Below are 56,548 nucleotides of genomic sequence, written 5' to 3'. Positions count from 1 at the left end.
CGTCGATGTCGGCGGCGCAGGAGAAGTGGTTGGCGCCTTCGGGGAAGCCGAGTTCCGCATCGACACCAGCCTGGGCGAAGCGCGGGCTGCCACGCAGCGCGCGGGCTTCACGGCTGACCTGTTCGTCCAGGGCGAGGGCGGCCGAACCGGCCACCGGCGGTGCCGGCACCAGGTCGAGGCTGGCCGGTACCGCGCTCTTGTCCAGATAGCCCACCGCCTTGGTGGTGATGTTGGCTTCGACGGCGGTCGGCTTGGCGGCGGTGGCGGCACAACCGGCCAGGGCCGCGATGACGGCAAGGCCGAGCAGCGGGCGGGCAGGGTGGGAAATCAGCGACATGGACAGGCTCCGGGAGAGAAAACAACGCGCCATGATCGCAGCCCGAATACGACACCGCAGTGGCCATCGGTCATATGGCCAGACCCGGCATGGTCATCGCAGCAGTATCAAAAGCGTCATCAAGTGACGTCAGTCTTCTGAATCCGGGCGCAGCGCACGGACTTTCACGCGGCTGCGCCGCGAGCATCGGCACAACGGCACGCACCAGGAGCCGTCCAGTTCCAGCCGGGTCGGGGGGATCCGCAGACAGAGGGAGAGAAGCGATGCGCAGCACCGCAACAGGAAGTACCGTCCTGGCCCTGCTCCTCGGGCTGGCAGCCGCCCCGGCGCAGGCCGCCGACGTGGTCGGCGTGGCCTTCGTGCATGGCACCGGCGCGCAGACCAACGCCACCCAGGACTACTGGCAGCCGGCGATCATCGACACCGTGCGCCAGGGCCTGCCGAACAGCAGCAACTATGTGGTCATCAACTGCGACTTCACCCAGTACATGTGGAAGCCGGAGGCCGCCGGCTGCCTGGCCAACCAGCTGACCCGCTTCATCGACAGCCGCGGCATCACCCAGCTGGTGGTGATCACCCATTCCAACGGCGGCAACGTGGTGCGCTGGATCCTGTCCAACCCGACCTACGACAGCCGCTACCCGAAGATCATCCGCACGGTGCGCAAGGTCACCGCGCTGGCGCCGTCCTCGGCCGGCACGCCGCTGGCCGATGCGGTGCTCAACGGCAACACCTTCGAAACCTCGCTGGGCTGGCTGCTGGGCTACAAGAACGACGCGGTGCGCCAGCAGCAGGTGGCGAGCATGGCCACCTACAACGCGCAGAACCTGTACGGCACCGCAGGCCGTCCCGCCCTGCCCAAGCCGTTCCGTGCGGTGGTCGGCAGCGACGTGGAATCGGCGGTGTGGGACAGCAACAGCTACTGCGGTGGCTACGCCGCCAATGTCGGCCTGGAGTTCACCCAGAACTGGCTGTCGTCCTGCTCCGATGGCTTCCTGGAGTGCAGCAGCCAGAAGGCCGCCGGCACCACCTGGTTCACCGACAAGGCGCGTACCCAGGGCGCCGAACCGCTCAGCCACAACCAGAGCCGCCGCGAGTGCTTCGGCCTCGGCACCCTGCTGCGCAACGACCTGACCCAGTGAGGGAGACGACCATGACGATTCAATCTACCCTGCTGGCCGGCGCCGTCCTGGCAGTGCTGTCCCTTTCCGCAGCGCAGGCCGCGCAGCCGCTGCAGGCCGCCCGTGCAGGCGACCAGGTGCCTGCCGCCCTGGTGGCCGCGCCGCTGCCCGCCGATGAAAGCGAACACGCGCCGCTGTCCTTTGCCTGGGCGCTGGACCCGGCACAACCGCTGCAGGCGGCCACGCCGTATGCCTCGGTCAGCCGCAGCTACTGGCAGCAGGTCGATGGCGCGCAGCTGCAACGTGGCGTCGATCTACCGCTGACGGCTGCCGATGCGGTGATCCAGCTGAGCCCGGCCGCAGGTGCCCGCGCGCTGCCGGCCAACACCCTGCAAGTGCGCGACCCGGCCGGCCGCAGCAGCGTGGCGCGCAGTGTCGACGCGCGCGCGCTGCAGCAGGCCGGCATGCCGGTGAGCGATGGCAGCAGCATGCTGCGCACCGGCGCGACCAGTGCGGCCGGTGCGTACACGCTGCAGAGCACGCAGGCACAGGGCCGCTACGTGGTGCAGGTGCTGGAGCCGAACAGCCCGCTGCGGCTGGAAGTGCAGGCCAACCAGGCGCAGGTGCTGGCCGGTGGCAACGTGCAGCTGCAGGCGCGCTTGCTGGAAGACGGTGCCACCACCGCGCAGATGGCCTCGCGTCGCGGCAGCCTGGGCGGTGAAGCCCTGCTGGTCGCACCGGATGGACGCAGCTGGCCGCAGCGGTTGCTGCGCACAACTGATGGCAGCCTGCGCGCGCAGGTGCGGATCCCGGCCGACGTCGGCACCGTGCAGGGGCTGTGGGAACTGCAGGTGTTCGCCCAGGCCGATGGCGTGCTGCGCGATGGCAAGGTGGCCTTCGCGGTGGCACGGCCGACCGCGCGCTTCAGCGGCCAAGCGGCACCGGATGCGGCCAACCGCCAGGTGGCGCTGCCGCTGCAGGTGGCTGCAGCGGGCCGCTACGAGGCGCGTGGCACGCTGTATGCCACTGCCCGCGATGGCCAGCTGAAGCCGGTTGCACAGGCGCACGCGGCGGCGTGGTTCGATGGCCCGGGCGCAGGCCAGCTGGTGCTGCCGTTCGGCCAGGCCGCGTTGCCGGCTGGTTTTGGTGCGCCGTACGAGCTGCGCGACCTGCAGCTGCAGGACCAGAGCCGGATGGCACCGATCGAGTCGCGCGCGCTGGCGTTGAAGTTCTGAGCAAGGGTGCAGCTGGCCGGGTTCCGGCCCGTTGCACCGTTTTCTGTAGAGCCGAGCCTATGCTCGGCTGCCGTTCCCCGCGTCCAGGAGCAGCCGAGCATAGGCTCGGCTCTACAGTGGCATGTCGATCATCCCGCGTACGCGGTCAGCCGGCCTTCCTGCTCGCAGACGGTGATCGCGCCGCCGAACACCGCCGACAGCGGTTCGTTGCGCAGCAGCTCGGCGCGGGTGCCATCGGCCAGCACACGGCCATCGCGCAGCAGCACCACCCGCTCGATCTCGGGAATGATCTCTTCGATGTGGTGGGTCACCAGCACCAGGGTGATGCCCTGCTGCGCCAGCACCCGCATGGTTGCCACCAGTTGTTCGCGAGCGACCAGGTCCAGCCCGGTGGACGGTTCGTCCAGCAGCAGTGCCTGTGGCCGATTGACCAGCGCGCGGGCGATCAGCACGCGGCGGGTCTCGCCGGCCGACAGCTCGGCGTAGGCACGTTCACGCAGGGACAGCGCGCCGGTCATCGCCAGTGTCTCGCCGACGCGTGCACGCATGTCGGCGGTCACCTCGCGGAAGGCGGGCACCACGTAGCTGGCAAAGAAGCCCGACAGCACGGCCTGCTCCACGGTCAGCCCCGGCATGTCGGCGAGGTTGCTGCTGAGGTCGCCGGTGACGATGCCCAGCTGCGAGCGCAGCCGGTCCACCTGCCAACGGTTCTGGCCCAGCACCTTCACTGCCACCGAGCCGTCGCCCTGCGCCAGCGGGTACAGCTCGCGGGTGATCAGTTTGATGAAGGTCGACTTGCCGCAGCCGTTGGGGCCGAGCAGGGCGGTGTGCTGGCCCTGTGCAATGCGCAGGCTGAGCCCGTGCAGCACCTTCACCTGGCCGCGCACCACGGTGGCGCGGTCCAGTTCGATCAACGGGGGCAGCTCCGCGATGGGCGGGGCCGCAGTCATGGTGCTGGCGCGTGGATCAAGGCTCGACAACTCAGGTCCCCAACTGTGAACGGTGCCACGGATGGCGATGCGAAGCACCGCCGCAGGGATGCAGTTTGCAACGCAAGCGCCCATGATGTCTGCCATCCCCGCGTCGATCCGGAGCGCTGCCATGCCTGATGCCCTGATGTCCCTGTTGACCGGTGGTGTGCTCGGCCTGGGCTGGTGGGCGATGTTGGCGGTGCTGCTGGTCTTCACCCAGATCACCATCTTCTCGGTGACCCTGTACCTGCATCGCAGCCAGGCCCATCGCGGGGTCGACTTCCACCCGGCGCTGGCCCATGTGTTCCGCTTCTGGCTGTGGCTGACCACCTCGATGATCACCCGCGAATGGGTGGCCATCCACCGCAAGCACCACGCCAAGGTGGAGACCGAGGACGACCCGCACAGCCCGGTCACCCGTGGCATCGGCAAGGTGTTCTGGCATGGCGTGGAGCTGTACCGCGAAGCGCGCGGCCAGCGCGCGGACATCGAGCAGTACGGGCGCGGCACCCCGGATGATGCGATCGAGCGCCGCCTGTATACCCCGCATGCCACGCTGGGGCCGGTGCTGTTGTTCGCGATCAATACCGTGTTGTTTGGCCTGCCCGGCGTGGCCCTGTGGGCGGTCCAGATGGCGTGGATCCCGTTCTGGGCCGCCGGTGTGGTCAATGGCCTGGGTCACTGGTGGGGCTACCGCAACTACGAGTCCGCCGATACCTCCACCAATCTCACGCCGTGGGGGTTCTGGATCGGTGGCGAGGAGCTGCACAACAATCACCATGCCTTCCCCAGCTCGGCGCGCTTCGCGATGCGGCGCTGGGAGTTCGACATCGGCTGGAGTGCGATCCGCCTGCTGGAGGCGTTGCGCCTGGCCAAGGTGCTGCGGGTGGCGCCGGCCATGGACGTGCGCCCGAATATCGCCGTACCCGATGCTGAAACCCTGAAGGCGCTGCTGTCGCACCGCTTCCAGGCGATGACCGACTACCAGCGCAACGTGTTCATGCCGGCCCTGCGCGAGGAAGCGGCACAGGCCGGGGCCAAGCTGCGCCGCCTGCTGCCGCGCCGGTTGCGCCGTGGCCTGGTCAATGATGGCCGCTGGTTGAAGCCGGACAGCCGCGCCCAGCTCAGCGAATGGGTGGCACAACGGCCGCGCATCCGCACCCTGGTCGAGTACCGGGGGCGCCTGGCCGCGCTGCTGGAAGCGCGCGGCCACGATGCGGCCGAGCGCCTGCATCAGCTGCAGGCCTGGTGCCGCGAGGCCGAGGAAAGCGGTATCGCGGCATTGCAGGCCTACGCCGCACGATTGAAAGGCTACAGCCTGGTGGGCGCGTGAGGGCAGGGTACGGACTACTGCTGGCGGCGCTGCTGCCGGGCGCGGTGCTGGCCCAGGTCACCGACACCGCCAGCTACCTGCAGCGGATGGACAGCGATGGCGACGGCAAGGTCAGCGAGGCCGAGTACGTGCAGTGGATGCTGTATGCCTTCGACCGCATGGACCGCAATGGTGATGGCGTGCTGAGCGCCGAGGAGCTGCCCGGCGGCAAGGGCAGGGCGATCAGCCGCGAGCAGCAGCGGCAGGTGATCGTGAAGCGCTTCCACACGCAGGATGCCAACGGTGATGGCGTCCTGGATGCCCGTGAACTGGCGGCGCCGCCACGCTGAGCGGGCGTAGAATCGGCTCATGCCTGAACTGCCCGAAGTAGAAACCACCCGCCGCGGCCTGGCGCCGCACCTGCAGGGTCGTCGCGTGCATGGCGTGATCCTGCGCCGGGCCGATCTGCGCTGGCCGATTCCGCCGGAAGTGGCCGAGCTGCTGCCGGGCCAGCGCATCGAGGAGATCCGTCGCCGCGCCAAGTACCTGCTGCTGGACACCGCCGTCGGCAGCGCGGTGCTGCACCTGGGCATGTCCGGCAGCCTGCGCGTGCTGCCTGGAGATACCCCGCTGCGCGCCCACGACCACGTCGACATCAGCCTGGACAACGGCCGCCTGCTGCGCTTCAACGACCCGCGCCGCTTCGGCAGCCTGCTCTGGCAGCCGGCCGGCGAAGTCCACCCGCTGCTGCAGGGGCTGGGCCCGGAACCGCTGGACGACGTGTTTGACGGCGACTACCTGTTCGCCCGCAGCCGGGGCCGCAGTGCGCCGGTGAAAACCTTCCTGATGGACCAGGCGGTGGTGGTGGGCGTGGGCAACATCTACGCCGCCGAAAGCCTGTTCAAGGCCGGCATCAGCCCGCTGCGCGAGGCCGGGAAGGTCTCGCGCGAGCGCTACCAGCGGCTGGCCGACGCGGTGAAGGAGATCCTCGGCTACGCCATCACCCGTGGTGGCACCACGCTGCGCGACTTCATCAGCCCGGATGGCGCGCCGGGCTACTTCGAGCAGGAGCTGCTGGTATACGGCCGCGATGGCCTGCCGTGCCCGAACTGTGGCCGCGCGCTGAAGCACGCCACCATCGGCCAGCGTGCCAGCGTCTGGTGCAGCCACTGCCAGCGCTGAGCCGGGCGGCCAGCGGCAGCTGAACGGGCAGGGGACGTCTCCGCTGCCCGTTAACGTTTGTCTGCCTATGATGGCCGACCTTCCCTCTGTGCCTGACGCGCCTGCATGCAACGACGCGACTTCATCCGCAATGCCTCCCTCGCCCTGGCTGCATTCGGCCTGCCGTCCCTGCCCGCGTGTGCGGCCAGCAGGAGCGGCCAGATGGGCCTGCGCCGCCTCGGCCAGCCGCAGCCGTTCGACTTCGCCACCCTGAAGGGCCAGGCGCGCGCGCTGGCACAGGCGCCCTACAAGAGCCACAAGCGGGTGCTGCCGGGCCGCCTGGAAGGCCTGGACTGGGACCAGTACCAGTCGATCGGTTACCGCCAGGACCATGCGCTGTGGGCCGACCAGCCGGGCAAGTTCCAGGCCAAGTTCTTCCATCTGGGCCTGTACTTCCACTCGCCGGTGCGCATGTTCGACGTGGTCGACGGCAAGGCGCAGGAGCTGGCCTATGACGGCGCGGCGTTCAACTACGGCAAGAGCGGGATCAAGGACGGCGAGCTGCCGGCCGATCTCGGCTTCGCCGGGTTCCGCCTGAACACCCGCAAGGACACCGACCGCGACTTCGCCGCCTTCCTCGGCGCCAGCTACTTCCGCGCGGTCGGCAAGGAAGGCCAGTACGGCCAGTCGGCGCGTGGCCTGGCGATCGACACCGGCATGGGCAAGCCGGAGGAATTCCCGGACTTCATCGCCTACTACCTGGAACAGCCGTCGGCCGATTCGGAAACGATCGTGGTCTACGGCCTGCTGGATTCGCCCAGCGTGGCCGGCGCCTATCGCTTCGCGATCACCAACGGCGACGTGCTGCTGATGGACATCGACAGTGCGCTGTACCCGCGCAAGGCGATCGAGCGGTTGGGCATCGCCCCGTGCACCAGCATGTACCAGGTGGGCGAGAACGACCGCCGCATGGCGTGGGACTGGCGCCCGGAGATCCACGACACCGACGGCCTGTCGCTGTGGACCGGTGCCGGCGAATGGATCTGGCGGCCGCTGCTGAACCCGCGCAACCTGCGCTTCAACATGTTCGTGGACCGCAACCCGCGCGGTTTCGGCCTGCTGCAGCGCGACCGCAACTTCGACCACTACCAGGACGACGGCGTGTTCTACGAGAAGCGCCCGTGCCTGTGGGTGGAGCCGAAGGGCGAGTGGGGCGAGGGTTCGGTGCAGCTGGTGGAGATTCCCACCGTGGACGAGACCTTCGACAACATCGTCGCCTTCTGGAACCCGAAGGAAAAACCGCAGCCGGGCCAGGAGCTGCTGGTCGGCTACCGCCTGTACTGGGGCGCCGAACCGCCGGCACGCCCGCCGTTGGCGCACTGCGTGGCCAGCCATACCGGCCTGGGCGGCGTGGTCGGCAAGAAGCGAGAGTACTTCAGCTGGCGCTTCGCGGTGGACTTCGAAGGGGGCGAGCTGGCCACGCTGATCGACAAGGCCGAGGTCGAGGCGGTGGTGGAAGCCAGCCGTGGCCGGGTCGAGATCGTGTCGGCGCGCCCGCTGCGCGAGATCAACGGCTACCGCGCGATGTTCGACCTGGTGCCGCCGGAAGGCAGCACCGAGCAGATCGACATCCGCCTGTTCCTGCGCAGTGGCGGCAAGACCCTCACCGAGACCTGGCTGTACCAGTACACCCCGCCGCCGGCGGGCGCGCCGGAGCGCACGCTGTACTGAATGGATGCGGCTCGGTGCCGGCCACACGCCGGCACCGTTGCTTCAAGGCTTGCTGTCGGTGGCGTGCGACTGGGTCGGCACACCCACTTCCACCGTGCCCCGGCGGATCTTCATCCAGGTTTCGTCCTGCCAGCGCTCGTACTGCTTCGGATCCCAGTACTTGGGGTCGTACAGACGGTCGGCCTTGATGGTGCGGGAGATTCCGCCGTCCATGTATACGATGTCGACGTTGTTGGACATCGAGCCGACGCGGCTGCCGGTCATCTCGCGGCGCCCCTTTCTGAGCACTTCGGCCATGCGTGGGCGCGCGACCTCGTCGCCATACTCGGCGCGCAGCGCGCTTGCCTGTGCACGCGCCGCATCATGCTGCTCCAGCGGCAGCGTGGCCCAGTACTCGTTGCGCAGCTCGACGAACAACGGATAGCCACGTTCGGCCGCCACCTCCATCCAGGCATAGGCCATGACCGGATTGCGCGGTTGCTCTACCCCGTACCAGTACATCTCGCCGAGGTAGCCTTGGGCAGGCTTGTCCGCGTACCGCGCGGCCAGCCGGAAATTGTCCATCGCGCCGTTGACATCGTTGCGACGCAGCGCGTTGACGCCCCATTGCCGGTACATCATGTCCGGGTGGCTGTCCATGAAACCGGCGCCGATCACCGCCGCATCGTCTTCACCGGACGGGCGTTCGGCCGCGATGACCAGCGGAGGCAGCAGGAGCAGCAGCGGCAGCAGCAGGAGGGCGGAACGCATGTCGGACTTCCAGTTCGGCAGCAGGAGTGCCGCAGCCTAGGCGCGACAGCGCTTGCTTGTAAACCGCTGGAGGTCATGGCGCACCGGCGCGCCTGCTACAACGGCAGCGGGGCCTGCGCCGGATCGATACGCCCTTCACCGCGGGTGATCTTCTTGAACTCGGCGCGGCTGACCGACACGTAGCGGTCGTTGCCGCCGATCTCCACCTGCGGGCCGTCCTGTACCGCGTGGCCATGCTCGTCCACGCGCACGGTCATCGTCGCCTTCTTGCCGCTGTGGCAGATGGTCTTGATCTCCTGCATCTCGTCGGCCCAGGCCAGCAGGTACTGGCTGCCTTCGAACAGCTCGCCGCGGAAGTCGGTGCGCAGGCCGTAGCACAGCACCGGAATGCGCAGCTGGTCGACCACCTCGCTGAGCTGCCAGACCTGGGCGCGGGTCAGGAACTGCGCCTCGTCCACCAGCACACAGCCCATCGGCCCGTTCGTCGCCAGGTCCTGCTCGACCCAGCGTTGCAGGTCGGTGTCACGATCGAAGGCCATGCCCTCGGCGCGCAGGCCGATCCGCGAGGCGACCACGCCGGCGCCGGCACGATCGTCCAGGCGCGGGGTCAGGATCGCCACCCGCATGCCGCGCTCGCGGTAGTTGTGAGCGCTCTGCAGCAGGGTGGTGGTCTTGCCGGCGTTCATCGCCGAATAGTAGAAGTAGAGCTTGGCCATCGACGGATTGTACGCCGCAGCTCCGCTCCGCCGAAGCCGTTCAGCAACCCCGCCGGCGGCCCGCTGTGGTCGTCACCCGGCCCCGCTACAATCCCCATCCCATGCACGGTCTCAATCCCCCCCAAGCCGCCGCCGTCCTGCACATCGAAGGTCCGTTGCTGGTGCTCGCCGGCGCGGGCAGCGGCAAGACGCGCGTGATCGTGGAAAAGATCGCCCACCTGATCGGCTGTGGCCGCTATCCGGCGCGCCGCATCGCAGCGATCACCTTCACCAACAAGTCGGCCAAGGAAATGCGCGAGCGTGTGGCCAAGCGCCTGCGCGAGCAGGATGCCGACGAGGTGACCATCTGCACCTTCCATGCGCTGGGCCTGAAGTTCCTGCAGATCGAACACGCCGCCGTGGGCCTGAAGCGTGGATTCTCGATCTTCGATGCCGACGATGCCGCTGCGCAGATCAAGGACCTGATGTATGGGGCCAAGCCCGACGACATCGAGGACATGAAGAACCTGGTGTCGCGCGCCAAGAACGCCGGCCTGTCGCCCGAACAGGCGATGGCCGCCGCGCGCAGCAACCGCGAGAAAGAAGCGGCCAGTGTCTACGAGCGTTACCAGCTGCGCCTGACGGCGTTCAACGCGGTCGACTTCGATGACCTGATCCGTTTGCCGGTGCAGATCCTGGAGGAAAATCCGGAGATCGCGCTGGCCTGGCGTGAGCGCATCGGCTACCTGCTGGTGGACGAATGCCAGGACACCAACGACGCGCAGTACCGCCTGCTCAAGCAGCTGGCCGGTGACAAGGGCAACTTCACCTGCGTGGGCGATGACGATCAGTCGATCTACGCCTGGCGTGGTGCCAACCCGGAAAACCTGCAGCAGATGGGGCGTGACTACCCCGCGCTGGAAATCATCAAGCTGGAGCAGAACTACCGCTGCTCCAACCGCGTGCTGCGCGCCGCCAACGCGCTGATCGCCAACAATCCGCATGAGCACCTGAAGAAGCTGTGGAGCGACCAGGCCGACGGCGAACGCATCCGCGTGTGGGAATGCCGCAACAGCGAACACGAAGCGGAAAAGGTCGCCGCCGAAATCGCCTTCGTGGCGCAGTCGCGCAACGTGCCGTGGAGTGATTTCTGCATCCTGTTCCGTGGCAACTTCCAGTCGCGCCCGCTGGAAAAGGCGATGCAGCTGCTGCGCATTCCCTACCACCTGACCGGCGGCACCATGTTCCTGGAACGCCAGGAAGTGAAGGACACGCTGGCCTGGCTGCGCCTGCTGGTGAACCCGGACGACGACACCGCGTTCATGCGGGCGGTGCAGTCGCCCAAGCGCGATGTGGGTGCCGGTACGCTGGCCAGGCTGGCCGAGCTGGCGCAGGAAAAGGACATGCCGATGGCGCATGTGGCCGAGACCATCGGCGCCCTGCAGCAGTTGCCGCCGCGCGCGGCCAACAGCCTGGCGCGCTTCACCGACATCCTGCGCGACCTGCGGGCGCAGATGCGCCAGGTGACGTCCGGCGACATGATCCGCAAGGTGGCCAAGGAATCGGGGTTGCTGAGCGAGCTGCGCCAGCAGGCCAAGGAAGAGGCCAGCTACCAGCGCCGGGCGAACAACATCGAGGAACTGGCGCAGTGGTTCGAGGGCGGCCCGCGCGGTGCCACCGCCGCCGACCTGGCCGGCCAGCTGGCGCTGCTGTCGCGCAGCGACAAGGACGAGGGCGGCAACCAGGTACGCATGATGACCCTGCATGCGTCCAAGGGCCTGGAATTCCCCTATGTCTTCATCGTCGGCTGCGAGGACGGCGTGCTGCCGCACCAGGTCAGCCTGGACGAGGGCAACCTGCAGGAAGAACGTCGCCTGCTGTACGTGGGCATCACCCGCGCCAAGATCCAGCTGTGGATGAGCTACAGCAAGCTGACGCGCAAGTTCGGCGAGCATGTGCGGCTGAAGCCGAGCCGGTTCTTCGAGGAGATTCCGGCCGAGGAAATCCAGCGCGACGGTGCCGATCCGGTGGCCGATGCAGCGCGGAAGAAGGAGCGCGCGACGGCGGGGTTGGCCGCGATCGAGGCGCTGTTCGATTGAGGATCGAAAAGCTACTAAAGTGGTATTCCAATCCGTCCGATTGACGCTTCTGGCCTTGAGCCTGCATCGGGTTAAGGCCTAGTGTGAGCGCACCCGAAGTGCGCGCCGTGTCCTTCATCGTGTCCAACGACATCCCTGCTGTTCTCACTCATACCTTCCTCGGGCTGGGCCTGGTTCTGCTTGTTTCAGCGCTTCTGGCCTACGTTGGTGCCAGGCGCTTCCTCGATGGGGCGGTCATTGCCGATGGCAGGATCACCCATGTGGGTGCCATCCGTGTTGATCGCCGTGGTTCGCGCACTTCAGTGGTGAAGTTCGTGTACTCGGTGGACTTCACTACCAGCAGCGGGCAAGTGATGCGGTTCATCGCAGGTCGTACCCGCCATCGTGCCTACATGACGGGCGATCATGTAGATGTGCTGTACCTGCCGGACCGCCCGGACAAGGCCCTGGTGCGTTCGCTCTCATCACCCTGGGGCCTGAGCGTCATACTGGGATTGAACAGCGGCCCATTCCTGCTGGCGGCGGGACTTCTGCGCCTGCCGCAGGCGGCGAGGGCATGGCGGCGCAGGCAGCTCCTTCGCCACGGGACACGGGTGCAAGCCAAGGTCCGGGCGATCAAGCGCGATCGCGGAGTATTTTCGGGGGGAAGGCATCCGTTCGTCATCGTCTGCGCCTGGCGCGATCCTGAAACCACTCGATGGCATGTCTTCCACAGTGCGTATCTCTGGGCCGATCCCCGTGCACAGGTGAGTGGGCGTGAACTGGATGTCCATGTCATGCCGGGCAATCCGCGCTACTACCATGTCGATATCTCCTTCATTCGATCAACGCCAGCACCTGCACGCTGATCGATCAACCCGACCAGCACCATGCCCACCCTCCTCAGATGTTTTTTGCTGTTTTTCTTTGCCGTGGGCCTGCTGATCCTTCTGGCCGCCGCCTGGCTGTTCGTGGACGTCCAGCGTTTCGCGAGCAAGGCCGTTTCCGTAACCGGAACGGTGGTGGCCGTCCAGGCAGAGGATGCCCGGTCGGAAATGGAGGGGATGCCCGCACGTGACATCACCCTGCATCGCCCGGTGGTGAGGTTCCAGACCGCACAGGGGCAGATGATTCAGTTCACCGCGTCCTTTGCTACCGGGGCACCACTGTACGTGGTCGGCGAACAGGTACAGGTGCTATATCCCGGCGGCATGCCTTCCAAGGCTCGTATCCAGCACCCGGGATTGCGCTGGGGCGCACCGCTGCTGTTGGCGCTGATGGGCATGGGGTTCTGCCTGATCGCCGCATGCGTCCATCGCCTGTGCGTGCGCTACTGGCCGATCCTGTTCGGCCAGCGTGACGGGGCATGTGGCTAGGCTGGGCATCGTAGTGGCCCACTTGGCCTGAGCGTGCTGCACGGCGGGCGCTGGCGTTGCAAAATCGAGGTATTCCTTCCGGAGCCCACCCATGCATCCCATCGAAAGCGAACGCCTGCGGCTGCGCCGCCTGGAACCAGACCGGGATGCTGCGCCGATGCTGGCATTGCTCAATGATCCAGGCTTCGTGCGTTTCATCGGTGACCGCAACGTGCGCGACGAAGAACAGGCACGCGAGTACATCGCGCTGCGCGTGCTGCACAGCTATGCCTTGAACGGGTTCGGCATGTACGCCATCGAGCGGCTGTCCGATGGCGCCTGGCTGGGCAATGCCGGCCTGGTGCGGCGTGATGGCCTGCCGGGACCGGACATCGGCTATGCGGTGCTGTCGGAATTCGCGGGGCAGGGCTATGCCGGTGAGGCGGCACGCGCGGTGTTCGCGCATGCGCGTGGAGCGCTGGGCCTGCACGATCTGTATGGCATCACCGATCTGGACAACGTGGTGTCCGGGAAGATCCTGCAGGCCCTGGGTATGCAGACGCGCGGGGTGATCCAGTTGCCGGGCGTGGACAGCCCGAGCCGGTTGTATGCAACGCCCGGTGCGGCGCAGGTCTGACCCTTGATGTTGGTAGGTGCCGACCGCTGGCCGGCACAGTAGCGGCTGATGGTAGGTGCCGACCGTTGGTCGGCACTATTCAGATGCAGTGCCGACCAACGGTCGGCACCCACCCCCTCAACCGCGCAGTTCGGCCAACTGTGCCTGCAGTTCGGCCACCGCCGCTTCCAGCTGGGCCACGCGCTCGGCCAGGCCCGGGTCGGCCGCATCGCTGCTGCCACCGCCGCTGCTGGCGTACTTCGCCGCCAGCGCCGCGCCGTCCACTTCGCCGCACAGCAGGTGCATGTAGCGGTCTTCGCGCTGGCCGCTGGCGCGCGGCAGCACCACCAGCAGCGCGCGCTGCTGCAGGCGATCGATGGCGTGGCGGGCCTCGTCTGTGTCGGCGAAGCGGTGCAGGCGTTCGCTGCGCGTGACCAGCTCGCCCAGGGTCTGCGGCCCACGCAGCAGCAGCAGCGCGAGCAGCACGGTCTGCTGCCGGGTCAGGTCCAGCGCGGCCTGCAGGCGGTGCTCGTAGCGGTCCGCGCGCGAGGAGAAGTGCTGGCGGGCCAGGCCCAGCGCCTCCAGCTGGCGCAGCGCATGTTGCACGCTGCCGGCATCGACGTTCATCACCGGCTCGCGGGCGGTCTTCTGGTTGGCGGCCGATTGGGCGGCATTGACGGTCAGCGGATAGGTGTCCGGGGTGGTCGCCTCCTTCTCCACCAGGCAGCCCAGCAGGCGGGCCTGCACGGCGTCGAGCAGGGGGACGTCGGGGGTCTGGGTGGAATCGGTCATGGCGGCCTCCGGAAGGGCAACGGGTCAACCGCCAAGCATAGCCGTCCCGGGACCGCCTTTGCCGGTAAAATGCGCCGGTATATCTGATTGCCGGTGAATCCATGCGTCGTCCCGTTTCCCTGTCCCTGACCCTGCTCGCCACTGCGGCGCTGGGCCTGTCCGCCTGCAAGCGCGTGGATGCGCCTGCCGCTGAAGCCGCTGCGCCGGAGGCCCCGGCCGCCGCTGCCAAGGCCGACGGCGCGCTCGATCCCACTGCCAATGACAACCTCAATGCAGTGCTGTGGATGCAGCGCGCGCAGGAGTACAAGGCGATCACCGAGCAGACCTACCGTGCCGCCGCCGACCACCTGGACGCCGCGCTGAAGGAAGCCCACTGGGATGCGCTGGTGCCGGAAGAACGCGGCAACGAGGCCAAGGGCCTGAAGCCGGCCGTGGTGCTGGACGTGGACGAGACCGTGCTGGACAACTCGCCCTACCAGGCGCGCCTGGTGCGCGACGGCAAGGAATACGATGAGTTGAGCTGGGACCAGTGGGTGGCCGAAAAGAAGGCCAAGGCCATCCCGGGCGTGGTCGATTTCGCCAAGGCCGCCAACGCCAAGGGCGTGACCCTGCTGTACATCTCCAACCGCGCCGTGCACCTGAAGGACGCGACCCTGGCCAACCTGCGCGAGCAGGGCCTGCCGGTGGCCGACGACAGCGTGTTCCTGGGCCTGGGCACCGTGGTCGAAGGCTGCGAGCAGGCCGGCAGCGAGAAGAACTGCCGCCGCCGCCTGGCCGGGCAGAAGTACCGCGTGCTGATGCAGTTCGGCGACCAGCTGGGCGATTTCGTCGAAGTGACCGCCAACACCAACGACGGCCGTGACGCGCTGCTGCAGCAGTACCACGACTGGTTCGGCGAGCGCTGGTGGATGCTGCCGAACCCGACCTACGGCGGCTTCGAGCCGGCGCAGTTCAACAACGACTACAGCCAGTCGCGCCAGGCCCGCCACGACGCCAAGCGCGCAGCCCTGGACTACGCACCATGAGCCGCGCGCCGCTGCCGCTGCGCGACGACGAGCGCCTGATCTTCGCGCTGGACGTGCCTGACCGCGTGCAGGCGCTTGAGTGGGTCGACCGCCTCGGCGACAGCGTGGCGTTCTACAAGATCGGCATGGAACTGCTCGCCTCCGGCGAGTACTTCCAGGTGCTGGACGAGCTGGCCCGCCGCGACAAGCGCGTGTTCGTCGACCTGAAGTTCTTCGACATCCCCGCCACCGCCGCGGCGGTGATCAAGCGCCTTTCGCAGTGGCCGGTCAGCTACGCCACCATCCATGGCTGGCACCCGGCCATGATGGAGGCCTGCGCGGCCGCCAACAGCGGCGACATGCGTCTGCTGGCAGTGACCGTGCTGACCTCGATGGGCCGCCCGGACCTGGCGCAGATGGGCATCGACCGTGAGCCGGTGGACGTGGTGGTCGAGCGCGCGCTGGCCGCGCAGGCGGCCGGCATCGATGGCGTGATCGCCTCGGGCCAGGAAGCCGGCCCGATCCGTGCCGCTACCGGCGCCGGGTTCTCGATCGTCTGCCCGGGCATCCGCCCCGGTGGCCCGGTCGGCGATGACCAGAAGCGTACCGTTGGCGTGGCCCAGGCCTTTGCCGATGGCGCCGATGCCATCGTGGTCGGTCGCCCGATCCGCCTGGCCGCCGATCCGCAGGCTGCGGCCCGGGCCATCCAGCAGGAAATCACCTCGGCGCTGGCTGCGCGCTGAGATTCCGCTGCCAAGGCTGCAGGCCCGAACGCCATCCCGACCCGCGCGGGATGGCGTTTTTGCATCCGTCCACCAGCGGTTGTGCCCGAATCGCCGCAAAACCTGCCGTAGATTTCATGGCCTCCATGCCAAGCATCAGGTTGATCAATAAAATCAATAATTTATGCATAACTACGTGAAGTGTTGCCTTAACTTGAGCGGCAGCGTAGGATCGCCGCCATCCGGTCCTCGGACCGGACATGTGCCACAACACTGTCCACCGGCCCCGCGCCGGCTTGAAGAGCCTGTGATCCCCGTGATCCCGGCTCTTTTTTTATTCTGATCAGTGACTTGCACAGGCAACAGCGGAAACCGTGACGTCCCGGCTTGCCGCTGTCACGTCGCAGGCCGCAAGATGCGGACCGGTCCGGGGAGTCCGAGTGCATGAGCGTGGCAGTGCGAGGAAGGTCTGCGCGTGGATGGGGGCTGGCAGCCATGCTGCTGCTGGCGGTGGCCGCGTGTCGTGAATCGGCCAACGATCCGGCCAGGCCGGCGGCCGAACCGGTTGCGGCGGTGCAGGCGATGGCCCTGCGCCTGGCCGAAGACGATCTGGTCGGCTATGCAAAGCTGTCGGTACCGCCGAGCCAGTACCAGCGCCTGCAGCAGGCTTGGGCCGAGGGCCGCAGCCAGTGGCCGCTGACCGAGCTGCCGCTGGGTGACCAGCTGCTGCCGATGCTGGCCGCGCTGCGCGCGCCCAATGCCAGCGCCGAACTGCAACGCAGCTTCGACCGCCAGCTGGCAGGCCAGGCCGGCGCCGTGCGCCAGGCCGCGCAGTCGATGGGCAACTTCGGTGTGCAGTACCTGCGCCATCAGAAGGGCTACACACCAGGCCAGCAGGCGCATTACATCGCCCTCGTCGAAACCCTCGCCAGCTGGGCGCAGGGGGCACCGATCAGTGACCGCGCCCGCGCGCGCAGCACCATCGCCGCGCTGGTCGGCGCAGCCAGCAAGGTCGGCTTCGAGGATGAGGCCGGCATGCAGGCCGCGGGCATGGAAGGCAGCCTGCAGCAGCTCGCGCCGTTCATCCACACCCTCAAGGCGGTGCTGGGCAGCTACGGGCTGGGCGTGGACGATGCGCTGCGCAGCGTGCGCGGTGAGCTGCTCTCGGTGGAGGGTGACAATGCGCTGGTACGCCTGCACTACGACCTGGCTGGCCGCGAAATGACCCTGCAGCTGCCGCTGAGCCGTCGCGAGGGCCACTGGTACCTGACCCGCACCCTGGCCGACACCGACGCGTTGCTGCGCAAGGCCGATGCGGCCCACGCTGCGGCGGCCCCCGCCCCGGTTGAAGCCCTCGCCGAGGGTGGGGAAGCGGCAACGCCGCCGCCTAAGCCATAATGGCGCCGATGTCGAAACAGAACCCGCTGCCGTTCCCCGGCGAAGAATCCCAGTCGACGCCCGCCGATACGGTGCCGGCGTCCCCCTCGACCGGTACCGGCCCGAACCCGGTACCGCCGCCCGCGCATGCGCGTCCGGCCGGCCGCCGCCCGCTGTGGGCGCGCCTGCTGGGCCGCCTGGTCGAGCCGTGGCTGTCGCTGAAGATCGAACCGGAAGACCCGGGCCAGTACAACGATGGCCGCCCGGTCATGTATGTGCTGGAAGACTACGGCCTGTCCAACGCGCTGATCCTGGACAAGGCCTGCCGCCAGGCTGGGCTGCCGTCGCCGCTGGTGCCGCTGGCCGGTGATCCGACCGGCCGCAAGCGCGCCTACCTGGCGCTGTCGCGGCGCAGCTCCAGCAACTCGCTGATCCCCGAGCAGCGTGGCGCCAAGACCCATTCCGATTCGCTGGCCAAGGTGCTGCAGGCCCATCGCGTGCGCGACGACCTGGACGTGCATCTGGTGCCGGTGTCGATCTTCGTCGGCCGCGCGCCGGACAAGCAGAGCGGCTGGTTCGCGGTGCTGTTCTCGGAAAACTGGGCGCTGGTGGGCCGCTTCCGCCGCCTGCTGGCGGTGCTGCTCAACGGCCGCAGTACCATCGTCCGCTTCGCCCCGCCGATCTCGCTGCGCAGCACCGTGGACGAAGGCCTGGAGCCGGAGCGCACGGTACGCAAGCTGCAGCGCGTGCTGCGTACGCACTTCCGCCGCATCCGTGAATCGGTGATCGGCCCTGACCTGTCGACCCGGCGCCTGCTGGTGGACCAGGTGCTGGCCGCCGAACCGGTGCGCGAAGCGATCGCCGCGCAGGCCAAGCGCGACAACTCGAAGCCGGCCGACGCCTGGAAGAAGGCGCATGCCTACGCCTGGGAAATCGCCGCGGACTACTCCAGCCCGGTGGTGCGCTCGGCCAGCTTCATGCTCAGCCACGTGTGGAACCGCATCTATGCGGGCGTGCTGGTGCACCACCTGGACAAGTTCAAGGCCGCCGCGCCGGGCCACGAAGTGGTCTACGTGCCCAGCCACCGCAGCCACATGGACTACCTGCTGCTGTCCTACCTGCTGTACGACCGTGGCATCGTGCCGCCGCACATCGTGGCCGGCATCAACCTGAACCTGCCGGTGGTCGGCACCCTGCTGCGCAAGGGCGGTGCGTTCTTCATCCGCCGCTCGATCCGCGGCAACGCGCTGTACTCGGCCGTGCTCAGTGAGTACGTCGCGCAGCTGGTGGCCGGCGGCTACTCGCTGGAGTACTTCGTCGAAGGCGGCCGCTCGCGTACCGGCCGCCTGCTGCAGCCCAAGGGCGGCATGATCTCGATGACGCTGCGTGCGTTCCTGCGCCAGCCGCGCAAGCCGGTGCTGTTCCAGCCCATCTACATCGGCTACGAGAAGCTGATGGAGGGCGGCAGCTACCTGGACGAACTGTCCGGCCGGCCGAAGGAGAAGGAATCGATCTGGTCGCTGCTGTGGGGCATCCCCAAGGTGCTCAAGCAGAACTACGGCCAGGTGGTGGTGAACTTCGGCGAGCCGATCGCGCTGAACGACGTGCTGGCCGAGAAGGCCCCGGAGTGGAAGGGCGAGGCGGTGTCCGAGGACGAGAAGCCGGCGTGGCTGTCGACCACGGTGGATACGCTGGCCGAACGCATCCAGGTGCGCATCAACGGCGCCGCCGACGTAAACCCGATCAACCTGCTGGCGCTGGCCCTGCTGTCCACGCCGAAGCACGCGATGGGCGAGGCCGACCTGATCGCGCAGATCGAGCTGTGCAAGACGCTGCTGGTCGAGATGCCGTATTCGGACCGGGTGACGGTGACCCCGCATTCGCCGGAGCGGATCATCGCCCATGCCGAGGAAATCAACGTCCTCACCCGCGTCAAGCACCCCCTGGGCGATGTGCTCAGCGTCAGCGGCGATACCGCGGTGCTGCTGAGCTACTTCCGCAACAACGTGCTGCACCTGTTCACCGCCTCGTCGTGGGTGGCCTGCTGCTTCCAGAACAACCGCCGCATGAGCCGCACCGGCCTGGTCCAGCTGGGCCGCACGGTGTACCCGTTCCTGCAGGCCGAGCTGTTCCTGCCGTGGAGCGAGGACGAGTTCGCCCAGCGCATCGACCAGACCATCGACGTGTTCGTGCGCGAGGGCCTGCTGCAGAACGTCAACGATGACGATGGCGGCATCCTGGCGCGCAACACCGGGCAGACCGACGAGGTGTTCCGCCTGCGTGCGATTGGCCATTCACTGCAGCAGGCATTCGAGCGCTACTACATCGCCATTTCGGTGCTGGTGAAGAACGGCCCGGGCGTGCTGGGTGCGGCCGAGCTGGAAAGCCTGTGCCAGCAGGCGGCGCAGCGTCTGAGCCTGCTCTATGCACCGGCCGCGCCGGAGTTCTTCGACCGCACCCTGTTCCGTGGCTTCATCCAGAAGCTGCGCGAGCTGCGCCTGGTGTGGCCGGACGAGAACAGCAAGCTGCTGTTCGACGAGCGCCTGGATGCCTGGGCCAAGGACGCCAAGTTCATCCTTGGCCGCGAGCTGCGCCACACCATCGAACGGGTCAGCCCGGAAGCGGCACGCCCGGACGAGCCGGCGCCGCAGGATTGAAGGTAGCGCCGGGCATGGCCATGCCCGGCGAACGGCATGCCAACCAAGGTTGGCATCTACCAGGGGCGAAGCAGTTGATCCACGCCATGCGTGGATGGGCCACCGCTCAGGCCGGTTCGTCGGGAATCTGCAGGCTTTCCAGCCTGGCGATGCAGTCCTTCAACTGCAGCTTGCGCCGCTTCAGGCGCTTGGCTTCCAGTTCGTCCTCGCCATTGGCGGCCATGCGGGTGATCTGTTCATCCAGCAGGCGGTGCTCGGCGCGCAGGGCGGCGAGGTGCTCGACGATCTCGGCGGGGCTGTAAGTGTCCACAGCCTCCGAGCATACACAGCGATGATGACTGCCGGGAGAGGGGAATCCCGACCCCCGGCCGTGGCCGCTCCGAGCCGTTAGAATGGAACCCATGAGTGCCGTGATTTCCCTTCCCGATCCCCTGCCGCGTTCCCAGCCGCGCGCCGCCCGCGATCCGCGCGTGGCCGAGCGCGAGCAGCACAAGCTGGCCAAGCGCCTGCGCCGCCAGGTCGGTGAGGCGATTGCCGACTTCGGCATGATCGAGGCCGGCGACAAGGTCATGGTCTGCCTGTCCGGCGGCAAGGACAGCTACACCCTGCTGGATGTGCTGCTGCAGCTGCAGAAGAAGGCGCCGGTGCCGTTCGAGCTGGTGGCGGTGAACCTGGACCAGAAGCAGCCGGACTTCCCCGAGCACGTGCTGCCGGAGTACCTGGCAGGGCTGGGCGTGCCGTACCACATCATCGAACAGGACACCTATTCGGTGGTCAGCCGGGTCATTCCGGAAGGCAAGACGATGTGCTCGCTGTGCTCGCGGCTGCGTCGTGGTGCGCTGTACAACTACGCCGAAAGCCATGGCTTCACCAAGATCGCGCTGGGCCACCACCGCGACGACATGGTGGCCACGTTCTTCATGAACCTGTTCCACCACGCCAAGCTGTCGGGCATGCCGCCGAAGCTGCGCAGCGACGACGGCAAGCATGTGGTGATCCGGCCGCTGGCCTACGTGCGCGAGAGTGACATCGTCGAGTACGCGCAGGCGCGCCAGTTCCCGATCATTCCCTGCAACCTGTGTGGCAGCCAGGAGAACCTGCAGCGCCGCCAGGTCGGCCTGATGCTGAAGCAGTGGGAGAAGGACCACCCGGGCCGCATCGAGCAGATCGCGCGCGCCATGAGTGAAGTCCGGCCCTCGCAGCTGGCTGACACCACCCTGTTCGATTTCATGGCGCTGGGCCGTCGCGACGACGCGCCGCTGCCCGACGCCCACGCCTGGCTGGCCGGTTCGCCGGCCGATGCCGACGCAGATCCCGAGACGCCCGCCGTTTAAGGTCGGTCGCCCTTCCTCTTTGCCATCCGGAATTCCATGTTCTTTCGCAACCTGACGTTCTTCCGTTTCCCGACCACCACCGATTTTTCCGAAGTCGACACCCTGCTGCCGCACGCCCTGCTGAAGCCGGTCGGCGCGCTGGAAATGAACTCGCGCGGTTTCATCTCACCGTTCGGCCGCGAGGAGAAGGAGCTGCTCTCCCACCGCATCGCCGAGCACCTGTGGCTGACCGTGGGCGGGGAGGACAAGATCCTGCCGGCGGCGGTGGTCAACGACCTGCTCGAGCGCAAGCTGGAGGAGATCGAGGAGAAGGAAGGCCGCCGCCCGGGTGGCCGCGAGCGCAAGCGCATGAAGGACGACCTGCTGCATGAACTGCTGCCGCGCGCCTTCGTGAAGTCCTCGCGCAACGACGCCTTCATCGACCTGCAGCACGGCTACGTGGCAGTGGATACCTCCAGCCGCAAGACCGGCGAATACTTCATGTCCGACATCCGCGGCCTGCTCGGCAGCTTCCCGGCGATGCCGCTGAACGCCGAAGTCGCGCCGCGCTCGATCCTGACCGGCTGGATCGCCGGCGAGCCGCTGCCGACCGGGCTGAGCCTGGGCGAAGAGTGCGAGATGAAGGACCCGGTGGAAGGTGGCGCGGTAGTCAAGTGCCAGCACCAGGAGCTGCGCTGCGACGAGATCGACAAGCACCTGGACGCCGGCAAGCAGGTGACCAAGCTGGCGCTGATCTTCGAGGACAACCTGTCCTTCGTGATCGGCGACGACCTGATCGTGCGCAAGCTGAAGTTCCTCGACGGTGCCCTGGACCAGCTGGAGCATGCCGACGAAGATGGCCGCCGCGCCGAGTTCGACGCCCGCTTCGCCCTGCAGAGCGCCGAGATCCGCCGCCTGTTCCTGTTGCTGGAAGAAGCCTTCAAGCTCAGCAAGGCTGACTGAACAGGCAGCCCGACGGCCGCCGGTCATCCGGCGGCCCCAAGCAGCGCTATGCTGGGTGCATGAGCCGTCTGTTGCGCCGCCTGATCAGCCCGACCCCGCCCGCCACCGTACAGCGCGACACCGTTCGCCTGCGCCTGGAGGATGCCGAGATCGAGGTACTGCGCGTGCGTGATCCGCGTGCACGGCGCATCAAGCTGAGCGTGGACGAGCGCGGCGCGCGCTTGACCCTGCCGCCGCGGGCAAGCCTGGCGATGGGCGAACGCTTCCTGGAACAGCACCGCGACTGGCTTGCACTGCAGCTGCGCCAGTACCAGGGCCAGGGCCTGCCGGCGCCGCTGCAGCCCGGCGAAGACGGCGTGCTGCCCCTGCGCGGCGAACTGCTGCCACTGCGCTGGCAGGAAGGCCGCTATGCGCGCCTGGAGATCGACGCGCACGGCGCCTGCGTGCAGTGGCCCACCCGTGGTGGTGACGCCACCCTGCGCCGTCTGCTGCGCGAGTTCTACGAAGCCCAGACCCGCGCCGACGTCGGGCGCTGGCTGCCGAAGTACCTGCCCACCCTGCCGCGCGCACCCAGCCGCCTGCGGCTGAAGGTGATGTCCTCGCAATGGGGCTCACTGGCCCCCGACGGCAGCATGGCACTGGACCTGGCCCTGGTGCTGGGCCGCTCGGAAGCGTTCGAATACGTGCTGGTGCATGAACTCTGCCACCTGATCCAGCCCAACCACTCGCCCGCGTTCTGGCACGAAGTGGAACAACGCTTCCCCGCCTGGCGCGAGCAGCGCGACTACTTCCAGCTGGAAGGGCGACGCCTGAAGGCCATGCTTCGCCAGCTTCTGTAACCGTAGAGCCGAGCCCACGCTCGGCTGCCGTTGAATGCAGCCGAGCGTGGGCTCGGCTCTACAGAAGCGCGCGACCCGCTCCTGCTCTTCTTTCTTTCTTCCGTGGTGGGCACACCGGAAACTGTCGAAGGACGGGATGGGTGGGATTGCGGGGGTGTCCGCGGCATGGATGCCGCGGCCAAGCCCCCAGGGACGGGTTTACGGCGTCCCCCGCAATTCCACCCATCCCGGCCAACCTCATGATCGTGCAGACCCACCGACCACGAAGGGCTCAGCCGTTGGCCGAAACCCTCACCCCGCCCGCAGCGCCGCCGCCGCCGCCCACCGCGCCGCCACCCGCGGCGCCGTAATGCACACCGCCTGATCGGTCACCGTCGTCACCGCGCGCTCCAGCAGCTGGATATCCGCCTCATGTTGGCGCGCCACGTGCGGATCCTCGAAGAAAATCGCACGCTGGCAGCGCCCCTCCAGCACCCGGTCGGCAATCTGCGCATCACCGCCCATCGGGCCGCTCTGGTAGCGCGTCACCCACGGCGTATCACGTGGCCAGCCCCGGCTCCAGGCCAGTTCGTTCAAACGCTGGCCGGTGGTGCCCGTCGCCACCCGCTCACCGAACCGGGCCAGCACATCGAAGTGCTCATCGGCGAAGGCCAGCATCGCCGGCTTCATCGCATCGTGCGCGATCAGCGCCAGCGTCTGGCCTTCGAACGCATGCAGGTCGTCGGCGCCGCCGTCTGCCGCCAGCCCGGCGTGGACGCGCTCCACTTCGACCCAGTCGCGTGCGGTGGCCACGGTCGAAATGAACGGCTTGCCGTGAATCACGCACTGGCGCTTCAGCGCCGTGGCTTCCGGAAATACCGAGGACGGATCGACCGGGTCGATCAGGTAGATCGCGCCATCCAGTGTCCGATCCGGACCCATGCCAACGACTTCGGCGACCAGCTTCATCAGGCCACCCTCGCGACCGTAGGGATAACGGTGCAGGCCCGCGTACCCGGCCAGGAAGCCCTGTCGTTCGATCGCGTCATGGGTGCGACCGACCGCATGCAGCGACACGCCCAGCTCGCGCAGGCCGGCCTCGCTGCTGCGCAGCCAACGGAACAGCGCGGCGCGCGCGTCGTGGTGATGAAGACGGTTGGCAGCCAGGCCGATGCGCATCGAACGCTCCGCAGTTACGGGTGAAGGCGGCAGTGTATGTCGGCATTCCCCTATCTGGATGCTTTTACAACTTTCTTCATTGCCGTCGGTCCGCACGTCGATAGCGTGGCAGGCAGCGGTACCGCAGCGCGGCCGTTCCTTCCGCCCGCGAGATGAGGATGCCTACCGTGAATGTCGCCGGCTTCCCGGCAGCCATTGCTGTCATGGCCAGCCTGCTGCTGCCTGCCACGGCCTCCGCCACGGGCTGCAGGACACCGCTGCGCATCGCCTGGCCTTCCGACCGCGCACCCTTGTCGTCCAGCGAACAGGGTGAGGCACGGGGGCTCGGCGCGGTGTACCTGGAGCTGTTGGGCCGGCAACGGCCACTGCAGCTGCTGCCCGTGCCGGCCGCCAGCGTGGACCGGGATGAGCTGCCGGCCGGCACCCAGGCGCTGCTGGGGTGGCCACGCTCGCAGCTGCCCGCCGGGTGGGTGGCCAGCACGCCCTACCTGCAGCTGCCACAGGTGATCGTCCGCCGGGAGGGTACGCCGCCGGTGCTGGGCCTGGAAGATCTGCGTGGACGAACCGTGGCCAGCCCCAGCCGGATGCCGCTGCAGGGGCTGCTGGCCGAGCAGGCAGCGGGTGCACAGCTGCTGCCACCGGCAGCGCTGGACGATGCGCTCCCGCTGCTGGGCACCGGATTGATCGATGCGGTCGTCGCCAACCTCGGCGACGTCGAGGCCGCGTTGCGCCGCTACCAGGGCGATGCACTGCTGATCGCTGCGCCGGCCGGTTTCGATGATGCCCTGGTGCTGGCGACCACGCCCGCCTGCGCCGATGTCATCGTCGGCTTCGAGCACGCGCTGTCGCAGCTGACCGATACCGAGCGCGAACAGATCCGCGCGGACTGGCTGCCGGACCGGCCGCGTAATTCCCCGTCATCGTCGCCCCTGCGCTGGCTGGTGCCGGCCTCGTTGATCCTGCTCGCCCTGGCGCTGGTACATGCCTACGGTTACTGGCGGGTGCATCGCGAAAGCGTGCGCCGCCGAGTAGTGGAGCAGCGCCTGCAGGAGGTGACTGCGAACCTGCCGGCGGTGGTCTACCAGGCGCGTCGGTCGGCGGGCGGCCATTACAGCTTTCCGCAGATCGCCGGTGACGTGCAGGCCCTGTTCGGAATCAGCGTGGAGACCGCGCGGATCGATCACCAGCGGTTGTTGGCCGCGGTCCATCCGGATGACCGCAGCCAGGTGATGGCCTGTGTCGAGACGGCTGCATTGGCGCGTGGCCCGATCGACGTCACTTTCCGCACCCGTTCGCCACAAGGGTGGCGATGGGTGCGTTCGCATGGGCGGCCGTTGCCCTGCGACGACAGCGACGTCGAGTGGAGCGGCTATTGGATCGACGTCAGCGAAGTGCAGTCACGTACCCGCGCGCTGGCCGACGCGCGCCGCCAGGCCGAACAGGCAGCACAGGCCAAGGCGCACTTCCTGGCAACGATGAGCCACGAGATCCGCACCCCGATGAGCACCTTGCTGGGCATGCTCGAACGGCTGGCGGGCAGCAGGCTGGAGGCGCGCCAGCAGCAGGTGCTGGCCACGGTCGATGATGCCGCGCGGATGTTGCGGCAGATCCTCGACGATGTCCTGCACAGCCAGCGCCTGCAGGGCGCACCACTGCAGCTGCGGCCCATCGATCTGGCGGCACTGGTGCGCGCGGTGCAGCAACTGCTGATGCCGGTGGCCGCCAGCCGCGGCCTGCACCTGCAGGTGGTGCTGGATCCGGAGATCCAGCCGGGATCGCTGGCCGACGGCCTGCGCCTGCGCCAGATCCTGTTCAACCTGGCCGGCAACGCATTGAAGTTCACCCGGCAGGGCCACGTGGAACTGCAGGTGCAGGTACTGCAGCAGCGTGACGGCGGCCAGCGGCTGCGCCTGCAGGTGAGCGACAGCGGCGTGGGCATCAGCGAGGAACGCCAGCAGGCGGTGTTCGCCGCCTATACCCAGGCGGAGCGCTCGACCACACGGCGCTTTGGCGGCAGTGGGCTGGGCCTGGCGATCTGCCGCGAGCTGGCGACCTCGATGGGCGCGGAGCTGCAGCTGCGCAGCTCACCCGGGAAAGGCACCACGGTCTGGCTGGATCTGGACCTGGATGCCTGCGAGGCACCCGTGGCTGCACCTTCGGCGGCGGTTGCGGACGAGCGTCCATTGCCGGCGTCGCGCGTGCTGGCGGCTGAAGACCATCCCACCAACCTGCATCTGCTGGAGCAACGCCTGTGTGCGCTCGGGCTGCAGGTCCACGCCTGTACCGACGGACGGTCGGCGCTTGCAGCATGGCAGGCGCAGCCGTTCGAGCTGGTGATTACCGACTGCCACATGCCGGGCATGGACGGCTTTGCACTGGCGCGGGCGATCCGCGCCGATGCCTGCCCGGCGCGAGCGCAGGTGCCGATCATCGCGCTCACGGCCAGCGTGATGGAAAGCACCCGCGAAGCCTGTCGTGTGGCTGGCATCGACCACTTCCTGGCCAAGCCGGTGGAGCCGCACGTATTGCGGGCGCTGCTGGCGGTACTGCTGGTGCCGGACTCAGTGGGCCAGTAGCCGCACGATGCTGGCGGCGGCGTCGCGGCCCTCGGCCACGGCGGTCACTACCAGATCGGCACCGCGCACTGCGTCACCACCGGCGAACAGGCGCGGATGCGCGGTCTGGAACGGCAGGCGGTCCTTGCCGCCGGCCACGATGCGGCCGTTGGACTGGCCTTCCACGCCATGCTCGGACAGCCATGCCGGCAAGGTCGGCGAGAAGCCGAAGGCGATGATCACCACGTCCGCTTCCAGCAGCGATTCGCTGCCCTCGATCGGCACCGCGTTCTGGCGGCCGTTGGCATCCGGTTCGCCGAGGCGGGTCTCGACCACGGTCACGCCGATCACTTCGTCATCAGCACCGGCCTCGATCGACAGCGGCTGGCGGTTGAACAGGAAGCGCACGCCTTCCTCGCGTGCATTGGCCACTTCGCGCGCGCTGCCGGGCATGTTCGCTTCGTCACGGCGGTAGGCGCAGGTGACCTTGGCTGCGCCCAGCCGCACGGCGCTGCGCACGCAGTCCATGCCGGTATCGCCGCCACCGAGCACCACCACGCGCTTGCCGTTGAGATCGGGCAGGGCGATGGTGTCTTCCCAGCCGGCGATCGGCCGGCCCTCAGGGTCATCGCCGCTGACGATGCGGCTGTTCTGCACCAGGAACGGCAGCGCCGGCAGCACGCCCTTCAGGTCCTGGCCGTCGAGGCCGCCATCGGTGTAGCGGTAGGCGCCGGTGCCGACGAACACGGCGTCGTGGCTGTCCAGCAGCTGCTGCACGCTGACATCGCGGCCGATCTCCACGCCGAGGCGGAACTGCACGCCCATGCCTTCGAGCACTTCGCGGCGGCGATGGATCACGTCCTTGTCCAGCTTGAAGCTGGGAATGCCGAACTGCAGCAGGCCGCCGATCTGTTCGTAGCGGTCGTAGACCACGGCGGTGATGCCAGCGCGTGCCAGGCGGTCGGCACAGGCCAGCCCGGCGGGGCCGGCGCCGATCACCGCCACGCTGTGGCCGGTCGGCTGCACCGCGCCCAGGTCCGGGCGCCAGCCGCTGGCCAGCGCGGTATCGACGATGTACTTCTCCACCGCGCCAATGGTCACCGCACCGAATTCTTCCAGCGTGCAGCTGCCTTCGCACAGCCGGTCCTGCGGGCACACCCGGCCGCACACTTCCGGCAGCGGATTGGTGCTGTGGCACAGCGTGGCCGCCTCGTGGATGCGGTTTTCCTGCACCAGCTGCAGCCACTGCGGAATGGCGTTGTGCACCGGGCACTTCCAGCTGCAGTAAGGATTGCCGCAGTCCAGGCAGCGGCCGGCCTGGTACTGGGCGTCTTCCTTGCCGAACTTGCCGTACAGCTCGCCCCAGTCGCCGGACGTGCGCAGTTCCACCGGAATGCGCTGCGGCATGGTGCGGGGCAGGTCGAGGAACTGGAAGGCGTGCTTGCGGCTCATGGCGGGCTCTGGATTGCGAGGGGGAACGTTGCCGGCCAGCGGCCGGCACTACCGGAAAACATCACGCAGCGCGTCGCAGGGTTTCGGTCAGCGACTCGATGCTGGCGGCCTTCGGTTTGACCAGCCAGAACTTGCCGATGTAATCGCGGAACTCGTCCAGGATCTGCTGCGCCCAGATGCTGCCGGTCAGCTCGCGATGGCGGCCGATCAGGCGGTGCAGGTGCTGGCGGTAGTTCTCGAAGCCCTCGGCGGAGACGCGATGGATGTCGATCAGCTCGTGGTTGTAGCGATCGACGAAATCGCGGTCCACGTCCAGCACGTAGGCCAGGCCGCCGGTGAAGCCGGCGCCGAAGTTCAGGCCGACCTTGCCCAGCACCAGCACCACGCCGTCGGTCATGTACTCGCAGCAGTGGTCACCGGCGCCTTCCACCACCGCCAGTGCGCCGGAATTGCGCACCGCGAAGCGTTCGCCCGCGCGGCCGGCGGCGAACAGCTCGCCCCCGGTGGCGCCATACAGGCAGGTGTTGCCGATGATCGCGGTGCTGCGTGCCTCGAAGCGGGCGCCACGTGGCGGGCGCACCACCAGGCGGCCACCGGCCATGCCCTTGCCGACGTAGTCGTTGGCTTCGCCTTCCACTTCCAGGTGCAGGCCACCGACGTTGAACGCGCCAAAGCTCTGCCCGGCGCTGCCGCGGAAGCGCAGTTCCAGCGGCGCCTCGGCCATGCCCTGGTTGCCGTGCGCGCGCGCCACTGCACCGGCCAGGCGGGTGCCGATGCTGCGGTCGGTGTTGTGGATCAGGAAGCGGTGTTCGCCGCCGCGCTTGTGCTCGATGGCCGGGGCCAGCAGGCCATCCATCTGCGTGGCCAGGCTGTCCGGCGATTCGTACAGCCGCTGCGCGGCACAGTGGCTGCCCTCGTAGCGGCTGTCGGCCAGCAGGCGTGACAGGTCCACGCGCACGCCATCACGGGGCGCTGCCTCGATCTGCCGCAGCAGGTCGGTGCGGCCGACGATCTCTTCCAGCGAACGCGCGCCCAGGTACGACAGCCAGCCGCGCACTTCTTCGGCCAGCAGGCGGAAGAAGTTCTCCACGCGCTCGGGCTGGCCGGTGAAGTGGTTCTCGCGCAGGCGTTCGTCCTGGGTGGCCACGCCGGTGGCGCAGTTGTTGAGGTGGCAGATGCGCAGGTACTTGCAGCCCAGCACGATCATCGGCGCAGTGCCGAAGCCGAAGCTGTCGGCACCCAGCAGTGCGGCCTTGACCACGTCCAGGCCGGTCTTCAGGCCGCCGTCGGTCTGCAGCAGGGTGCGCCCACGCAGGTCGTTGGCCAGCAGCGCCTGGTGCGCTTCGGCCACGCCCAGTTCCCACGGCACGCCGGCATAGCGGATGGAGCTGACCGGCGAAGCGCCGGTGCCGCCGTCATGGCCGGAAATGGTGATCAGGTCCGCGCCGGCCTTGACCACGCCGGCGGCAATCGTGCCGACGCCGGCATGGCTGACCAGCTTCACCGAGACCAGCGCGGTTGGGTTGACCTGCTTGAGGTCGTAGATCAGCTGCGCCAGGTCTTCGATCGAATAGATGTCGTGGTGCGGCGGCGGCGAGATCAGGCCGATGCCCGGGCGCGCGTAGCGCAGGCGGGCGATCAGCTCGTTGACCTTGTGGCCGGGCAGCTGGCCGCCTTCGCCGGGCTTGGCGCCCTGCGCGACCTTGATCTGCAGCACCTCGGCGTTGACCAGGTATTCGGCGGTGACACCGAAGCGGCCCGAGGCCACCTGCTTGATCTTGCTGCGCTTTGCGGTGCCATAGCGGGCGGGATCCTCACCGCCTTCGCCGGAATTGCTGCGGCCACCGAGGCGGTTCATGGCAATGGCCAGCGCCTCGTGCGCTTCCGGCGACAGTGCGCCCAGGCTGATCGCCGCGGTGTCGAAGCGCGGGAACAGGGTACTGGCCGGGGCGACCTCGTCCAGCGGCACGGGCGTGGCCGCTGGAACCAGTTCCAGCAGGTCGCGCAGCGCCGACGGTGGCCGCGCATGCACGGCATCGCAGTACTGCTGCCACGCACGCGGGTCACCGCTGCGCGCCGCGCGCTGCAGGGTGGTCACCACGTCCGGGTTGTACATGTGGTACTCGCCGCCGTGCACGTACTTCAGCAGGCCGCCAACATCCACGTCCTGCTGTGCGTCCCAGGCCTGCGCGCACAGCTCACGCGCGTCGGCGTCCAGGCGGGCGAAGCCGGCGCCGCCAATGCGCGAGGCGGTATCCGGGAAGCACAGGTCCACCACGTCCGGTTCCAGGCCGATGATCTCGAACAGCTGCGCGCCGCGGTAGCTGGCCACGGTGCAGATGCCCATCTTCGAGATGATCTTCGACAGGCCCTTGTAGACGCCCTTGCGGTAACGGCGGCCGATCTGCGACTGCTCACCGCCCTTGCTCAGCTTGAGGATGCCGCGGCGGCCCAGATCGAACAGGGTCTGGTAGGCCAGGTACGGATACACCGCGGTGGCGCCGAAGCCGAGCAGGCAGGCCATGTGGTGCGGGTCGCGCGCGGTGCCGGTCTCGACGATCAGGTTCACGTCGCAGCGCAGGCCCAGGCGCGAGAGGTGGTGGTGGATGGCGCTGGTGGCGAGCAGGGCATGCACCATCGGCCGCCCGGCCACCGGGTAGCGATCGGACAGCAGCAGCATCACCATGCCGTCGCGTGCGGCCTGCTCGGCTTCGGCGCAGATGCGCTCGATGCCGGCACGCAGGCCCTCGTCTTCGCTGTAGGACAGGTCGAGCAGGCGATTGGCCTGCACGTACTGGTCCATCTTCAGCAGCTGGCGCAGCTTGCGCTGGCTCAGCACCGGCGAATTGAGGATGACGTGGTTCACCGTCTCCGGGCCGGCGTGGAAGATGTTGGTCTCCTTGCCGAGCTGGGTGGACAGCGACATCGCGCAGTCTTCGCGCAGCGGGTCGATTGGCGGGTTGGTGACCTGCGCAAAGGCCTGGCGGAAATAGTCGTACAGCGGGCGGCTGCGCTGGCTCAGCACCGCCATCGGCGTGTCGTCGCCCATCGAGCCGGTGGCTTCCTGCTCTGTCTCGGCCAGCGGCCGCAGCACCTGCTCCACTTCCTCGCTGCTGAGCTGGTACAGCTTGTGGTAGCTGCGCAGGGTGCCTTCGTCGAAGGGTTCTTCCACAAGCGAAGGGTCGATCAGTTCGGTCTGCAGGTAGGTCACGCCCTGCTGCAACCACTGCTTGTACGGCGCGCGACCACGGTTGATGCGGTCCACCGCGTCGGAGTCGAGCAGGTCACCACGCTTGAGGTCGATGGCCACCATTTCGCCTGGGCCGAGCTTGCCCTTGCGCACCACGCGCTCGGTCGGCACTTCCCACACGCCCGCTTCGGAGGCGACCAGGAAGTGGCGGTCGGCGGTCAGCATCCAGCGCGCCGGACGCAGGCCGTTGCGGTCGAGGGTACACACGGCGTAGCGGCTGTCGCAGGCGACGATGCCGGCCGGGCCGTCCCACGGCTCGCTGTTGAGGCCGTGGAATTCGTAGAACGCGGCCAGGTCCGGGTCCTTGAATTCCAGCGACTGCGTGGCCGGCGGCACCAGGATGCGCAGCGCCTGGATCAGCTCCATGCCACCGGCGACCATCAGCTCCAGCATGTTGTCCAGGCTCTGCGAATCCGAACCGTGCATGGAGATGACCGGATCGAATTCGGCGATGTCGAAGCGCGGGGTCTTCCACACCTTGCTGCGCGCCTGCGCCCAGCGCCGGTTGCCTTCGATGGTGTTGATCTCGCCGTTGTGGGCGAGCATGCGGAACGGGTGGGCCAGCGGCCAGCGCGGCAGCGTGTTGGTGGAGAAGCGCTGGTGGAACACGATGGCGCTGGAGGCCAGTTCGCGGCGCTGCAGGTCGGGGAAGAAGCGGCTCAGCTTGTCCGGCAGCACCATGCCCTTGTAGCTGATCGCATCCGGGGTGAGGGTGGTGACGTAGAAGTCGGTGTGTTCGCGCAGCAGCTGCTCGCTGCGGCGACGGGCCAGGAACAGCGCCAGCGCGAAGCCGGCATCATCCTGGCCGACGCCGGCGTCGACGAACACCTGTTCGATGCGCGGCAGCGTGTCGCGCGCCAGCTGGCCGCAGACGCTGTCGTCGATCGGTACCTCGCGCCAGCCGGCAACCTTGCAGCCCACCGCTTCCACCTGCGCCTGCAGCTGCGCGCGGCAGGCCTGCGCCGCGTCGGCGTCGTGCGGCAGGAAGACCAGGCCGGCGGCGAAGCGTGCGGAGACCGCGATACCGGCTTCGCTGGCCAGCAGTTTCAGGAAGGCATCGGGGCGGCGCAGCAGCAGGCCACAGCCATCACCGGTCAGGCCATCGGCGGCGACACCGCCACGGTGGGTCATGCGCGAAAGCGCGGCGATGGCGGTATCAACCAACAGGCGCGATGGTTGATCGTCGAGCTGGGCGACCATGCCAAATCCACAGGCATCGCGCTCGGAGCGCGGGTCGTAAAGCCCTTGGCGGTTGCGGGGGGCCATCTCTACCTCGATGCGTATAGGGTTGGCGGCGACACTCGTCCCCGCTCATCCCTGGAGCGCATCGTGAGGCCACCGGATGCCTCGACTAGATCACAGGTTGCTGCAACGCCGCAATACACGGTTGCAGGTGCAACAGAACGCGCCGGCAACCCAGTGCCGGCGCGGGGCGGGACTCAGCCGCAGCGCGCGCCGCTGACGGCGCCCTTGGCGTCCACTTCGATGTTCAGGCGGTCGCCGAGGAACTCCATCGTGGCCACGTCGTTGGGCTTCAGTACGCGCACCTGGCTGGCACCTGCATCTTCCTGTGCCTGTTTGCCCAGTGCATCGGTGTAGGCCTGGCCGACCAGGCTCTGCACCTGGCTGGCATCGCAGGTACCGACCGGCGGCGCCTCGGTGGCCTTGCCGGCTTCGTCGGCCGGCGCCTTGGCGGCTTCGGCGGCCTGCTGGGCATGGGCCGTGGCCGAATCCTGTTCATCCAGCGCCGGTGCCTGGCAGGCGGTCAGGGCCAGCACGGCCGGCAGCAACAGGGCGGAGAGCGAACGGGCGCGAATCGGGAACGACATCATGACTCCGGAAGGGGTTGTGAAGACCCGAGCATAGCGGCGAACCGGCCCTCACGTGTTTGTCTTGTGTTATCGACAGGATCGCGGCATGGCGACAGCGACACTACAGGCATGCCAACCCCCTCCACCCCCGAACGACAGGCCGCGCGCGCGGCCGGCCTGCGCTATGTCGACGACACTCAGCCGGGCATCAGCCGGCGCCGCGCCGGCAAGGGTTTCAGCTACCGCGATGCCGATGGCCACGCGATACGCGATGCCACCACCCTGCAACGCATCCGCGCACTGGCGATTCCACCGGCCTACACTGCGGTGTGGATCTGCGCCCACGCCAACGGCCACCTGCAGGCCACCGGCCGCGATGCACGCGGGCGCAAGCAGTACCGCTACCACCCCGACTGGGCGAAGGAGCGCGATGCCGGCAAGTTCGACCGCATCATCGCCTTTGGCGAGGCCTTGCCCACGCTGCGGCGGCGGTTGTCGCGGGATCTGAAACGGCCGGGGTTCCCGAAGGAAAAAGTGCTGGCCATGGTGGTCGCGCTGTTGGCCGACACGCTGGTGCGGGTCGGCAATGAAACCTATGCGCAGCAGAACCGTTCGTTCGGTCTGACCACACTGCGCAACCGCCATCTGGAGCTGCTGCAGGGGGGCCGGGTGCGCATGCGCTTCCGCGGCAAGTCCGGGCAGCTGCAGGAGGTGACCGTGGGCGACCGCAGGCTGGGGCTGCTGGTGCGGCGCCTGCAGCAGTTGCCGGGGCAGGCGCTGTTCCAGTACCGCGATGACGACGGTGCGCTGCAGCCGGTGGATTCCGGCGCGGTGAACGACTACCTGCGCGAGGTGATGGGCGAGGACTTCACTGCCAAGGACTTCCGCACCTGGGGCGGCACGGTGGCGGCGGTGCAGGCGTTTGCCGCCACCGAGCTGCCGGAACCGGCCAGCCAGCGCGCGCTGGCGCAGGCGCAGCGCGCGGTGGTGTGCGAGGTGGCAGCGCTGCTGGGCAACACGCCTGCGGTGTGCCGCAAGGCCTACATCGACCCGTGCGTGTTTGCCGGCTGGGAGCGCGGTGAACTGGCGAAACTGGCCGGCCTGCGCGGGCCGCGCCAGTGGGAACAGGCCACCCTGCGCGTGCTGCGCAGGGCGCGTCGGCTCAGCCGCAGTAGATCGCGGTGATGTTGTTGGTGCGGCCCTTTTCGATGGTCAGGCGGTCGCCGCCTTCGTGCGCCGGTGGCACCCGCGGGCCGTCGTGGCGCAGCACCCGCACGTGCAGGCTGTCGCTGTCCACGCGTGCGCGGGCCACGGTGGCGTCCGAAGCGGCCAGGCCGAGTGCGCCGCGCACCATGTCGCTGTGGCACTGCCCGGAAATGACGCCGTCGATCGGCTGCACCTGCGCCATGGGCGTGCTGCTGCAGGCGGCAAGGGCAAAGCAGGCGGCGGCGGTGGCGATGGCATGTTTCATGGAGGCATTCCTTGTGTGATTGCGTGCAGGGTGCGACGTCAGACGTGGTGGCGGAATGAATGCCGTGCACATCGTGGACACGGCGCGCTCACCGCCGCCAACAGCGTGGGTGGAGACACTGCAGGAGCGGCAAGGGCCGCCCCCGGTAGTGCCGGCCGCTGGCCGGCAGCCCCTTTCCCTCCCGAGGAGACCTGCATGGCCACCACCAAGAAAGCCCCCGTCCGCCGCAAAGCCTCGCCCAAGGTGCGCAAAGGCAGCACCGCAAGCAAGACTGTCGCCGCCCCCGATCGCCCGCGCGTGGTGAAGACCGCCACCCGTAAGGCGGCCGCCAGCGATCCACGCGCAGCGCGCGTCGCGGCCCGGCAGCGGCGCCTGCAGGACCAGGAGAAGGCCAAGGACGTGCGCGCGGCAAAAAAAGCAACGAAGAAGACCGCGACCCAGGCCGGTGCGCGTCGGCAACCGGAGGCGATGCCGGCGCAGCAGCTGGCCAAGCCTGGGCATGAACACGAACTAGAGCTGGCGCCGCGTTTCCTTGCACCGGACTACGCCGGCAGCGGCAAGCTGCAGGGCATGCGCGCGATCATCACCGGTGGCGATTCTGGTATCGGCCGTGCGGTGGCGGTGCTGTTCGCACGCGAAGGCGCCGATGTGGCGGTACTGCACCTGGACGAGGCCGAGGACGCGGACATCACCCGCCAGCACGTGGAGCGCGAAGGCGGCCGCTGCGTGGTGATCGCCGGTGATGTGCGTGATCCGCGCTTCTGCAACAAGGCGGTCAAGCAGGTGGCCAAGGCGTTCGGCGGCATCGACATCCTGGTCAACAACGCCGCGTTCCAGCTGCATTGCGAGCGGCTGGAAGACCTGGAAGACGCGCATCTGCAGGAAACCCTGCAGACCAACATCGGCGGTTACATCCAGATGGCGCGCGCGGTGCTGCCGCACCTGGGCGAGGGTGCCAGCATCATCAACACAGGATCGGAAACGGGAATCTTCGGCAGCAAGGCGCTGATCGACTACTCGGCCACCAAGGGCGCGATCCATGCGTTCACCAAGGCGCTGGCCAGCCAGCTGCTGCCACGTGGCATCCGGGTCAACTGCGTGGCGCCGGGGCCGGTGTGGACGCCGTTGAACCCCGCCGACAAGCAGGCCGAGGATGTTGCGGAGTTCGGCAAGGACAGTGACATGGGGCGGCCCGCACAACCCGAAGAACTGTCGCCCGCCTATGTGTTCCTGGCTTCGCCGGTCTGTGCCAGTTACATCAGCGGGGTGATCCTGCCGGTGATGGGCGGGCCGCGGGGATGAGGCCCGCAGCCGTCGCGGCAGGCGTGTAGAAATCGGCGATGCGTGGAATGAAGCGCTGCGGATTGGCACCGACCAGGTTGGTCAGCACCACCACCGCCACGCCTCGCGCGGGGTAGACCACGAAGGCCGAGCGCGCGCCGCCGATGCCGGCCACCTGCAGGTCGGGCGCTGCCTGCAGCACCGGCCAGCCGCCAGCCCACGGACCGGCGCGGCCATCGGCCAGAGGCTCGACCGACCACATCCGCCGCCGTGAGTGGTCCTGCAGCAGGCGGCCTTCGGTCAGCGCGACCAGCCAGCGTGCGGTGTCGTCGGCGGTGGTGAGGATGCCGCCGCCGGCCCATAGACTCGGCGGGATGTCGTAGAACCAGTGCGACAGGCGCGGCGGAGCGTCGGCGGCATCGGTCGCGCGCGGCGCCAGGCTGTACATCGTCGCCACATCCGGAATCAGGTCGTAGCTGTCGCCGAAGGTCGTGCGCGCCATGCGTGCGCCGCTGAACTGGCCCGTGGTGAGGAAGCGCTCGTAGGACATGCCCGATTGCTGCGCGATGATCCGCGCCAGCAGCACGTAGTTGGTCTGGTTGTAGGCAAAGCGCTGCCCGGGTGGCGCTTCGACAGGGCGCACGGTGACCGCCGCCCATGCCTGCGCTTCGGACCCACCGCCCAGCAGGCCATTCGCATCGAGGATGTCCGGCAGGCCCGAGGTATGGTCGAGCAGCTGGCGCACGCGTACATCCTTCCATGCCGCTGGAAGATCGTGTAGGTAGCGCGAGGCGGGTGCATCCAGTTCCAGTCGCCCCTGCTCCGCCAGCTGTGCGATGGCGACTCCGGTGAAAGCCTTGGTGGCCGAGTTGAGCGGGAATCGGGTGTCGCGCGAGGCGAGCACGCCGTTCTCCACGTTGGCCAAGCCATAGGTTTCGGAGAGCACGATCTGGCCGTCCTTGACCACGGCCAGCTGCAGCCCGGGGATGCGCTCGTCCAGCATGATCTGGCGGATCAGCCGGCGGGTCTGGTCGTTGGCCTGGTCCTGGTTGGCAGACACCGCGGCGAAGGGCAGGGCACTGATGAGCATGAGCACGACTCGAAGCGTTGGGCGGAACATGCGGGATTCCGGAAAGGCGTCGAGGGTCGGATGCACCGGCGGCGGAAAAGGTTTAACCGCCCCGGATGGGCCTACCGTTCGTCGGCCCATGACTTCCGGGGGGTTGACTACAGTTGTCGTCAAGCTGACAGTGACGACACGTGTAGTCAAGGGAGTGGTGTCATGCGTGGCAAGACCATCGGGGACCAGGAACTGGCCCTGCTGCAGTACATCGATGAACATGCGCCGGCCAGCGTCGGCGAGGTCGCCAGCGGCTACGGCGAGGCCCGTGGCCTGGCCCGCTCTACCGTGCTGACGATGATGGAGCGGCTGCGGGCGAAGGGGTATCTTCAGCGCCGGCAGCAGGACGGCGTCTACCGCTACCAGGCCACCCGGGGCCCGCAGAGCGTGCTGCAGGGTGCCGTGGCCCAGTTCGTCGACAACACCCTGCAGGGGTCGGTGTCGCCGTTCGTGGCCTACCTGTCGCAGCGCCAGCAGGTCAGCGACAACGAGCTGGCCGAGCTGGAAGCGCTGGTTGCCCAACTCCAATCGCGTCGCCACGAGGGCTGAGCCATGGACACCACGATGCTGATCCCGATGCTGGAACGGCTGGGCTGGACCAGCCTGCAGACCGTGCTGCTGGTGGCCCTGGTGTATGGCCTGTGCCGCGCGCTGCCGTCGCTGTCGGCGGCCACCCGCTGCCGCCTGTGGTGGCTGGTCTCGCTGCAGGCCGTGCTCGGCCTGTTCTGGAGCCAGCCGTTGCAGCTGGCCTGGCTGCCGGCACCGCAGGCGGTGGCGATGACCGCCACTGACGTTGCCGCTGATCTGGTCTACCCGCTGGCGCCGGAAGCCTCGGCGCAGCTGCTGGCGACAATGCCGATGACTGCACCGGACGTGCCGGCAGTGGCGTGGTGGGCCGTCGCGTTGGCTGCGCTATGGGCATCGGGCGTGCTGCTGATGGCCCTGCGCACTTTCAGTGAGTGGCGCCGCTGCCGGGCGTTGCTGGCTGCCGCCTATCCCTGCGAGGACGAAGCGCTGGTGCAGGCTCTGCAGCTGGCCTCCGACGCACACGGCGTGCGCCCGGCACCGCGGCTGTGGATGAGCACGCAGGTGGACTCGCCGCAGCTGGTCGGACCGTTCCGCCCGGTGCTGCTGCTGCCGGCCGGCGACAACGCCCTGCAGGGTGACGCGCTGGACCTGGCCCTGACCCACGAACTGCAGCACCTGCAGCGGCGTGACCTGCAGTGGGGCCTGCTGCCCGCGTTGGCGCAGCACCTGTTCTTCTTCCACCCGCTGCTGCGCCTGTCGGTGCGCGAATACGCACAGGCCCGCGAGGAAGCGGTGGATGCGGCCGTGGTCGGCCAGCACGGCGCGAGCCGCCAGGCTTATGGCCGCCTGCTGCTGCAGCTGGGCGTGGCCCCGCAGCCGCACCTGGGTGTGGCCAGTGCCGCACCGAGCGCCACCAGCCTCAAGCGTCGCCTGCTCTCGCTGCAGTCGCGCCGGTCCTGCCCGCGCCTGTTGGCGGCGGCCCTGACGGCCATCGTGGTGGTGGTGGGCGTGGCGCCGATGCGGCTGGTCGCAGCGCCGGTGCCGCCTGCACCGTCCGCGCCGCCGGCTGCGCCGAAGGCCGTGGTGCCCACGCCGCCGGCGCCGAAGGTTCCGCCTGCACCGCCGATGTCGGCGCGCGCGCCGGCGGTGCCGGTGGCCCCTGCGCCGCCCGCCGAGCCCGCCGACGTCGAGGAGCTGTCCGGCCCGGATGATGCGGATGTGGCAGTCGACGTGGATGTCGACGTCGACCCCGGCATCGACGGCGGCCGCAGCATCTCGCGCAGTTCCTCCATCACCACCTACGGGCGGCTGGATCTGGGCACGTCGCCGCCGCAGGCGTTCGTGCTGGTCGATGGTGATTCAACCTTCGCCAACGGCGGCATCGACGACGTGACGCTGGCCCGCAAGCAGCTCGGCAAGGGACCGGCGCTGTGGTTCCGCCAGGGCAGTGAGCGCTACATCGTGCGTGACCCGATGCTGATCCAGTCGTTGCAGCGTGCCTACGCGGGTGCGTCCGACCTGGGGCAGCAGCAGAGCGCACTGGGCCGCCAGCAGAGCGCGCTTGGTCGCCAGCAGAGCGCACTCGGCAAGCAGATGGGCGAGATGGGCCGGCTGCAGGGTGAGGAGGCGCGCCGTATCGCGTTGGTGGCGGTCGAGGCTGCGCGCAGTGCGATGAGCGCGCACGACATCAATCGCGAAGCCGCCGCCGAAGCCGCGAAGGCGGCACGCGGGGCGACCAGCGACGCCGCAGTTGCGCGTGAAGCCGCCCGTGAGGCGGCCGCCGAGGCACGTCGCGCGATGCAGGAAGCCCGCAGCCAGGCCGCACAGTCCAGCCGCACCCGCGACATGAACCGCTTGGCCAGCCAGCAGGCCGAACTGGCCAGCCGCCAGGCGGCGCTGGGCAGCCAGCAGGCCGCGCTGGGCGAACGCCAGGCGCACGTGCACGCGCGGGCGGCACAGCAGGCGCAGCTGGTGATCGCCCGCGCATTGGCCAGCGGCAAGGCCGAGCGCCTCTGATCGGTAGTGCCGGCCAGCGGCCGGCACTACCTTGGGACATCAACCGCAGCTGGCGCGCTCGATCTTGTTCTGCGCGTCCACCTGCACGGTCACGCGGTCCTGGCGGAAGTCCATGGTCACCGCCATGCCGGGTTTGACTACCCGCGCACCGCGCGCGCCGCTGTCAGCCACCAGCTTCTTGATCGTGGCTTCGTCGGCGGTCTTGCCGGTGAAGGCGTCCAGCGCCTCCGGCCTGCATTCGTGCGCGGCATCGGCCACGGGCGCCGGCGCGGGATCGTGGGAGGTGCTGCTGCCAGCGTGACTGCAGGCGGCCAAGGGCAGGATGGCGAGCAGGACCAGGGGACTGAGGCGCATCGTCGGGCTCCAGGCGTGGATGGTGGCGGCAGTGTCACCGCTGTCACCGTCAGGGCATGTCAACGCGGCCCTGCGCCGTTACTGCCCGACCAGTGCCAGCGTCTCGCGCTCGCGTTGCTCCTCGCGTACCAACCGTTGCAGCAGCAGGGCCAGGGTCACTACGTCCTGGTGATTGTGGTCGGCCACCCGGCGCAGGTTCACCGCGTCGCCGCCACGCAGGAAACGCAGCCATGCGCCCGGGGCTTCCGAGCCCGGCAGGTCGTCCTCGCGCACCACGCGCAGCAGCTGGCGTTCGATGGTGGACAGCTTGCAGTTCTCCCACGTGCCGCGATAGCGGCGGCGCGTGGGATAGAGCAGGTCGACGTGATCCAGTGCGGTGATCGGGCAACGTTGCCGGGCCAGCCGGTAACGCGCTTTCAGCAGCGGTGCGTCATAGCTGCGGCCGTTGTAGCTGCAGAACACGGTGGACGGTTGCAGCCAGCCGGCGAAAGTGGCCAGCATCGCGTCCTCGGCGGCCATCGTGGCCATCAGCAGCTGGCGGATGCGCAGGCCTTCGCCACGCTGTGGGCACACATGCCAGTCCGCAGCGCCGATCATGAAGGCGCGGGTGCCGGTGCCGCTGGCCAGGCCGGTGGTTTCGGTATCGAAGAACAGCAGGTCGCGCGCGGCCACGTGCTCGCCGTCGCGACGGGCGAAATCCAGCGACAGCGGCTGTGCCGGGATCGCCTGCGGCTGCAGCGATTCGATCAGGAACAGGCCCGGTGCGATCTCCTCACCTGGCAACTGGCGATCCTGTGCGCTGGCGCGAGCAGGTGCGGGGCCGCCGCGCGTGCGCAGGCCGAGCAGGCGATGCAGGCTGCCCACTTCGGGCCGACGCAGCGCGGACGGCGCCGTGGCAGGTGCCGCAGCGCCGGTCGGCTTGTGGCGGATCTCCTGCTCGACCCAGGCGAACACCGAACGCTCGGCCGGTGGTTGCCGCGCATCGTTGGCGGCCACGGGTGGCAGTGGCGAAGGGGGCACGTCCGGCGCGGCCGGTGTGCTCGCCTTCGGGTCGCCGGCCTGCCTGCGCAGCAGGCGCAGCTTGTCCAGGCTCAGGCTCACGGTGCCAGCAGCTCCATCGGATCGCGCACGGTCACCACCACGTCGGGTACGTGCTGGCACGCTTCGGCATCGAACAGGTTGAGCACGCGCAGTGCCAGCGCGCGCGGCGAAGTCTCATCCTCTTCCTGCGCGGCCAGGACGGGGCCGACACAGGCCGGGCAGCCGGCCTTGCAGTCGCAGCGCTGCACCAGTTCGCGTGCGCGCTGGACCAGCTCGGCCTGGCGCTGCCACAACGGCTCGCTGAGGCCGACACCCCCGGGGAAGTTGTCGTACAGGTACACGGTGGGCACGAATTCCTGCAGCAGCTCCACCACACCGGGATCACCCTCGCTGCCGCGCAGCTGTCCACGGCCGCTCTGGTCGGCAATCGCGAACCAGGAACCATCGCCGTTGCCGACCGACTTCTGCAGGTCGCGTGCATCGGCCATCACCGCCACGGTGGCGACGATGTGCAGCGCATACGCTGCGCCGAGGAAGCCATCCAGCGCATCCTGCTTGCTGGCGAACGCGCGCAGCAGCAGTGCCTGCGGCAGCTGCCACCACACCGCCGTGGTGTGCAGTTCCTGGTCGGGCAGGTTCACCGGCCCGTAGCCGATGTTCTCGTGGGTGTAGTAGCGGATCTTCTTGTAGCCGGCCACGCGACGCACCACGTGCACTTCGCCGTGGTGCGAATCGCCACGGCCGGCCACGCCACCGTCGAAACGGTCGAGCACCTTGAGCTTGGTGAAGTCGATGCTGTCGGTGTAGTAATCCACATGCGTGCGGGTGACATAGGCCTTGCGGCCGTCCCAGTCCAGCGTCTCCACCTGGTAGGGGGTGGACTGCACCATGTGGATGGCGCCTTCGTACAAGGTGAGCGCGGCGGCGGAATAGTCGACTTCGGCGATGATCTGCTGGCGGCCATCGCTGCGGTCGACCACCACGAAGTTGCCGTCGGCCACCGCACGCAGGCTGACCGCGTTGGCCGGATAACTGTCGGCGATCCATTCCCAGCGCTCGCCTTCGCGGTGGATGACTTCGGTCTCGGCCAGCGCTTCCAGGAACACTTCCGGGTCGATCGGGCCGAAGCCATCACCTACGCGGAACGGCAGCTCGAACGCCGCGCAGCGGATGTGGTCGAACAGGATCAGCGGCTGGTCCGGCGCGATGCGCGCGTGCTCGGGCGAGGCCTCGGCGAAGAAGTCCGGATGGCGCACCACGTACTGGTCCAGCGGCTGCGAACTGGCCACCATCACCCCCAGCGCGGGCTGCTGGCGGCGACCGGCGCGGCCGAAGCGCTGCCAGGTGGCGGCCACGCTGCCGGGGTAGCCGTTGAGGATGACCACGTCCAGGCTGCCGATATCCACGCCCAGTTCCAGCGCCGAGGTGCTGACGATGCCGTCGATGTTGCCGGCACGCATCGCGCGCTCGGTCTCACGCCGCTCGGTGGGCAGGTAGCCACCGCGGTAGGCGCGGATGCGCGGCGGCTTGCGCGGGTCGTGGTCGAAAATATCCTTCAGGTACTTGGTCAGCACTTCCACCATCAGGCGTGTCTGCGCGAACACCAGGGTCTTCAGCCCGGACTTGATCGCGATGCGCGCGATGCGGTTGCTCTGCGATCGCGCCGAGGCGCGCAGGCCCAGGTCCGGATTGATCACCGGCGGGTTCCACAGCAGCACCTGCTTCGGCCCGCTGGGCGCACCGGATTCGGTGATGGCGGTGACCGGCGCTTCGATCAGCGCCTCGGCATGTGCCTGCGGGTTGCCGATGGTGGCCGAGCACAGGATGAACTGCGGTTGCACGCCATAGAACGCGCAGATGCGCTTGAGCCGCCGCAGTACATTGCTGACATGGCTGCCGAACACGCCGCGGTAGGTGTGCACTTCGTCGATGACGATGTAGCGCAGGTTCTCGAAGAACTGCGCCCACTTGGTGTGATGCGGCAGGATCGCTTGGTGCAGCATGTCCGGGTTGGAGACCACGATGTCGCCGTGCAGGCGGATGGCCTGGCGTGCATCGCCGGGGGTGTCGCCGTCGAAGGTGAAGGCCTTCACCCCGAGGTCGCCGGCGCGGTTGAGTTCCAGCAGCTCGGCCACCTGGTCCTGGGCCAGTGCCTTGGTCGGGAACAGGTACAGCGCCTTGGCTTTGTCCTGCATGGCCGCACTGACCACCGGCAGGGTGTAGCACAGCGACTTGCCGCTGGCGGTGGGGGTGACGATGGCCACGTGTTCGCCGCGCTGGCTGGCCTCCCACGCTTCGGCCTGGTGGCTGTAAAGCTGCTCGATGCCACGTGCCTTCAGCGCGGCGGCCAGCGCCGGCGGCACCGACCCGGGAATGGGCGCGTAGCGCCCTTCGCGGCCAGGAATGGCAAAGCTGCCGGTGATGCGGTCCTGGTAGCGGCGCTGCAGGCGCGCGCTGAGCAGGGCGCCGTCGCGGGCGGGCAGGCCGTCGCGGGTAGCGAGCTTCTGCTCGGCGTCGGCGGTGCGCTTGGCGAGTTCGTAGGCCATGGAAAGTGGAGCCGGGACGGATTGCGAGGGGTCACATGGCACCACATCCACGTCTCAGGATGTGAGACATCGCGCGCGAAGGGCGTGAACCGTTCAGTGCCACGGGTCCGGACGCTGCGCGATGTCCGCGTCAAGCGCCTCGCTGCGGCGGAGGAACTGCACCATGCAGACCACAAACCGCACCGCATGCCAGCCCAACGCCAGCAATGCCACCGCCTGCCAGCCAGACGCAAGCGGCCAGCCCGGCTCCAGGCGCTGCGACCACGGCATCCAGGCGGCGCCGAAGACCAGCACGCACAACAGCAGGCCCAGCCACGCCAGTTGCCAGAACGCTCCCGTGGGCGGATAGCGCCGTCGGTCGCTGGCCAGGCACCACGCCGTGCCAGCGCCCAGCACTGCGCCGTCACAGGCGCGCACATCCAGCAGCATCGAGCGCCCGCGGGAGAATGCCGCAGCGTGCTCCCAATTCTCTGGAAGCTGCACACGCCGGTCATTGCCCAGCAACCACACCCGTGATGTCTGGGCAGTACGCTGGTGCGCGCGCAGGCGCCCGCGTACCCGCAGCACGCGCTGCGCTGTCGCAGGGCCGTTGCGGCGAGGGAAGCCCAGCCAGGCCGCAAGACCGGCGATGGCGAGCAACGGCATGGCGAGCAGGCCCGGGACGCCGGTGGCGGCCCACAGCGCCAGTGCGGCAATCAGCAGCGGGGACGGGCGCAGGCCGGGACCCCGTCGCATCGAGATTTCTTCGGGTGTCTCCAGGCGCTCGCCACAGACGCGGCTGGTGGCTGCATCCGGCCGTGCAGCAGCGATGGTGAAGCCATTGAGACGCACCACCATGGCCACGTGATCACCCAGTACCACGTCAGCTTCATTGTCTTCCGAGAGGTAGGCCCATGCCTGTCTTGGCACCAGCACGGGAATGCCACCCAGGAAGCCGTCACCGACCGGGAAGCTGTTCCGCCACGCCCCACCGGTGAAGGCGCCATGCAGCCGCTTTACCTGGTCGTCGTGGTCGCAGCCGGTCAACGCGCGCACCGGTGCCAGTGCCATGTGTTCGTCCGCGCCCAGCGTCCGCAGCGTGCTGCTCCGGCGCAGCGAGGCGATGCCTTCGCGGACACGCGATGTCCATTCGGCGGCGGTCGCGGTGACCACCAGGCACACGACCGCCAGACCCACCAGTACTGCCGCGCGCGGCATCAGCAGGCGACTGGCCGACGCGGCGGGCGTGTGGAGGGAGCTGTCATCAGGGATGGGCCTTACCGGGAAAATCGCAGGATGCCGTCCCCGCGCCCCGAGGGGAATGAAGTTCGTTGCAAACTTCGGCGCCCAGGCCGGGCAGCGATGATGCGTGACACACCCTGAATGCCCCCTCCGATGCCAACGAAATCTGAAGCCCGCATCCGTATCCTTGTTCACTGGACGCAACCAACAGGGTGGATGGCTGTGGCACGACGTGGAACGCAGGGAGTACTGCTGGCCAGCCTGTTGCTGGCGGGCGTCGCGCAGGCGCAGCAGGCAGCGCCGGTAGCGGTGTCCGATCCTGTGCCCGCTCCCCCTGCTGATGCCCCGGCAGCACCTGCCGCGCCGATCTCCACCACCCTGCCGCAGGACAATGTCACCACCCTCGGCGAAGTGCGTGCGCTCAAGCCGGAAGACGAGCCGCTGGACCTGTACCGCTTCAAGAATCCGGTGAAGTTCGGCGACAACCGCTTCAGCCGCGACTGGAGCGAACCGCCCTCGCCGGAGCAGGTCAGCATGGGCGGCGGCTACATCATGATGGGCGTGGTCAAGGGGGTGATGGCAGCGGCCAAGGGGATCAACAAACTCACCGGCGGACCTGCGCAGATCCAGGCCGCCGTGGCGCGGCCACCGCCCGAGCTCAGTGCCGAGCAGCAGCAGCGTGCGCTGCGGTTCTCCCAGGAGCAGGATGCCGGTGATGCACCGCCGGTGAAGTAGGCCGTATATCCTGCTGGCTCCCCCACCGGTAGGGCTGCCATGTTCCTGCGTTCGATCTGCCTGTTGGCCGCATTGCTGCCGGTCTCCGCCTTCGCGGATGGCATTGCCGATGATGGCGCCTGCCGCAATGGCGCGTTTCCCTCCGAACAGAGCCGGTTCGCCCTGGCGCGGGTGGTCGATGCACCACGTCTGTACCTGCTTGGCGACATGGATGGCTGCCCGGCCAAGGGCGAGCCGGCCTGCCGCCAGCGCAGCTATGTGGTCAAGGGCGATACCGTGGTGACCGGGCGCGACCTGGGCCGCTATCGCTGCGCGTTCTTCCCGAACAAGGTGGGTGGCAGCGCCGGTTGGGTCGACCGCAGCAAGCTGCAGGCGTTGCCGGTGGTCGTGCCAGCGCTGCAGGATTGGGCGGGCGAGTGGAAGGATGGCGACAACGGCCTGAAGATCCGCGTGCAGGGCGGGCAACTTCATGTGGAGGGTGACGCCTACTGGCCCTCAGCCAACCCCACACCGGAACAGCGTCCCTACGGGCCGAACATGGGCCAGGTGGAAGCGCGGGCGACGCCGCGTGGTGCTGATGTGGAATTCGTCGAGGACACCTGCAGGGTGCGAGTGCATTCGCTGGGTGAGGTGCTGATCGTGGCCGACAACAGCGAATGCGGTGGCATGAACGTGCGTTTCAACGGTGTGTACCGGCGCGCCGGAAAACGTTGAAGGGCGCATGAGGGATGGGGCCAGTAGATCCACGCCACGCGTGGGTGCGGGCTCGCGATCCAATCGGTGGGGTCAGAGCCCTTTCGCGAACGAAGGGGATCCGACCCCAGGCTCAGCGCCGTCGCTCCAGCCACCACAGTAGCGATGCGCACAGCACGAACGCCAGCCACCACGGCCAGCGCGAGCCGGGCACGGGGTGCATCACCGACGCGTCTGCAGGCGTGCTGGCAGCCAACGCCTGCGTGGTCGCATCGATCATCGCCTGCCGATGCAGCGTCGGTGCATCCTTCGGGTCGAACACATAGCGCCAGACAACGCTGTCGCCATGCGGCAGGCGCTGCCAGCCTGCCTCACGGGGCCACCAGCCGGCGCAGCGCAGCGCCGATGTCGCGCCATCGACAATCAGGGGTACAGCGTCACCACGTTTGTTGAAGACCTGCAGTGGCGCTTGCACGCCACACAGCGCCTGCCGTTCGCCTGCCCAGCTGATCGGCTGCGGTGACCACAGCGCATCATCGCTGCTCTGTGCGCGCGCCAGCGTGGCCACCACGCTGCTCCAGAGTTCGCCATGGCGGTCATCGCGCCCGGCCAGCACCCAGCGCCAGCTGTCGGTCAGCGGCAGCAGGCCGATGCGGCCCCTGCCAACCGCGCGCCAGCCACCGATGGCATTGCCGGCACGATCGTGCAGCAGCGCGTTGCTGCCCGGCGGCTGCAACGCCAGTGCTTCCAGCGAAGGCAGCGCGGCACTGTGCGAGCTGCGATCGGCCTCTTCGCCGTAGCCGGTCGGCAACGTGCCGGCGGCAAGCGGGCCACGGCGTGCGGCGAGGATCGCGCTCTCGCCATCGCCGGGAAGTTCGAGGGTGCCGCTGCTGCCATCGCCCTGCACGGGCAGGCCCAGATCGCGGAGACGCTGGCGCGCACTGGCCGAAGGTGCGCCCGCGCTGCGTATCAGCACGCCCAATCCATCGCGCAGCGCCTGGCGCACGGCGGCCAGCTGGCCCGCACTCAATGCCGCCAGGCTGCGTTCGTCCAGCAGCAGCAGATCGCTGCGCGTCAGCGATGCTGCATCGATCAACACCGGGCCATCGCCAACGCTGAGTCCGGCCCCGGTATCCGCCTGCACCTGCACATGGATGCCGGCATCGGCCGCCCAGCGGCGCAGGTACTTCAGCTCTGGGCCCGGCGCACTGGCGCGCACCAGCAGGCGCAGCGGTGCGGCCGGCAGGGTCTGCTGCGGCACCGGGACGCTGTCCACCACATGGCCGTCGGCATCGAGCAGGCGCAGCTTGAACACGCTGCGGCCTTCGGCGCGGGCGATACCGCTCAGCTGCACGCGGCCGTCGTCGGCAACGTCCGTGCGATCGACCACGCTGTCGGCCGGGTCGAGCAGTTCTGCTTTCGCCTTTGCCGCGCCACGCGCCTGGGCCAGTACTTCGAAGCGTGCACCGGGGGCCACATCGGCCGGTGGTTGCAGCGCGATCCAGCCGCGCGGCTCCGGTGCAGCCTGCCAACGTACATCCGGTGGCAGCAGCGCGTCGCGGTCCCGTGCGGCCAGGCCCGCACCGACCAGCGTCAGCGTGGAGGCTGGATGCTGGCGCAGCGTGGTGGCCAGGTCGGGTACGCGCTGTGCGCCGGGCACATCGGCAGCTTCGGGCAACAGCAACAGCGGGCTTTCGCTGGCTGGCAGTGCACCCGCCTTGTCGGCCCCAGCGCCGAGCACGACCAGGCCAGCGGCGGATCGCTGATGCGTCGGAGGTACCAGGCAGACATACAGCAGCATGGCAGCGGCGATCTGCAGTGCGATGCCGATCCAGCGGCGACCTCGGTGCGCTGTGCTTCCACGCAACTGGCGCACGCTGGCGATGACCACGACCACAGCAAGTGCCAGCGCAATCCACAGGTTCGGGCTGGAGGGGGTCATGGCTGCGCCTCCAGCGCATCGAGGTAGCGCTGGCCCATCGCATCGGCCGCACTGCGCCGCATGGCCTGCGGCAGTGGACGTTGCAGTGCCCGCCACAGCTGTGCGCGCAGGCGCAGGCGGCAGTCGTGGCAACCGGGCTCGATGCGCAGCTGCTCGATGGCGGCGGCCAGATCCAGTGCATCGGGCAGGTAGGCGGCGTTGCGCTGCTGCCAGGTCGCGAGCGCATCGAGATCCGGTGCGCCGTTGTCATCGCCGAGGTGTTGCCAGGCTTCAACAATGGCCGGGTCCGGCGGCGTGCGCGCGGCCAACGGCAGTTCACGACTGGCCAGTCCGGCGCGATCACCGCCGAGTCGACGGCCTTCATCAATCGGTGGCAGCTCCGGCCCGACCCGGGCCAGATAAATGCGTTCGGCCTGCTGCACCTGCTTGATGAAGCCCAGCGCCTTGTACGCGAAGGGCAATGCCTGTTCCGGACGGCCCTGGCGCAGCTCGCCTTCGGCCGACCACATCTGGTCCAGCGCGGCCTTCAACGTGGCGCGGGTCTGCGGATCGAGCAGGGTCGCCGCCTCGGCGTGGTCATGGGTGTGGCCATACTCGGAGAGCACGTCGGTGGCGCTGCCGAACACCGGTGGCGTATCGGCATTGGCCGGCTTGCCGCCGTGGTCGTGGCCATGCGCGTCGTGCGCGCCTGCATCGGCGCCATGGTCGTGATCGTGCTCGTCGTCATGGTGGTGGTCGTCTGCGGCCGGCGTATCGCTGGTGGGCAGGTCGCTGGTCGGCGGTGGCTTCGGCGCACCTTCGCTTTCCTCGCCCAGGAACTGGCCGTAGCGCAGGCGCAGGATGCGCTGGTCGACACCGATCGCATCGCTGCGCTTCACGAAGTCCTCGGCGGCCAGGCTGCGTCGCTGCCGGATCAACGCTTCGGCATCGATGATGATCTGCCGCTGGCTGCGGAAGTACGCAGGCAGGGTCTTCTTGATGCGGCCCTCGAGCTCTGCACCGAGCGCGACTTCGGCGCTGGGCAGGCGCAGGATCACGCTGCTGCTGCGCCCGGTCTGCGGCGTGGGTGCATGATTGTCGCGCACCTCCAGCTGGGCGATCACATCGTTGCCGGGCTGCGCGCCCAGCGACGCCAGATCCAGGGTGTGGGCGAAACGCCGCGCGGTGGCTTCGCCGCTGCCGGCAAGCGTGACGCTGCGCTTCACGAAGGTGATGTTCTCACCGCTGCCCTGGGTGGTGGTGATCGACAGCGTTGCCTGCGCCGCGACACCGTAATCGTCGTTGGCTTCGAAGCGCAGTGCCCACTTTCGCTGCCCCGGCGTGCCCAGCACCAGGCTGGCCGTGGGCTCCAGTACGCGCACGCTGGGTGCACGGTCGGCCACCACATCCAGCCGATGCAGGCGGGTCTCTGCCAGTGCCGGTTCGCTCACCACGCGGTACAGCACCGGCGCGCGTGCCACATCCTGCGCCTGCCACTGTCCTTCGTGCTCGCTCAGCGGCAACCTGCGACCATCGTGGAACTGCAGCCATGCCTTGTCCGGTGCACGGTCGAAGCGCAGCGACCAGGACAGTCGGCTGTCGGCGGCGACCTTGGCGTCCAGCGCATTCTGGGTAAGCGTGGCCTGGCCGGTATAGACCGGTGCGTCGATGCGCAGGCGGGTGGACTGCAGGCGTAGCGGGCACGCGGCGGCCGTGCTGCCTGGCGCCGACGTGCGGACTGGCGCGGAACCGGGGTTCGAACGTGGCCAGCCGGCTGCCAGCACAACAATGGCCAGGCCCGCGATCCAGCACAGCGCCAATGCCCCAGGCGGCCAGTGTGGACGCAGCTCCGGCATCGCGCGTTCCAGCGTGGCCAGCACATGCGCACGCTGGCGCTGCTGCAGCGGATTGAGCGTGGCGGCATCGGCGAACAGCAGATCGGCACTGTCCTCGCTGGCACCGCTGCCATCAAGGTGGCGTTGCAGCCACTGCCGGTCCAGTTGGCGGGCATGCGCAGTGGCGAAGCCCGCACACGCGAGCAGGCTGATCGTACCGACGACGCAGGCGATATCGAAACCTGCCAGACGCAGGGCCAGCACCGCCGCAGCCAGCGCCCATGGCAGGCCCAGCAGCAGGGTGATGAGCGCACGGCGCCGGCGCGCACGTTGCCAGGCGTGCTGCCAGGTATTCATGCGGCCACCCTGCGGCGGGCGCTGCTGGCCATCCAGCGTTCCAGCGCGAACAGCAGCACGATGGCCAGCAACAGCCAAGGCGTCGGCTCACGCAGCGGTGGTGTTGCAGCAGGCAATGCGGCCCGCTGCGGTGCCTGGTCACGTGCATCGCCCAGGCGCGGAGCCGTGGGTGGCTGCAGCGCCAGCAGCAGGGCACGCGGCAACTTCGGATCGCGCAGCGCGGCGTTGCTCGTGGTATTCCAGTCGCCCGGCAGCGCCAGCAGATAGCCGTGGCCGACGCGTTGTTGCCACAGCAGCGGTGCGCCCTCCGCGTCGCGCAGCAGGATGCGGGCGTCGGCAGCGGGCTTGCCGGCGGTGATGACACGACCGCCGTCGCGCAGCCACGCCTGCCAGTTCGCCGGCAGTGCATCGCTGCGGCTCCACACGCCGATCTCGCCGCGTTCGGGCAGGGCATCCACCGACAGCGGAGCGAGCGGTGCCTGCACGCCCCACGCGCGCTGCAGTGCGTTCAACCAGTGCCGGGCAGTGGCGGATGCCTCGCCGTGCGCGCGCAGCTGCGGCAATGCCGCTGCAGTCTGCGGCGGTGTGACCGGCATCGGCTGCGTGTGCCATTGCACGTCGCGCGACAGCTGCAGGCGGGCGCCATCCAGGCCGGGCAGGGGATCGGGAACGTGCACGGTCAACGCGGTGCCCGCGGGCAGCTGTGCGTCCAGTTCGCGCAACAGGCTGGGCAGGGATGCGCTGGATGCCGGTGGTGCCTGATCGATGGCGGGGAAGCCAGGTGCCAGCCAGTGCCAGTTGCCCTCTTCGGCGGTGCCGCGCAGTGCGGCGGCGTCCATCCCAGGTGCCACTACCGTCCAGGCAGCGGGGACAGGGGCAGGGCCGGTCAACGCAGGTCGTGCCAGCAGAAAGGCCAATGCAGCCAGCAACATCAGCCGCACCAGAAGCAACGGCCAGTCATCGAAGCGGATGCGCTGGCGCGGCCGGATCTGTGCACGCAGCCAGCGCAGTGCAGCGAAATCCAGTGGCGTGTACGGATGGCGCCGGGCCAGGTGGATCAGCAGCGGCAGCAGCCCTGCGGCGAGCGCGGCCAGGCCGAGCGGGAACAGCAGGGTCATGCAGCGCCCCCACGGCCGAACAGCGCCTGCAGCGGCTGGTCCAACGGTTGGTCGAGCCAGCCGGTGGCACTGGCGATGCCGCTGGCCTGCAGGCGCGCACGTAATGCGCTGCGTGCGTCAGCGAAGCGCTGCAGGTAATCGGCGCGGATCGCCGCGCCGTCGCCCAACAGTTCCTCGCCGGTTTCCGGGTCGCGGAAGCGGTGGCCGGCGTCGAACGGGAAGTCGCGCTCGTCGGCGGTCAGGATCTGGATCAGTGCCACTTCGCGGCGTGCGCTGGCCAGCTGTTCCAGCAGCACGATGCCGGCGTCGTCGAAGCCGTCGCCAACGGCCAGCAGCAGGTCGCCCGGGCGCACGCGTTCCCACAGCGGGCGCAGGCGTTCGGCCGCAGGCCACCCACCGCGGGCCTGTAGGGCGTTCAGTTGCAGATGCACACGGTCGCGCTGGCGCGCGCCGTTCGCTGCGGGTACCAGCTGCAGGCCATCGCCACTGATTGCCAGCAGGCCAAAGCGGTCGCCCTGTTGCAGGGCCAGTTCGACCAGGCATGCGGCCACGCCGCACATGTGGTCCAGGCGCGTGCGTTGCGGCGCCGCGCGATCGGCCTGGCCGGCCGAGGCGGTGGCATCGAGCAGCAGCCAGACCGTGATCGGGCTTTCGCGTTCGGATTCGCGCACGAAAAAGCGGTCCGAGCGCGCGTACAGCTTCCAGTCGATCTGGCGCAGTTCGTCCCCGGGCTCGTAGGCTCGGTACTGAGCGAATTCGAGACCGGCACCGCGGCTGCGGCTGGCGTGCTGGCCGATGCCGCTCACCCCGCTGGCCAGGCGCGGCCGCAACCGCAGCAGGCGCAGGCGCGCACGCAGTTCCGGTGGCAGGGTCAACGGCGTACCTGCGTTCACGCGTGGCTCAACCCGGGAACGGCACGGCCTGCAGCAGCGCAGCGACCACGTCGTCGGCACGCTTCTGCTCGGCCTCGGCGGCGAACGACAGCAGCAGGCGATGGCGCATCACCGGTGCGGCCAGCGCCTGCACATCCTCACGGGTGGCGGCGAACCGGCCCTGCAGCAGCGCACGGGCCTTGGCGGCCAGCACCAGCGACTGCCCGGCACGCGGGCCGGCGCCCCATTTCACCCATTGGTTGATGGCGGCCGGCGCGCCGTCGCCCGGACGGCTGGCACGCACCAACCGGGTGATCCAGGCCAGCACATCGGGGCTGACATGCACCTGGCGTACGGCGGCCTGCAGGGCGATCACCGCTTCGGCATCCATCACCTTCGGCACCGCGTCGGTGGCACCGCCGGTGGTCTGTTCCAGGATCTGCCGCTCCTCGTCCTCGCTGGGGTAATCCACCAGCACATGCAGCAGGAAGCGGTCCAGCTGTGCTTCCGGCAGCGGGTAAGTACCCGCCTGCTCGATCGGATTCTGCGTGGCCAGCACAAAGAACGGCGCCGGCAGCGCGTAGGTGGTACCGGCGTAGCTGACCGTGCGTTCCTGCATCGCCTCCAGCAGCGCGGCCTGGGTCTTGGGCGGGGTGCGGTTGAGTTCGTCGGCCAGCAGCAGGTGGGTGAAGATCGGGCCCTGCTGGAAGCGGAAATGGCGATGACCCGTGCCGTGGTCTTCCTCCAGCAGCTCGGTGCCGAGGATGTCGCTGGGCATCAGGTCGGGGGTGAACTGCACGCGCCGGAACTGCAGTTCCAGCGCCTGGCCGAGCGAGCGCACCAGCAGCGTCTTGCCGAGCCCGGGCGCACCTTCCAGCAGGCAGTGGCCACCGGCCAGCAGGCCGATCAGCAGCTGCTCGACCACCGTGTGCTGGCCCACCACGGCGCGTGCGAGCGCAGCGCGCAGCTCATCCAAGCGCGGCAGCAGGGAATCGAGGTCGGGGGTGGTCATGGGCGTGCAGGTCCTATCAATTGTTCAACGCGTACATCACGATGTTGACGCCGAAGCGGGTGTTGTCCTCGGCCAGGAAGCGCTTGTTGCGCCAGTCGTAGTCCCACTCGCAGCCATAGTCCTTGTTGCTGTAGAGCAGGCCCAGGCGGCCGTCGACCTCGATGCCCTTCAGGTAGTCGTGCACCAGGTCGTCGCCCCAGCCGTTGAGTTCGAAGCTGGTGGCGGGCGGGCCATCGGGGAAGCGGAAGAAGCTACGGTACAGCGCGTGGCTGTTGGGCAGCTTCTGCAGTGCCTTCGGACCAAACAGGCGACCCATCTGCGCCTCGAATGAGGTGGCGAACAGGCCGTCGATGTCATGGTTGCAGTCGTCGACGAAGACGAAGCCGCCATTACGCACATAGCGCACGAAGTTCTGCCGCTCGGCGGCGTTGAACTCCACCAGCGTGTGCCCGGCCAGGTAGCAGAACGGTGCTTCCAGCATGCGCGGGTCGGCCAGCGCTACCACGTGTTCCTGCGGGTCCACGCGCAGCGAGGTGTAGTCGATCAGCGAGGTGATCAGGTTGGACGGCATGCGCGCGTCCACGTCCCAGTCGCCGGAGTCGTACTGCAGGCGGGTGAACCAGAAGTCGTAGCGCGAACTGCGCGGGCCTGCCTGCGCGAAGGCCGGCAGCGCCGCCGCCGAAGCGGCAGCGGCCAACCAGCGCAGGCAGGCCCGGCGATCCATCAGACCGCGTCGGACAGCGAGGTGAAGGTGAAATCGCGCAGCTTCATCGGCGGGATCATCATCACGTAGCTGGACTCATCACCGGCCACGCGCACCGGCTTGCCCAGCTCTTCGATGTTGTTGAGCATGATCACCGGCGACTCGTTGAAGCGGAAGTTCTTCACCGGGTGCTTGATCTGGCCGTTCTCGATGTAGAAGGTGCCGTCGCGGGTCAGGCCGGTCAGCAGCACGGTCTGCGGGTCGACCATGCGGATGTACCAGGTGCGGGTGACCAGGATGCCCTTCTGGGTGCCGCGCACCAGCTCGGCGGTGCTCTTGTCGCCACCGCTCATCAGCAGGTTGCCCGGCGTAGCCTTGGCGGTCTTGCCCTGCTTCTGCGCCCAGAAGCGCGAGTAGTCCAGGTTGGCGATCCTGCCGTTCTCGATGATGGCCATGCGTTCGCGCGGCAGGCCTTCGTTGTCCCACGGCAGCACCGGCGCCTCCGGATGCCACGGGTCGGCGATCATGGTCACGCGCGGGTCGTAGACCTGCTCGCCCAGCTTGTTGCCGCCGCCCTTCTTCGACAGGAAGCTGCGGCCTTCATCGGCCGAGCGTGCACTGAAGAAGTTCATCATGAAGCTGATCAGGCCCGCGGCTGCGGCGGGCTCCAGGATCACCGTGTACTTGCCCGGTTCCAGCGCCTTGGCTTCGGCCGATTCGGTGGCCTTGCGCATGGCGATGCGGATGTCCTGGTCGGCCTTGAAGTCGGCGGCATCCTTCAGATTGCGGCCAACCCAGCCCGAACCACGGCCATCTTCGGTACGCACGGTGCAGGTGTAGTCGAAGTTGGTCGTGCGCTGGTAGGCGAAGTTGCCGTTGCTGTTGGCGGTGGCCTGGAAGCCCTGGCCGTCTTCGAGGAAGCCGGCGGCGATCAAGCCGTGGCCACGGCAAGGAGCGATCGAATCGGCGGCGACCTTGGCGCGGAAGGCCGGATCAATCGCTGCAGTGGACTCGCTGAAGGTCGGGCTGGCGCGGTAGCTCTGCTTGCCGATGGCCGGCATGAACTCCGGATTCTCCGGCGCCAGCCGGGCCAGATCCTCGGCACGACGCACCACGCGTTCCAGCGCGGCATCGTCGAACTCGTTGATCGAGGCCGTGCCGACGCGCTTGCCGAAGGCGACGGTGACTGCCAGCTCGGTGTTGTCGACGATGCCGCTGGTGGAGACATTGTTCAGCGCGAAACGGATGTTGCCGCTGATCGCGCCGGCCAGCACGGCGGTGCATTCGTCGGCCTTGGACAGGGCGATGACCTTGTCGAGGATGGCCTTGGCCTGGGCTTCGGTGAAGATACTCATGGTGTAAGGGCTCCTGACCGATCAGCCGAGGCTGCGTGCGGTGTTGATGACGTTGATGCCGTTGAAGCGCGCGGTGGACGAACCGTGCGAGACCGCCGAGACCTGCCCCGGCTGGCCCTTGCCGTCGAAGAACGAACCGCCCAGGCGGTAGTCACGCTCGTCGGCCACGGCGGTGCAGGCATTCCAGAACTCCGGCGTGCGGATCTGGTAGGCCACGTCTTCCAGCATGCGGGTGATCTGGCCGTTCTTGATCTCGTAGAACAGCTGGCCGCCGAACTGCGCGTTGTAGCGCTGCTGGTCGATCGAGAACGAACCGTCACCGATGATGTAGATGCCGTTCTCCACGTCCTTGATCAGGTCCGGCACGCTCAGCGGCTTCTTGCCCGGTGCCATCGACACGTTGGCCATGCGCTGGAACTGGACGCTGGACCACGAGTCGGCGTAGCAGCAGCCGTCGGATTCGGTCTTGCCGAGGATGTGGGCCTGGTCGCGGATGGTCTGGTAATCCACCAGCTTGCCGTCGCTGATCAGGTCCCAGCGCTTGCACTTCACGCCTTCGTCGTCATACGCGACCGCGCCCAGGCTGCCCGGCTGGGTCTTGTCGGCGAAGATGTTGACCAGCTCGCTGCCGTACTGGAAACGCTGCTCGCGCTTGTCCAGGGTGGCGAAGCTGGTGCCGGCGTAGTTGGCCTCGTAGCCGAGCACGCGGTCCAGCTCCAGCGGATGGCCGATCGACTCATGGATGGTCAGCCAGGTATGCGACGGATCGAGTACCAGGTCGTACTTGCCGGGCTTGACCGACGGCGCCTTCAGCTTCTCCTGCGCCTGCTTGGCCGCCGCGATGGCGTCTTCCTTCATGTCGTAGGACGAACCGTAGTTCACCACGCCGTTGGGCGTGAGCACCTTGCCGCTGGCGGCGCCGTCCAGGTACTCGTAGCCCAGGCCCATCGGCGAGGACAGGCCTTCGCGGGTACGGAACTTGCCGCTGGACTTGTCGATGGCGGTGATTGTCATCGGTGCCCAGATGCGGTGCACGTCCTGGTCGATGTAGGAACCATCGGTGGAGGCGAAGTACTTCTGCTCGTTGACCAGGAACAGCATCGAGTTGACGAAG

The 56,548-nt window shown here is 68.4% G+C and carries 48 protein-coding genes (2 of these 48 running past the window's edge); 24 read left to right on the top strand and 24 right to left on the bottom strand.

All coding sequences use genetic code 11. The features are described 5' to 3' along the window. Positions 1 to 337, bottom strand: partial view of an acid phosphatase gene (locus RI032_RS08665; protein ID WP_322548141.1) — the 5' end (the start) only. The gene continues 503 nt to the left of window position 1, outside the view; 337 of the gene's 840 nt are visible here — the first part of the coding sequence; its start codon is at positions 335 to 337; its stop codon lies off the left edge, out of view. A 263-nt stretch (positions 338 to 600) separates the two neighbouring features. On the opposite strand from RI032_RS08665, the gene RI032_RS08660 reads away from it, so the two are divergent. After that, positions 601 to 1,479 carry a lipase family protein gene (locus RI032_RS08660; protein WP_049453901.1) on the top strand — a complete coding sequence of 293 codons (879 nt, stop codon included), beginning with the start codon at positions 601 to 603 and terminating at the stop codon, positions 1,477 to 1,479. Positions 1,480 to 1,490: 11 nt separating this feature from the next. Further along, the gene (locus RI032_RS08655; RefSeq protein ID WP_322548140.1) at positions 1,491 to 2,693 is read left to right on the top strand and encodes a DUF4785 domain-containing protein; all 1,203 of its coding nucleotides are present in this window, start codon (positions 1,491 to 1,493) and stop codon (positions 2,691 to 2,693) included. 128 nt (positions 2,694 to 2,821) lie between these two features. Here the strand turns inward: RI032_RS08655 and RI032_RS08650 are convergent, their stop codons facing one another. Next, positions 2,822 to 3,643 (bottom strand): ABC transporter ATP-binding protein, encoded by an 822-nt coding sequence (locus RI032_RS08650; protein ID WP_019338123.1) that lies wholly within the window; start codon positions 3,641 to 3,643, stop codon positions 2,822 to 2,824. A gap of 151 nt (positions 3,644 to 3,794) precedes the next feature. Between RI032_RS08650 and RI032_RS08645 the strand changes: the two genes are divergently transcribed. From RI032_RS08645 to RI032_RS08630, 4 genes are all read left to right on the top strand, one after another. After that, complete coding sequence (locus tag RI032_RS08645) at positions 3,795 to 4,997, top strand: DesA family fatty acid desaturase (RefSeq protein WP_322548139.1); 1,203 nt, start codon at positions 3,795 to 3,797, stop codon at positions 4,995 to 4,997. Next, entirely contained in the window at positions 4,994 to 5,326 is a 333-nt protein-coding gene (locus tag RI032_RS08640) for an EF-hand domain-containing protein (RefSeq protein ID WP_322548138.1), read from the top strand. The genes RI032_RS08645 and RI032_RS08640 overlap by 4 nt, the downstream gene beginning before the upstream one ends. Before the next feature lie 19 nt (positions 5,327 to 5,345). Further along, positions 5,346 to 6,158: a bifunctional DNA-formamidopyrimidine glycosylase/DNA-(apurinic or apyrimidinic site) lyase gene (mutM, locus tag RI032_RS08635; RefSeq protein WP_010487344.1), complete on the top strand. Its 813-nt coding sequence runs from the start codon at positions 5,346 to 5,348 to the stop codon at positions 6,156 to 6,158. Between the two features lie 105 nt (positions 6,159 to 6,263). Further along, positions 6,264 to 7,868, top strand: coding sequence for an OpgD/OpgG family glucan biosynthesis protein (locus tag RI032_RS08630; RefSeq protein ID WP_322548137.1), 1,605 nt, complete (start codon positions 6,264 to 6,266; stop codon positions 7,866 to 7,868). A 42-nt stretch (positions 7,869 to 7,910) separates the two neighbouring features. On the opposite strand, the gene RI032_RS08625 is transcribed toward RI032_RS08630, so the two are convergent. Next, on the bottom strand, positions 7,911 to 8,618 hold the full coding sequence (locus tag RI032_RS08625; RefSeq protein WP_010487340.1) for an SEL1-like repeat protein: 708 nt from the start codon (positions 8,616 to 8,618) through the stop codon (positions 7,911 to 7,913). 95 nt (positions 8,619 to 8,713) lie between these two features. Beyond that, positions 8,714 to 9,334 carry a thymidine kinase gene (locus RI032_RS08620; RefSeq protein ID WP_010487338.1) on the bottom strand — a complete coding sequence of 207 codons (621 nt, stop codon included), beginning with the start codon at positions 9,332 to 9,334 and terminating at the stop codon, positions 8,714 to 8,716. 101 nt (positions 9,335 to 9,435) lie between these two features. Between RI032_RS08620 and RI032_RS08615 the strand changes: the two genes are divergently transcribed. The 4 genes from RI032_RS08615 to RI032_RS08600 all read left to right on the top strand — a co-directional run bounded on the left by RI032_RS08615 (position 9,436) and on the right by RI032_RS08600 (position 13,383). Next, on the top strand, positions 9,436 to 11,412 hold the full coding sequence (locus tag RI032_RS08615) for a UvrD-helicase domain-containing protein (RefSeq protein ID WP_109814672.1): 1,977 nt from the start codon (positions 9,436 to 9,438) through the stop codon (positions 11,410 to 11,412). A 107-nt stretch (positions 11,413 to 11,519) separates the two neighbouring features. Continuing rightward, on the top strand, positions 11,520 to 12,260 hold the full coding sequence (locus tag RI032_RS08610; protein WP_322548136.1) for a DUF3592 domain-containing protein: 741 nt from the start codon (positions 11,520 to 11,522) through the stop codon (positions 12,258 to 12,260). 21 nt (positions 12,261 to 12,281) lie between these two features. Continuing rightward, positions 12,282 to 12,767, top strand: coding sequence for a DUF3592 domain-containing protein (locus RI032_RS08605; RefSeq protein WP_100049978.1), 486 nt, complete (start codon positions 12,282 to 12,284; stop codon positions 12,765 to 12,767). Between the two features lie 91 nt (positions 12,768 to 12,858). After that, positions 12,859 to 13,383 (top strand): GNAT family N-acetyltransferase, encoded by a 525-nt coding sequence (locus RI032_RS08600; protein ID WP_322548135.1) that lies wholly within the window; start codon positions 12,859 to 12,861, stop codon positions 13,381 to 13,383. Positions 13,384 to 13,500: 117 nt separating this feature from the next. Here the strand turns inward: RI032_RS08600 and RI032_RS08595 are convergent, their stop codons facing one another. After that, positions 13,501 to 14,154, bottom strand: coding sequence for a YceH family protein (locus RI032_RS08595; RefSeq protein ID WP_010487332.1), 654 nt, complete (start codon positions 14,152 to 14,154; stop codon positions 13,501 to 13,503). A gap of 101 nt (positions 14,155 to 14,255) precedes the next feature. Between RI032_RS08595 and RI032_RS08590 the strand changes: the two genes are divergently transcribed. From RI032_RS08590 to plsB, 4 genes are all read left to right on the top strand, one after another. Next, a complete protein-coding gene (locus RI032_RS08590) occupies positions 14,256 to 15,179 on the top strand; it encodes a 5'-nucleotidase, lipoprotein e(P4) family (protein WP_010487329.1) in 924 nt (307 codons plus the stop codon). Continuing rightward, positions 15,176 to 15,901: an orotidine-5'-phosphate decarboxylase gene (pyrF, locus tag RI032_RS08585; protein ID WP_057502298.1), complete on the top strand. Its 726-nt coding sequence runs from the start codon at positions 15,176 to 15,178 to the stop codon at positions 15,899 to 15,901. The genes RI032_RS08590 and pyrF overlap by 4 nt, the downstream gene beginning before the upstream one ends. 423 nt (positions 15,902 to 16,324) lie before the next feature. Further along, on the top strand, positions 16,325 to 17,278 hold the full coding sequence (locus tag RI032_RS08580) for a hypothetical protein (RefSeq protein ID WP_322548134.1): 954 nt from the start codon (positions 16,325 to 16,327) through the stop codon (positions 17,276 to 17,278). Beyond that, positions 17,278 to 19,914 carry a glycerol-3-phosphate 1-O-acyltransferase PlsB gene (gene plsB, locus RI032_RS08575; RefSeq protein ID WP_109814665.1) on the top strand — a complete coding sequence of 879 codons (2,637 nt, stop codon included), beginning with the start codon at positions 17,278 to 17,280 and terminating at the stop codon, positions 19,912 to 19,914. Before RI032_RS08580 ends, plsB begins: the two co-directional genes overlap by 1 nt. 106 nt (positions 19,915 to 20,020) lie before the next feature. Here the strand turns inward: plsB and RI032_RS08570 are convergent, their stop codons facing one another. Further along, entirely contained in the window at positions 20,021 to 20,224 is a 204-nt protein-coding gene (locus RI032_RS08570) for a YdcH family protein (RefSeq protein WP_005421068.1), read from the bottom strand. Positions 20,225 to 20,315: 91 nt separating this feature from the next. Between RI032_RS08570 and ttcA the strand changes: the two genes are divergently transcribed. Genes ttcA through RI032_RS08555 form a run of 3 tightly spaced genes read left to right on the top strand, consistent with a single transcriptional unit; the run spans position 20,316 to position 23,029 of the window. Further along, positions 20,316 to 21,248 (top strand): tRNA 2-thiocytidine(32) synthetase TtcA, encoded by a 933-nt coding sequence (ttcA, locus tag RI032_RS08565; RefSeq protein WP_029550675.1) that lies wholly within the window; start codon positions 20,316 to 20,318, stop codon positions 21,246 to 21,248. A gap of 36 nt (positions 21,249 to 21,284) precedes the next feature. Next, the gene (locus RI032_RS08560; RefSeq protein ID WP_005411825.1) at positions 21,285 to 22,190 is read left to right on the top strand and encodes a recombination-associated protein RdgC; all 906 of its coding nucleotides are present in this window, start codon (positions 21,285 to 21,287) and stop codon (positions 22,188 to 22,190) included. Positions 22,191 to 22,249: 59 nt separating this feature from the next. Further along, the gene (locus tag RI032_RS08555) at positions 22,250 to 23,029 is read left to right on the top strand and encodes a M48 family metallopeptidase (protein WP_010487316.1); all 780 of its coding nucleotides are present in this window, start codon (positions 22,250 to 22,252) and stop codon (positions 23,027 to 23,029) included. A 291-nt stretch (positions 23,030 to 23,320) separates the two neighbouring features. Here RI032_RS08555 and RI032_RS08550 read toward each other — a convergent pair whose 3' ends face one another. Next, positions 23,321 to 24,187 carry a methylglyoxal synthase gene (locus RI032_RS08550; protein WP_010487313.1) on the bottom strand — a complete coding sequence of 289 codons (867 nt, stop codon included), beginning with the start codon at positions 24,185 to 24,187 and terminating at the stop codon, positions 23,321 to 23,323. 167 nt (positions 24,188 to 24,354) lie between these two features. On the opposite strand from RI032_RS08550, the gene RI032_RS08545 reads away from it, so the two are divergent. Next, on the top strand, positions 24,355 to 26,763 hold the full coding sequence (locus tag RI032_RS08545) for an ATP-binding protein (RefSeq protein ID WP_322548264.1): 2,409 nt from the start codon (positions 24,355 to 24,357) through the stop codon (positions 26,761 to 26,763). Here RI032_RS08545 and RI032_RS08540 read toward each other — a convergent pair. From RI032_RS08540 to RI032_RS08530, 3 genes are all read right to left on the bottom strand, one after another. Beyond that, complete coding sequence (locus tag RI032_RS08540; RefSeq protein WP_010487309.1) at positions 26,749 to 28,194, bottom strand: FAD-dependent oxidoreductase; 1,446 nt, start codon at positions 28,192 to 28,194, stop codon at positions 26,749 to 26,751. The genes RI032_RS08545 and RI032_RS08540 overlap by 15 nt on opposite strands. Positions 28,195 to 28,255: 61 nt before the next feature. Then, the gene (gene gltB, locus RI032_RS08535; RefSeq protein ID WP_322548133.1) at positions 28,256 to 32,710 is read right to left on the bottom strand and encodes a glutamate synthase large subunit; all 4,455 of its coding nucleotides are present in this window, start codon (positions 32,708 to 32,710) and stop codon (positions 28,256 to 28,258) included. Positions 32,711 to 32,883: 173 nt separating this feature from the next. Beyond that, positions 32,884 to 33,273, bottom strand: a complete 390-nt coding sequence (locus RI032_RS08530; protein ID WP_029380146.1) for an I78 family peptidase inhibitor — start codon at positions 33,271 to 33,273, stop codon at positions 32,884 to 32,886. Positions 33,274 to 33,384: 111 nt separating this feature from the next. Between RI032_RS08530 and RI032_RS08525 the strand changes: the two genes are divergently transcribed. Then, positions 33,385 to 34,440 (top strand): DNA topoisomerase IB, encoded by a 1,056-nt coding sequence (locus RI032_RS08525; RefSeq protein WP_099559746.1) that lies wholly within the window; start codon positions 33,385 to 33,387, stop codon positions 34,438 to 34,440. Here the strand turns inward: RI032_RS08525 and RI032_RS08520 are convergent. Then, a complete protein-coding gene (locus RI032_RS08520) occupies positions 34,418 to 34,726 on the bottom strand; it encodes a hypothetical protein (RefSeq protein ID WP_049408932.1) in 309 nt (102 codons plus the stop codon). The two genes, RI032_RS08525 and RI032_RS08520, sit on opposite strands and share 23 nt — an antisense overlap. 195 nt (positions 34,727 to 34,921) lie before the next feature. On the opposite strand from RI032_RS08520, the gene RI032_RS08515 reads away from it, so the two are divergent. After that, complete coding sequence (locus RI032_RS08515) at positions 34,922 to 36,028, top strand: SDR family oxidoreductase (protein ID WP_043397836.1); 1,107 nt, start codon at positions 34,922 to 34,924, stop codon at positions 36,026 to 36,028. Here RI032_RS08515 and RI032_RS08510 read toward each other — a convergent pair. After that, entirely contained in the window at positions 35,985 to 37,097 is a 1,113-nt protein-coding gene (locus RI032_RS08510; RefSeq protein ID WP_043397841.1) for a serine hydrolase domain-containing protein, read from the bottom strand. The two genes, RI032_RS08515 and RI032_RS08510, sit on opposite strands and share 44 nt — an antisense overlap. Before the next feature lie 192 nt (positions 37,098 to 37,289). On the opposite strand from RI032_RS08510, the gene RI032_RS08505 reads away from it, so the two are divergent. Continuing rightward, the gene (locus tag RI032_RS08505; protein WP_019661969.1) at positions 37,290 to 37,676 is read left to right on the top strand and encodes a BlaI/MecI/CopY family transcriptional regulator; all 387 of its coding nucleotides are present in this window, start codon (positions 37,290 to 37,292) and stop codon (positions 37,674 to 37,676) included. Between the two features lie 3 nt (positions 37,677 to 37,679). After that, on the top strand, positions 37,680 to 39,671 hold the full coding sequence (locus RI032_RS08500) for a M56 family metallopeptidase (RefSeq protein WP_322548132.1): 1,992 nt from the start codon (positions 37,680 to 37,682) through the stop codon (positions 39,669 to 39,671). A gap of 39 nt (positions 39,672 to 39,710) precedes the next feature. Here RI032_RS08500 and RI032_RS08495 read toward each other — a convergent pair whose 3' ends face one another. The 4 genes from RI032_RS08495 to RI032_RS08480 form a co-directional block, all read right to left on the bottom strand. Then, positions 39,711 to 40,025 carry an I78 family peptidase inhibitor gene (locus tag RI032_RS08495; protein WP_019336670.1) on the bottom strand — a complete coding sequence of 105 codons (315 nt, stop codon included), beginning with the start codon at positions 40,023 to 40,025 and terminating at the stop codon, positions 39,711 to 39,713. 78 nt (positions 40,026 to 40,103) lie between these two features. After that, positions 40,104 to 41,126: a ribonuclease H-like domain-containing protein gene (locus RI032_RS08490; protein ID WP_322548131.1), complete on the bottom strand. Its 1,023-nt coding sequence runs from the start codon at positions 41,124 to 41,126 to the stop codon at positions 40,104 to 40,106. Continuing rightward, the gene (locus RI032_RS08485; protein ID WP_322548130.1) at positions 41,123 to 43,612 is read right to left on the bottom strand and encodes a DEAD/DEAH box helicase; all 2,490 of its coding nucleotides are present in this window, start codon (positions 43,610 to 43,612) and stop codon (positions 41,123 to 41,125) included. Before RI032_RS08485 ends, RI032_RS08490 begins: the two co-directional genes overlap by 4 nt. Before the next feature lie 93 nt (positions 43,613 to 43,705). After that, a complete protein-coding gene (locus RI032_RS08480) occupies positions 43,706 to 44,809 on the bottom strand; it encodes a hypothetical protein (RefSeq protein WP_322548129.1) in 1,104 nt (367 codons plus the stop codon). 240 nt (positions 44,810 to 45,049) lie between these two features. Here RI032_RS08480 and RI032_RS08475 point away from each other — a divergent pair, with 240 nt between their 5' ends. Both RI032_RS08475 and RI032_RS08470 read left to right on the top strand, forming a co-directional pair. After that, positions 45,050 to 45,568: a hypothetical protein gene (locus tag RI032_RS08475; protein WP_019337489.1), complete on the top strand. Its 519-nt coding sequence runs from the start codon at positions 45,050 to 45,052 to the stop codon at positions 45,566 to 45,568. 39 nt (positions 45,569 to 45,607) lie between these two features. After that, entirely contained in the window at positions 45,608 to 46,282 is a 675-nt protein-coding gene (locus tag RI032_RS08470) for a hypothetical protein (protein WP_134958139.1), read from the top strand. 112 nt (positions 46,283 to 46,394) lie between these two features. On the opposite strand, the gene RI032_RS08465 is transcribed toward RI032_RS08470, so the two are convergent. The 8 genes in view from RI032_RS08465 to RI032_RS08430 are tightly spaced (at most 21 nt apart) and all read right to left on the bottom strand, a layout consistent with a single transcriptional unit that may run on beyond the window. After that, positions 46,395 to 48,203 carry a hypothetical protein gene (locus RI032_RS08465; RefSeq protein WP_322548128.1) on the bottom strand — a complete coding sequence of 603 codons (1,809 nt, stop codon included), beginning with the start codon at positions 48,201 to 48,203 and terminating at the stop codon, positions 46,395 to 46,397. Further along, a complete protein-coding gene (locus tag RI032_RS08460; protein WP_322548127.1) occupies positions 48,200 to 50,374 on the bottom strand; it encodes a hypothetical protein in 2,175 nt (724 codons plus the stop codon). Before RI032_RS08460 ends, RI032_RS08465 begins: the two co-directional genes overlap by 4 nt. Continuing rightward, positions 50,371 to 51,492, bottom strand: a complete 1,122-nt coding sequence (locus RI032_RS08455; protein WP_322548126.1) for a BatA domain-containing protein — start codon at positions 51,490 to 51,492, stop codon at positions 50,371 to 50,373. Before RI032_RS08455 ends, RI032_RS08460 begins: the two co-directional genes overlap by 4 nt. Beyond that, the gene (locus RI032_RS08450; protein WP_227860092.1) at positions 51,489 to 52,385 is read right to left on the bottom strand and encodes a DUF58 domain-containing protein; all 897 of its coding nucleotides are present in this window, start codon (positions 52,383 to 52,385) and stop codon (positions 51,489 to 51,491) included. Before RI032_RS08450 ends, RI032_RS08455 begins: the two co-directional genes overlap by 4 nt. A 7-nt stretch (positions 52,386 to 52,392) precedes the next feature. Beyond that, positions 52,393 to 53,376 carry an AAA family ATPase gene (locus tag RI032_RS08445; protein WP_043034901.1) on the bottom strand — a complete coding sequence of 328 codons (984 nt, stop codon included), beginning with the start codon at positions 53,374 to 53,376 and terminating at the stop codon, positions 52,393 to 52,395. A 16-nt stretch (positions 53,377 to 53,392) separates the two neighbouring features. Then, the gene (locus RI032_RS08440; RefSeq protein WP_012509667.1) at positions 53,393 to 54,100 is read right to left on the bottom strand and encodes a DUF4159 domain-containing protein; all 708 of its coding nucleotides are present in this window, start codon (positions 54,098 to 54,100) and stop codon (positions 53,393 to 53,395) included. Continuing rightward, positions 54,100 to 55,434 (bottom strand): TldD/PmbA family protein, encoded by a 1,335-nt coding sequence (locus RI032_RS08435; RefSeq protein ID WP_312250157.1) that lies wholly within the window; start codon positions 55,432 to 55,434, stop codon positions 54,100 to 54,102. Before RI032_RS08435 ends, RI032_RS08440 begins: the two co-directional genes overlap by 1 nt. Before the next feature lie 21 nt (positions 55,435 to 55,455). Further along, on the bottom strand, positions 55,456 to 56,548 hold the 3' portion of the coding sequence (locus RI032_RS08430) for a TldD/PmbA family protein (RefSeq protein WP_010487267.1). Its footprint extends 542 nt past the window's final position; only the last 1,093 of its 1,635 coding nucleotides appear in the window; its start codon lies off the right edge, out of view — the gene reads right to left on this strand; it ends in the stop codon at positions 55,456 to 55,458.

The sequence above is a fragment of the Stenotrophomonas geniculata genome, assembly GCF_034508895.1.
GTDB classification, from domain to species: Bacteria; Pseudomonadota; Gammaproteobacteria; order Xanthomonadales; family Xanthomonadaceae; genus Stenotrophomonas; species Stenotrophomonas geniculata.
Note: the sequence above shows the minus strand (reverse complement) of the source record. Positions and strands in the feature narration are given on the sequence as shown.

Excerpts from the sequence above, each read along its gene's own strand:
- RI032_RS08440 (WP_012509667.1), bottom strand. The coding sequence starts at position 54,100 with ATGGATCGCCGGGCCTGCCTGCGCTGGTTGGCCGCTGCCGCTTCGGCG.
- RI032_RS08595 (WP_010487332.1), bottom strand. The coding sequence starts at position 14,154 with ATGACCGATTCCACCCAGACCCCCGACGTCCCCCTGCTCGACGCCGTG.
- RI032_RS08445 (WP_043034901.1), bottom strand. The coding sequence starts at position 53,376 with ATGACCACCCCCGACCTCGATTCCCTGCTGCCGCGCTTGGATGAGCTG.
- RI032_RS08555 (WP_010487316.1), top strand. The coding sequence starts at position 22,250 with ATGAGCCGTCTGTTGCGCCGCCTGATCAGCCCGACCCCGCCCGCCACC.
- RI032_RS08650 (WP_019338123.1), bottom strand. The coding sequence starts at position 3,643 with ATGACTGCGGCCCCGCCCATCGCGGAGCTGCCCCCGTTGATCGAACTG.
- RI032_RS08435 (WP_312250157.1), bottom strand. The coding sequence starts at position 55,434 with ATGAGTATCTTCACCGAAGCCCAGGCCAAGGCCATCCTCGACAAGGTC.
- RI032_RS08540 (WP_010487309.1), bottom strand. The coding sequence starts at position 28,194 with ATGAGCCGCAAGCACGCCTTCCAGTTCCTCGACCTGCCCCGCACCATG.
- RI032_RS08605 (WP_100049978.1), top strand. The coding sequence starts at position 12,282 with ATGCCCACCCTCCTCAGATGTTTTTTGCTGTTTTTCTTTGCCGTGGGC.
- RI032_RS08660 (WP_049453901.1), top strand. The coding sequence starts at position 601 with ATGCGCAGCACCGCAACAGGAAGTACCGTCCTGGCCCTGCTCCTCGGG.
- gltB (WP_322548133.1), bottom strand. The coding sequence starts at position 32,710 with ATGGCCCCCCGCAACCGCCAAGGGCTTTACGACCCGCGCTCCGAGCGC.
- RI032_RS08510 (WP_043397841.1), bottom strand. The coding sequence starts at position 37,097 with ATGCTCATCAGTGCCCTGCCCTTCGCCGCGGTGTCTGCCAACCAGGAC.
- RI032_RS08655 (WP_322548140.1), top strand. The coding sequence starts at position 1,491 with ATGACGATTCAATCTACCCTGCTGGCCGGCGCCGTCCTGGCAGTGCTG.
- RI032_RS08620 (WP_010487338.1), bottom strand. The coding sequence starts at position 9,334 with ATGGCCAAGCTCTACTTCTACTATTCGGCGATGAACGCCGGCAAGACC.
- RI032_RS08645 (WP_322548139.1), top strand. The coding sequence starts at position 3,795 with ATGCCTGATGCCCTGATGTCCCTGTTGACCGGTGGTGTGCTCGGCCTG.
- RI032_RS08455 (WP_322548126.1), bottom strand. The coding sequence starts at position 51,492 with ATGACCCTGCTGTTCCCGCTCGGCCTGGCCGCGCTCGCCGCAGGGCTG.
- RI032_RS08480 (WP_322548129.1), bottom strand. The coding sequence starts at position 44,809 with ATGCCGCGCGCGGCAGTACTGGTGGGTCTGGCGGTCGTGTGCCTGGTG.
- RI032_RS08495 (WP_019336670.1), bottom strand. The coding sequence starts at position 40,025 with ATGCGCCTCAGTCCCCTGGTCCTGCTCGCCATCCTGCCCTTGGCCGCC.
- RI032_RS08550 (WP_010487313.1), bottom strand. The coding sequence starts at position 24,187 with ATGCGCATCGGCCTGGCTGCCAACCGTCTTCATCACCACGACGCGCGC.
- RI032_RS08475 (WP_019337489.1), top strand. The coding sequence starts at position 45,050 with ATGGCTGTGGCACGACGTGGAACGCAGGGAGTACTGCTGGCCAGCCTG.
- pyrF (WP_057502298.1), top strand. The coding sequence starts at position 15,176 with ATGAGCCGCGCGCCGCTGCCGCTGCGCGACGACGAGCGCCTGATCTTC.
- RI032_RS08600 (WP_322548135.1), top strand. The coding sequence starts at position 12,859 with ATGCATCCCATCGAAAGCGAACGCCTGCGGCTGCGCCGCCTGGAACCA.
- RI032_RS08560 (WP_005411825.1), top strand. The coding sequence starts at position 21,285 with ATGTTCTTTCGCAACCTGACGTTCTTCCGTTTCCCGACCACCACCGAT.
- RI032_RS08500 (WP_322548132.1), top strand. The coding sequence starts at position 37,680 with ATGGACACCACGATGCTGATCCCGATGCTGGAACGGCTGGGCTGGACC.
- RI032_RS08470 (WP_134958139.1), top strand. The coding sequence starts at position 45,608 with ATGTTCCTGCGTTCGATCTGCCTGTTGGCCGCATTGCTGCCGGTCTCC.
- RI032_RS08525 (WP_099559746.1), top strand. The coding sequence starts at position 33,385 with ATGCCAACCCCCTCCACCCCCGAACGACAGGCCGCGCGCGCGGCCGGC.
- mutM (WP_010487344.1), top strand. The coding sequence starts at position 5,346 with ATGCCTGAACTGCCCGAAGTAGAAACCACCCGCCGCGGCCTGGCGCCG.
- ttcA (WP_029550675.1), top strand. The coding sequence starts at position 20,316 with ATGAGTGCCGTGATTTCCCTTCCCGATCCCCTGCCGCGTTCCCAGCCG.
- RI032_RS08460 (WP_322548127.1), bottom strand. The coding sequence starts at position 50,374 with ATGAATACCTGGCAGCACGCCTGGCAACGTGCGCGCCGGCGCCGTGCG.
- RI032_RS08615 (WP_109814672.1), top strand. The coding sequence starts at position 9,436 with ATGCACGGTCTCAATCCCCCCCAAGCCGCCGCCGTCCTGCACATCGAA.
- RI032_RS08580 (WP_322548134.1), top strand. The coding sequence starts at position 16,325 with ATGAGCGTGGCAGTGCGAGGAAGGTCTGCGCGTGGATGGGGGCTGGCA.
- RI032_RS08465 (WP_322548128.1), bottom strand. The coding sequence starts at position 48,203 with ATGACCCCCTCCAGCCCGAACCTGTGGATTGCGCTGGCACTTGCTGTG.
- RI032_RS08625 (WP_010487340.1), bottom strand. The coding sequence starts at position 8,618 with ATGCGTTCCGCCCTCCTGCTGCTGCCGCTGCTGCTCCTGCTGCCTCCG.
- RI032_RS08520 (WP_049408932.1), bottom strand. The coding sequence starts at position 34,726 with ATGAAACATGCCATCGCCACCGCCGCCGCCTGCTTTGCCCTTGCCGCC.
- plsB (WP_109814665.1), top strand. The coding sequence starts at position 17,278 with ATGGCGCCGATGTCGAAACAGAACCCGCTGCCGTTCCCCGGCGAAGAA.
- RI032_RS08590 (WP_010487329.1), top strand. The coding sequence starts at position 14,256 with ATGCGTCGTCCCGTTTCCCTGTCCCTGACCCTGCTCGCCACTGCGGCG.
- RI032_RS08530 (WP_029380146.1), bottom strand. The coding sequence starts at position 33,273 with ATGTCGTTCCCGATTCGCGCCCGTTCGCTCTCCGCCCTGTTGCTGCCG.
- RI032_RS08630 (WP_322548137.1), top strand. The coding sequence starts at position 6,264 with ATGCAACGACGCGACTTCATCCGCAATGCCTCCCTCGCCCTGGCTGCA.
- RI032_RS08515 (WP_043397836.1), top strand. The coding sequence starts at position 34,922 with ATGGCCACCACCAAGAAAGCCCCCGTCCGCCGCAAAGCCTCGCCCAAG.
- RI032_RS08485 (WP_322548130.1), bottom strand. The coding sequence starts at position 43,612 with ATGGCCTACGAACTCGCCAAGCGCACCGCCGACGCCGAGCAGAAGCTC.
- RI032_RS08505 (WP_019661969.1), top strand. The coding sequence starts at position 37,290 with ATGCGTGGCAAGACCATCGGGGACCAGGAACTGGCCCTGCTGCAGTAC.